This is a genomic window from Leuconostoc sp. S50 (assembly GCF_016624925.1).
Lineage (GTDB): Bacteria > Bacillota > Bacilli > Lactobacillales > Lactobacillaceae > Leuconostoc > Leuconostoc pseudomesenteroides.
Genome location: NZ_JACVUE010000015.1, coordinates 1 through 47,634 on the forward strand (window position 1 = coordinate 1; position 47,634 = coordinate 47,634).

The following is a 47,634-nucleotide window of genomic DNA, read 5'->3' on the forward strand; positions in this document are numbered from 1 at the left end:
TCCAGTGAACAAGGCGTCCACAACCACCACGTCGCGTCCTGCTTCAACCAAACGTTTCACCATGTGTGAGCCAATATATCCTGCACCACCAAGTACTAATACTGCCATTTTGATTTATTCCCCTACTTCGATTTGCTTAATAAACTTTTCCAGACCATCTTGTCCAGATTGATCATTTTTGAAGACGCCTGCATCCTCAAGTACCCGACTGAAAATCTGTCCCACGCTTTGTTGCACGATATGGGTCACATTATTCGCGTTAATCACTTCAGATTGCTTCAAAGCATCTGCCCATGCTTGATGTTTCTCTGCAATGTTATTTTCATTACCCAATAAATATTGCGCAACTTCAGCTAATTCTGTTTTCAAACGTGGCGGTAAAATTGCTAATCCCATCACCTCAATCAAACCAATATTTTCTTGTTTAATATGCTGAACATCTGGATGTGGGTGAAAAATGCCATCTGGGAAAGCGTCAGATGTGTTGTTATCACGTAATACAAGATCCACTTCGTAATGACCACTTCGAAATCTAACAATCGGCGTTACCGTGTGGTGCCGTTCACCATCATCACCATACGCACGAATCGAAAGAGAGGCATCATCATAATTTTGCCAAATCATCATAATTTTATCAGCAGCATGTAGTAATTTTTCACGATCATCGTCAATCAAGCGAATGGTTGTCATCGGCCAATTTAAAATACCCGCTTCACGCAAATCACAACCTGCAATGGTAATTTTTTCTTTCATGACTGCTTTTGCCATAGGTAGTTCATAACGGCCAGCTTGAAAATGGTCATGTGATAAAATTGAGCCACCGACAATTGGTAAATCCGCATTCGATCCAATGAAATAATCTGGAAATTTAGACACAAACTCTAACAATCGTGATAAGTTTTCACGATCAACATGCATCGGGCGAAGATTTTCAGAGAGCACGATAGCATGTTCATTGAAATAAGCATAAGGTGAATATTGAAAATACCATTTTTCATGTCCCAATGTTATCGGAATAACCCGATGATTGGTGCGTGCTGCATAATCCAGTCGTCCCCAATATCCTTCATTCTCTTTTGCCAATTGTGACACGGGATATTGCGATTGCTGTTGGTTTTTATTTTTTAAAGCAGCCGCAATCGCTTTAGGATCCTTTTCCGGTTTGGATAAATTAATGGTAATTTGCAGTGTACCATATTGTGTGTCTACCGGATAAGAAATATTTTGACTGATTTCACGTGTTTTAATGTAATTACTGCGTTGGGACAAATCAAAGAAATAATCAGTTGCTTGTCGCGGAGATTGCTGATAGTGCTCCCAAAACATTTTGCGAACCTGTGATGGCCTTGGTACGATAAAGTTCATGAGTTGCGCACCTAGCATATCAGTGTTCATTTGACGCAACGCTAATGTCCCATTTTTTTCGGCAACAGCTGTCAGCTGATCTAGTAACGCTAGGGTCGTTACACTGTCATCATCTACCAAGTGAGGCGCGGTATTATGATTTGTTTCACCAACTAATCCCATAATTTGATTGACCAAATAAATTTCGTCATCAGTTGTATAATCAGATTCTGCAATGATTTTTTTTGCGAATGCTGTGAATAAATCAATTTCCGCCATTATGCTTCTCCTGCTACTTCACCTACCCAGTGTGCACCATTGCCAATATTAGCGACATAAAATGATGGTGCATAGCCAACAACTAATTCATATTGGCGTCCCACTGTTTCTTTCAGTTGCGCAACAGCATCGCGATGGACTAATGCAATCGCACAGCCACCAAAACCTGCTCCAGTCATGCGAGCGCCAAGTACACCATCAACCTGTTGCGCTGTTTCAGCTAAAGTATCTAGCTCGATACCAGTAACTTCATAGTCATCTTTTAACGATTGGTGCGAAGCATTCATCAATTCACCAAATTCTTTAAGATCATCATTTTTTAATGCCTTTACAGCCACCTTGGTGCGTTCATTTTCATAAACCGCATGTCGTGCACGCTTACGCAAGGTTTCGGAGGATAAATTATCAGCATATTTATCAAATGTATCACTATCGAGTTCACCTAAATATTGAATCGGTACATATTTTTGCAATTGATATACAGCTTCTTGCGTTTCACGAACACGCTCGTTGTACTTTGAGTCCGCTAATTCACGACGTTTATTCGTATTCATGATGACAACTACATAATCACCCAAATGAATAGGCACCATCTCATAAATCATCGTATTAGTGTCAAGGTAAATTGCCCGATCCTTTTCACCAAAACCAATTGCAAACTGATCCATAATGCCTGTGTTAACGCCAACAAAGTCGTTTTCTGCTCGTTGACCACTGGCAACCAATTGCAACCTTGGAATCTTAAGTTGGTACAATTTTTGAGCGACAACGCCAATCAATAATTCCAATGATGATGACGATGACAAACCTGAACCATTTGGAATATTACCTTCGATGACTAGTTCAAAACCATTTTCAAACTGATTACCATACCCTCTAAGGGCCTGTAATACACCTTTAACAAAGTTACCCCAAGATGCGTGAGGTAATTTGTCTTCATTATCAATATCAAAGGTAATCACACCTTGTTCTGGAAAATTAGTTGAATAAATTTTGACATCACGATCTGATCGCAACGCCGCTACGCCATATGTTCCTAGCGTAATTGATGCTGGAAAGACATGACCGCCATTGTAATCTGTATGTTCACCGATTAAGTTGATGCGACCCGGTGAAAAAAATTTATCACTTGGCATATGGTGAAATTGACTTTCAAAAACCTGCGTTAATTTTGTGTAAGTATCAGACATTTCAATCTACCTTTCTTACTTTAATTCGTTTTCTTGGACTTTAAAATATCTAACTGATGAGGTAAAATCTGCTTGCTCAATCGGCGCATTATATAAACCAATTGACATCAACTCGTCCCCAGAAAAACTTTCTTGTGTGGCTTGATCAACATAGAGTGCCTCGGGCAGCAAGTGGCTCATCTTTGTAATGCTAAACGCTGGTTGCGCCGTTGATAACACACGATAATTAAACAAAAGCGCCTCTGTTTTATCTTCATTCACAAATTCCCAAGCAGTTTCGTTACCCTCAAACGGACTTTTAATGCGATAAAAATTGCCATATTGAATCAACTGCCGTTGTTGCTTATAAAATGAAATTTGATCTTTAATCTCACTTTTTTCTGCATCAGACAATTTGGCTAAATTTAATTCATATCCGAACACACCCGCAGTCGCAACATCGCCACGCACTTTCAAGCTCGTTTTGCGACCAGTTTGATGATTAGGAGATGCAGAAACGTGAGCGGTCATGCTTGAAACTGGATAACTCAAGGTTGTACCATATTGAATTTTCAAACGCTCAATAGGGTCTGTATTATCAGATGTCCATGACTGTGGGAAATAATACAGCATACCGGCATCAAAACGACCGCCACCACCTGAGCAACCTTCAAACAAAATTTGAGGATATCGGCTGGTCAAACGATTAGCCAAATCATATACACCTAACATATAGCGATGTGCTACTTCACCTTGACGATCAGCTGGCAAAGCAGTCGAATAAACTTCCGTCAGATGACGATTCATATCCCACTTAATGTAATCAATTGGCACATTGTCCAAAATGGCTACCATTTGATCAAAAATATTGTCAACAACTTCTGGTCGTGAAAAATCCAGTACATATTGATCTCGACTTGGTGTCATGACACGTTCTGGAATACGTAGTACGTATTCTGGATGGGCGCGATATAGGTCCGAATTTTTAGAAATCATTTCTGGCTCAAACCAGAGTCCAAACTTCATTCCTTTGTCATGCACTTTTTGTGACAAACCATTTAATCCACCACCATCTTTTAACTTGGCTGTGTACTCAAACCAATCACCTAGTGAACTATCATCGTCATCACGATGACCAAACCAACCGTCATCTAAGACAAACATTTCCACACCTAGCGGCGCAGCTTCATCTAAAATTTCTTCAATTTTTTCGGCATTGAAATCAAAATATGTTGCTTCCCAGTTGTTGATAACAATTGGTCGTTGTGCGTACTGATATTGTCCGCGAGCTACACGTTCCCGCAAAAGGTGATGATAAGCTTGTGACATACCATTAAGGCCCTCATCTGAGTACACCATCAGCGTCTCTGGTGTTTGAAAACTATCGTCTGGAGTGAGTTCCCAAGAAAAGCCTTCTTCATTAATACCAGCTAAAATGCGCAACTGATCAACATAATCTTTTTCTAAAGTAAATTGATGATTACCAGAGTAAACTAACTGAATACCAACTGCTTCACCCTGATTTTCCGTTGTAGTCGGTGCAACCAGCGCAATAAACGGGTTCATGTGATGCGAACTGGTACCACGATGACTGGCAAAAGTCGTTAACCCTTGGCGCAATGCCTGCCGTTCGATACTTCGCTCACGAACATGAGCACCCGGCAGAGAGATAACTTCCAAATCATTGGCAGGTAAATCCAATTGGAACGACGCGATTTTTTCAATTTTCACATTTTCGCTAGATAAGTTTTTGAGGTTGCTCCAGCGTGTTACAACCGGCCTGTCGGCATAAATTGTGTAGTATAAAGTGAGCTCAACATTTAAAGTAACATCTTCCAACACAATTGCTAAAGTTTGCGCCTCGTCATCAGATAATACGTAAGCATGTGGTAAATCGCTTAAATTGGTTTTACCCTTTTCAATTGCGTACGATTTAAAACGAAAATCAGTAGCTTCGGCACCATCTACGCCCCGTAATTTAATGGCAGCTTGTCTAAAATCGCCTGTATCATAACCGCTATACTCCTGTAACAAGGTATCTTTTGAAAAACGACGGTCTGTTTGATGAGGTTCTCCAGCTAAATTAGGTGAAAAGCCCCGATCTAGTCGCGGATAAAGGCGAGAACCATGATAGCCTGATATTTTTTTGCCAAAGTACAAGTGGCTCAACACCCCACCATCTTCGATTTGAATCAAGTAAGACACCTGCTGATTTGATAGATGAAAAACTTGTTGTTGTCCATCAAAAAAAATGTTTGCATTAGACATTTGCTTCCTCCAAGAAAATATTTACTAAATTACAAACATAGTTTACCACCTGTTTACTAAAATGTAAACGGTTACTTATTTTTTTTGAACGTCTCACGATAATATAACTGACTTGGAATTGTAGACCAAATTGGCCAAGATCTTTCGCCTTTAGCCAGCTCATAGGCCTGATTTAAAGCAGTTTTGCCAATTGCGCTGGGATTTAATTCAACCGTAGTCAATGCTGGCACCAGATATGAAGCTAACTCCAAATTATCAAAGCTCACCACATCAATGTCTTTTCCAGGTTCAATACCCTGTAATTTCAATGCATTAATAGCGCCTAATGCAATTGGATCAGACGCCACCAACAAAGCATCTAATTGCGGCTCCTCTTCCAATAATTTTGTTGCACCCAAGCTGCCAGTTTCTGCATGCCATGTTCCAGTATGAAAGTGAGGCGTGATATCATGACGCTTTGACCAATCTTCATATATCTCACTACGCACGTCTTCTAGATTAGTTGTTGTCGTACCGTCAAGAGCCGTCAAATCATTTATACCACCAATGAAGCCAATTTTTTGCCGACCCGCTTGATATAACTCGTTCAAAATTCTAACTGTCATCAACCGCAATTCAGGGTTAACCGCATCAATATCATGGTAGTGGTCTTTCGCATCAACTAAAACAATACAGTTGTTGATTTGCTGGAGTCTCTTGACAGCGTTAGGTGTCATATCCCCAAGTACAATAATGGCATCATATTGCGCGAAATCAGCCAATTTCAATCCTTGATTGATACGAATAACTTCATCAACCACAATGCCACGTTCATGAGCAGCTTGAACAATGCTTAAATAAATTTGGCGCCAATAAGAATCATTAGATTCACGTGTTTCAGAAAAGACCGTCAAAACTGCAATATGGAGTGTTTGAGCAGTCACTTCTTTTTTCGGTTTCTTAACATAATTCAGACGCTGTGCTGTGTCAATAACCTTACGTCGTGTCTCGTCTGATACAGATAACGTCATATCTTGATTTAAGACACGTGATACTGTACTTGCCGAAACATCTGTTGCTGCCGCGATGTCTTTTATTGTGACCATGTATTCTTCCTCAACTCGTCAATGTTGTGATATCAGTCTTTATCACAGTAAATGTTCTTTTATTATTTTACAACAAATTGCGATAAAATACTTTTTACTAAATATTTAGTAAAAAAGTATTGCTTTTTCTTTTGAAAGCGCTTACTATTAACTGTGTTAGCTGATATCGAAAAGGAGAATACAATTATGAAGTCTAACAAGCAATCGATGACCTCACGCGTTTCTTATGCGTTTGGTGCATTCGGTAACGATATGTTTTTCGCTACATTGTCAACTTATTTCATTATGTTTGTGACAACACACTTGTTTAATAGTGGTAATGCCGCACAAAACGACAAAATGATTAGTTACATCACGCTAATTATCTTCCTATTACGTTTCGTTGAATTGGCAATTGATCCATTTATTGGTAACGCAATTGATAATACGAGTACACGTTGGGGTAAGTTCAAACCTTGGGTAGTTGTTGGCGGTACTGTTGGTTCTATTGCTCTAATCATTTTGTTTACGAATATGGGTGGTTTAAATAAATCCAATCCTCTGCTTTATCTAATCATCTTTGGTTTTATTTACATCATCATGGATATTTTCTATTCATTCAAAGACATTGGATTTTGGTCAATGATTCCTGCGTTAACATTTGATTCTCGTGAACGTGAAAAAACAGCTACCTTTGCTCGAATCGGATCAACTATCGGTGGTAATTTAGTTGGTGTCGTTGTCATGCCACTTGTCCTTTTCTTCTCTCTAAATTCCAATGGTGGCACGGGTGACACTCGTGGTTGGTTCTGGTTTGCTGTGATTGTTGCAACTATCGCTTGGTTAAGTGCCGTAGCTGTTGGTATCGGTACCAAAGAAGTCGATTCAGATCTTCGTAAAAATAAAGAAAAAACAACTTTCAAAAAAGTTCTTCACATTTTAACTCATAACGATCAATTGATGTGGATTGCCCTTTCTTATGGACTCTACACAACTGGGGTTACACTCGTCAACTCGCTAGAACTGTATTACTTTACTTTTATTTTGGGTAATTCATCTGCTTTCTCAATTTTTGCTAGTCTCAATATTGTAACTGGCTTGCTATCTGTCTCACTGTTCCCAAAGTTAGCTGATAAGCTTAATCGTCGTAATCTTTTCTTCTGGTGCATCTTGACAATGATCATCGCCTTGGTTTTGTTTGTATTTGCTGGTCAATCACTGCCAATGGTCTTAATCGCTGCTGTACTGTTCGCTATTCCACAACCCCTAGTCTTCTTGGTTGTCTTGATGACTATTTCCGATTCTGTTGAATATGGTCAGCTTAAGTTAGGCCACCGTGATGAATCACTAACATTGTCAGTTCGACCATTGCTAGACAAGCTAGCTGGTGCCATTTCAAACGGTGTCGTCGGCTTAACAGCTGTTGCGGCTGGTATGACAACTGGTGCCACAGCTGCTTCTGTTAGCGCTTCAGGTCAAGTTACTTTTAAACTCATTATGTTTGGTTTGCCAATTGTTATTATTTTAATTGGTACGTATGTATTCTATCGCAAGGTCACATTAACAGAAAAGAAGCACGCTGAAATTGTTGATCAATTGGAACGCACTTGGGGTAAGCAATTAGCTGATGATTCTGATAGTCCTGTCACGACATCAACTAAAATTGAAGCTGGTGCGCATGACTACAACGCACCAATCGCCGGCGAGCTCGTTGATTTAGCATCAGTAAATGATCCTATATTTGCTAATGGCGCGCTTGGTCAAGGATTTGCTATTAAGCCTTCTGATGGTCGCGTATATGCACCATTTGATGGTACCGTTAGAATTGCCTTTTCTACTCGACATGCTGTTGGACTGGTCTCTGATACTGGTGTCGTAACATTAATCCACATTGGTATTGGGACGGTAGCTATGCAAGGTACTGGCTTCGTAACTTACTTTGAACGTGGTCAACACGTCAAACGTGGTGATTTACTCATTGAGTTCTGGGATAAAGCTATTAAAGATGCTGGCTATGATGATACAGTTATTGTTACCATTACTAATTCTAGTGCCGATGACACATTGACATTAAAGAAACCACTCGGAAGCTTAGTCGATAAAGACGATGTCATTTTGACGCTTGAAAATAATGGCTAAAATACCGATCATATTATAATACGTAACAAAAGGCCTAAAGTCATATACTTTAGGCCTTTTGCATCTTTAAAATTACATTTGATTGAGATGTGCCTCAATCCATTGCCACACTTCATCTTTACCGTATTTCGTTTCCGATGAGAAGAATTGAAAATCACTGTCTTCTTCGTCAAAACCAAGTGTGCGCTTGATATTTGATTCATATTTATTAAAACGACTGCGTGATATTTTGTCTGACTTGGTCGCAACAACCAAGATTGGAATATTATAATAATGCAACCACTCGTACATTGAAATGTCATCATCACTAGGATTATGGCGGGCGTCAACTAAGCTGATTACACCGCGTAATTGCTTGCGTGATGTGATGTACTCTTCAATCATATGACCAAACGCTTCGCGTTGCTTTTTGGATACTTTCGCGTAACCATAACCGGGCACGTCAACGAAATATAATTGGTCTTCGACATTGTAGAAGTTCAACGTTTGCGTTTTCCCCGGTTGTGATGATGTTCTGGCAAAGTTTTTGCGGTTAATCAATGTGTTGGTCAATGATGATTTACCGACATTTGAGCGACCAACAAGGGCAATTTCAGGTTTGCCATCAGTTGGATATTGGGTGGCTGAAACGGCGCTCATCACCATTTCCACGTTATGCACGTCCATGAGTTAAGCCTCCCTTTTAAGTTGTAGCTCTGGCTGCTCACCTTTTTCAACACTTGCTTCGGTGATAATGACTTTCGCCACATCATCACGACTTGGGATATCATACATGACATCCTTCATGACGTTTTCAATGATTGAGCGTAGGCCACGCGCGCCAGTATGGCGTTTGATGGCTAGTTCGGCCATTGCCTCTAATGCATCTGGTTGGAACTCAAGCTCAACATCATCTAAGCCCAAAAGTGCTGTGTATTGCTTAATGAGCGCGTTTTTAGGTTCTGTCAAAATGCGTGCCAAGTCAGCCACTTTTAATTCATCTAACACGGTCACAATTGGCAAACGACCAATAAATTCTGGAATTAAGCCAAATTTAGTCATATCCTCTGGTTGCACATGGCGAAGAATATTTTCGTCATTGAGGGCAACTGCGTTTTCATTAGCGTCTGAACCGAAGCCGATGACTCGTTCACCCAAACGTTCCTTGATAATCGTATCGATACCTGCGAAAGCGCCACCAACGATAAACAAAATGTTGGTGGTGTCAACCTGAATTAACTCTTGTTGCGGATGCTTACGACCACCTTGTGGTGGCACGCTGGCAATGGTTCCTTCTAGCATTTTAAGCAACGCTTGTTGGACTCCTTCACCAGAAACATCACGCGTGATTGAAACGTTTTCAGATTTCTTGGCAATTTTGTCAATTTCATCAACGTAAATGATGCCGTGCTCGGCTGCCTCAACATTGAAATCAGCTGCTTGTAACAACTTCAAAATAATGTTTTCAACGTCTTCACCAACATACCCTGCCTCAGTCAAAGTGGTGGCATCAGCAATGGCAAATGGCACATTCAAAATACGCGCCAAACTCTGCGCCAAATATGTTTTCCCTGAACCAGTTGGTCCGATTAAGGCAATATTGGATTTTTGCAATTCAACATCCGTGGTTGGCGCAACATTTTCATTGATACGCTTGTAATGATTATAAACTGCGACAGCCAACGTCTTCTTAGCGTCTTCTTGACCGATGACATAATCGTTTAGTTCAGCCACGATTTCATGTGGCGTTGGTAAGGATAAGACTTGGGCCGCTTGCGAGGTGGTTAATTCTTCTTGAATAATGTTTTGCGCCAAAGCGACACATTCGTTACAAATATAGACACCATTTGGTCCCGCCACAATATTTTTAACTTCACTGGCAGATTTACCACAAAAACTGCAATGTACTTCTTCTTCAAAATTTGGTGTATTCGCCATTATTTTCCCTTTTTGATTGATCTGCTACATTTTTATGCAGATGATATATATTTTATATACAACTTAGATATGTTTTATATGCAAACCATATCCTATTATTATACTATTTTATAACCATCTTATAAACCGTGTTTTAGATTTATATTTTCGACAATGCGTATTTTCTTTTTTTGTTAAATGTGGGTATGGATTTTGAATTTATTGCTTTGTACTTTCTTGGGAACAGCGTAAGTTGGGGGAAGTAGCTAAAATAACAGCTGGCGGTGATATTGATAAATCGAAAGTAAACGAAAATGGACAATATCCAATTTTTGCCAATGCGCTTACTAATGATGGCATTGTAGGATATTATGATTCTGCTTATAAAGTAGAGGCTCCTGCTGTTACTGTGACAGGTCGCGGAGATGTAGGACATGCAAAGGCTCGAAATACTAGCTTTACACCAGTGGTACGGCTGCTAGCTGTTAAGTCAGATCATGATGTTGATTTTCTAGAGAATGCAATTAATACACACAAAGTTCTAATTGAGTCGACTGGCGTTCCACAGTTAACGGCTCCACAACTAGGAAATTATAAAATATTCTTTCCAAAGAGAGCAGAACAACAAAAAATAGGTTTGCTCTTCAAACAACTCGACAACCTCATCACCCTTAATCAACAAAAACTCAACCTACTCAAAAAACAAAAACAAGCCTACCTCCAAAAAATGTTTATCTAACATTAAAATGGTTTAATGTAAATTGGCCCAACAACAAGTTGTGGCTAATTTTTTATTTGGAGGTGTCTATCATGACACAGAATCAAACGTTTCACGCATATTTTAAGGACTGGATGACGCTATATAAGCAAGGCGCTGTCAGACCTGTTACTTATCAAAAATATGTTATAACACATCAACATCTCGTTAAACTTGCACCAAGGCTCAAAACAAGTAGACTCTCACGTGCAACTTATCAGCAATTGCTTAACGATTTTGCCCAAAATCACGAACGCCAAACATTTTTGGATTTTCATCATCATTTAAAAAGCTCGATTATAGATGCCATGGAAGAGGACATTTTAAAACGAGATCCAACACCAACACGTAAAATTGTGATTAAAGGAACCGTTCAGCGACTGCATAAGCCCAAATTTTTGAACCAATTTGAAGTACAGGCTCTTCTAAAACAATTGAATTTACAGGACGAAGTTAATTGGGATTACTTTATCTTGCTCATTACAAAAACGGGATTGCGTTTTGCTGAAGCTTTAGGACTAACACCAGCAGATTTTGACTTTGAAAAACAAATTATCAAAATTGATAAGACGTGGAATTATAAATCAGTACAAGCTGACTTTGCGCCAACAAAAAATAATTCATCGGTCCGGAAAGTACAAATTGATTGGCAAACTGCGATACGATTTTCAGTCATCGTTCGCAATCTACCAAGAGATGAGCCAATATTTGTCCGTGGACGTGTTTACAATGCGACAGTGAATGACAGATTAGCCACACTTTGCAAGCAAGTTGAGATACCAGTTATCTCAATTCATGGCCTGCGCCACACACATGCCTCATTATTGCTTTACGCAGGCGTATCAGTTGCTTCGGTGGCACGTAGGTTGGGACATTCAAATATGACAACAACACAAAAAACCTACATTCACGTCATTCAAGAATTAGAAAATCAAGATAATGATTTAGTCATGAAACATTTAGCACAATTGATGTAAAAATAACGATATCTACTGATTAAGTATATATCGTTTTATAATTGTTTGTTGAAAGGTTGGTAAGACGGGCGAGTTGTTTCAGTCAATATTTATGCATACTTGTTTATTTATCATCGAAAGATGACATTACTATCACATCACTCCTCTTGTTCTAAAAATATTGTAAGGGAAAATATTAAGTGCCGGCAACATAATATCTATTTCTTTACCGATTGGTGCTTATAATAAGATGAGGGGCAAATAGTTCGACCTAAGTTTAATTGTTGTTCAATAGCAAAGAGAGTCAGACTGATCATTCAAATATGCATTTACACCCAAACGTTTAAACAATGCATACCTACATGCTTTTTATCAAGAAGCCACGTTGTTTAAAACTTTTGTTTAACACTTAAAGTACATATTATTGCTTTCGCTTAAAATAATCGTACATCAAGACACCAAGGGCAAGAAACATAATAAATATACCAATCTTACCGTGACCTGCTGATATAGCGATAATTCCAGGAATTAACAAACAATAATATAGTGATTTTCTTTTCTTTTCCATACTGTCAGGCCTTGTTATTGTCTCGATTACCATTGGTTCCTACCCAGTGACCACTTGATGTATAGTCACACGACCAGCCACCATAAAAATCTTTCTTTATTGCTGCAGCTCCTCCCGGCCAATAAGACGGTGTGCGTTTATCAGATCCATCTGGTACTGATAATGCCGCTCGTGGGCTTTGCCAGCTATCATTATAAAAATAATCGTATAAATTACCACTATTTTTATTTTTAGTCAAAACAGTACCAAATCCACGATCTGTTGTCTTATCAAAAGCATTTCGATCTGGTGCAAGAAAATGATCATTAATATAATTAGATCCACAACTTGATATCAGTCCAATTATGTATCCTGCAACTGGCCCCACAAACAATGAAGGTAAGGCAGCCGCTACATTGACAAGTCCCATTGCGATGCTTAAGTTATCATACATCGCAATTGAATTTCGATAATTATATGCTGTCACCATCAAACTAGTTTGATGTCCACTTTGCCATGACCACCCATTACTCATTTGTTGATAATCGGGTGAAACTGATTGAATGCCCCCTGTAATATGATAACCGCGATTGGTCTTTAGGTTGCCGTTGATATCCCCTAGACTATTGTTTACCTTGTTCCATTTACCGTCAACAAGTGGCACAAGGGCAGTTGAACCATCAATAATTGTATTTCGTTCCTCCGTGCCCGCGCTAACAAGAGAACGGTCTCCCTTAGTCTCAGTAGCATCCACAATGTCTTGGTCCATAATAGTCACCGACTTTCCATTGGACATGGTATACGTGTGTGAACTAGAGTCAGAAGCCATCACAGAAACAACTGGTGTCACTGATACAATACTGAATATAGTGATTACAATAACTAACACAAAAGATATTTTTTTCATAACATTACTCCTAGTTTGACTTTTGGGGCAACTAACCAATATGCATACTATAACATTATAAAAAATTAAAAAAGTTAAATTCATAAAAAGTTCATAAACGTTCACAATTCGTTCAGAATAATTTCGAAAGAAAAACACATTGATTTGTTTCTCAACACTGATTTTCAAGCATCAGTATAGGCCCAGTACATTTGAGAGAAAGTGTTTGTTAGGCAATTTATACAGCAAAAAATGAACGTAATAACAGTCAATTAAATGTTGATCGTACTATTTTAATAGTTCCTATGTGCTTTCAATGCTAACGTTAGCTTTATTTATTTTTTTGCACTATTCTTCAAGTAACCAATCAACAGCGTGAATAATTTGAATGCCATCTATATTACCAACATCCATCCGATTCATTGTTAATACAACCTTTTCAAAGCCATCTGGTAGATGCGCTAAGTTGGCAGTCTCTCGCCTACTATTTTCTGGCAATTGATACGTTACTTGAAAATATTTAATCTCATTATTTTTTCGAGCAACAAAATCAATTTTTAAATCATCATATTGTCCAACGTTGATCTCATAGCCTCGTCTAAGTAATTCAAAATATATCACTGTTTCAAGCTGGCGTCCAATATTATCTCGATAACTAGTTCCCAACACCGTATTTCTTAATCCAGTGTCTACACCGTAGTACTTGGCCATGGTTCTCAAACGCTCTTTACCTCGAATATCAAAGCGTTGGACTTTATAAAAAATAAATGCATTCGTCAAAGCGTCCAGATATTTTGTCACTGTCGGCGCATTAGCCGTTTGCCAACCCTCGTTTTTCAAAACACCTGCTACTTTTGATGGTGAAATAATTTGACCACTTTGATCAAACAAATAATCAGTTAAACGTAGCAATAACCCATCATTTCGAATTTCAGCACGGCTTGCCACATCGCGTAAAACAATTGAATCGTAAATGCCTGAAACAACGATTTTTCTAACTTCATCATCATCGGATAACACGGCAGTCGGAAAACCACCCACAGTTAGATATTCCATAAATTGAATATCCGGATATGCTTCCACACCCTTAAAATTGCGAAATTCTTTAAAGGATAAAGGATAAACAGGAATTTCAACATAACGTCCGGCCAAAAGACTTGCCATTTCACCTGACAGTAATGAGGCATTTGAGCCAGTGATATAGATATCCACATTGAACTCAACTCGAAAACTGTTAATTGCAACTTGCCAATCAGCCACACGCTGAATTTCATCGAAGAAAAGGTAGGTTTTCTGTTGAGATATGTTATTAGCAACATAATCGTGCAATGCAGTTGCATTACCATACTTTAAATTATTAACGTCCTCAAATGACAAATAGATAATTTGATCATCCTTTGTGCCAGACGAAAGCAAATCGTCCCGAAACATTTGCATAACATATGTTTTGCCAGACCGGCGAACACCGGTAATGATTTTGATAAATTCCGTATCTTTAAATTTTGTCAATTTCTCTATAAATGCTTTTCTCGGAATCATAGATTTTTCCCTTCTTACCTGAAAATAAATCGTAATTTAATTATAGCTTAATTTATCGAAAAAATAAATTATAATTTATTTTACTAAATCGACATCGTCAACGAGAATGAGAGGCAAATTATTCAAAACCGCTATTCAGTTTTCTAACTGGATAGCGGTTTTGGATGTCTAAACGACAGTACTTGCGTTAAGAATTAGATAAACATTTTTTGGAGGTAGGCTTGTTTTTGTTTTTTGAGGAGGTCGAGCTTTTGTTGATTGAGGGTGATGAGGTTGTCGAGTTGTTTGAAGAATGATCCTATTTTTTGTTGTTCTACCTTTTCGGGAATGCTAAATTCAGTTGTCGAAACTGTCTTCCAATCTGAGCGAGGCATCTTTGTACCAGATGAAAGATTTGCAACTTGTTGATACTTCGGTGCTTGAATTAAGGCGTAAAGGAAGCTTGATTCAAGTATCTCTTTAGTACGTAGCACCCAGAAGTCCCCAAGTGCTATGCCTTCAAACGTAGCATGCAGCCAATTTTTCAGATACGGACGTAACTTACCGTACAGTATATCCCCATCCACGAAATGAATGCCGGAACGTATGTCATCTGACTTTGTAATGTCCTTATTCAGACGTCCCATGCCGGGAATCAAATCCTCAAATTCAACGCGCGGAAGTTCTACAGCTGATGACTCAGAAACTCGATCAACCATTTCTACAAGCGGACGCTCTCTCCAGTCATCACTAAAGACAGTAAAACGTAATTCTTGACTAAAAATCTGTTGTAAATACGCCTGTTTTAATTGCTTTAAAAAGCGTGCTTTATGCTCGTTTTGAGCGTAAGGTATAATATTCACCATTTTTGATATTATCAAAATACCATATTTCTTTTATTTAATATCAATGAGAGCACAAAAAAAGCACCTCAACCTGAAGTGCTCTGAAAATCAAACTTATTTATACTGCTTTAGCAGAGTCAGTCACTTTCTTAATGACTTCGCGCATAGCAATGTCATGCTTCAACAATGAATCTGACAAAGTTGCACGTACTTGCGCAGCGTCCATGTTGTATTGTGAAGCCAAGTTGTTGATTTCTTCAGTAACTTGTTCTTCTGATGGTTCAATACCTTCTGCTTTAACAATTGCTTCAAGTACAAGGTTAGTCTTAACGCGAGTTGCTGCGCCGTCTTCGAATTGCTTGTGCAAATCATCTTCAGTTTGACCTGAAATTTGGAAGAACATTTCACGAGAAATGCCTTGTTGTTGCAATTGTCCCAAATATTGATCGATTTGACGATGAACATCTTCATCAATCATAGCATCTGGAATCTTGTCACCGTCAATTGAAGCATTGTCAACTGCCTTAGTGATGACTGCGTCTTCAAATGCTTCTTTAGCACTTTCAGCTTTAGTTTCAGCTAACTTCTTAGCAGTCTTTTCTTTCAATTCTGCCAATGTTTCAACTTCTTCATCGACATCCTTGGCAAATTCGTCGTCCAATTCAGGCAATTCCTTGCGCTTCAATTCATGAATCTTAACTTCAAACAAGGCTTCTTTGCCAGCCAAATCAGCAGCTTGATAGTCTTCAGGGAACGTAACATTAACGTTCACATCTTCACCTGCTGTGTGACCTACCAATTGTTCTTCAAAGCCAGGAATGAATTGACCTGAGCCCAATGCCAATGAAAAGTCGTTGGCTTGACCGCCATCAAAATGTTCGCCATCAACAGAACCATCAAAGTCGATAACAACAGTATCGCCGTTTTCTGCCTTAACTGATTCTTCTTGCAAAACAAGTTCTGCTTGTCCTTCTTGCAAACGCTTGATTTCGGCATCAACGTCAGCGTCAGTCACTTCTTCATCTTGAGCAGCAACTTCAAGGTTCAAATAGTCACCCAACTTCACTTCAGGTGCAGTTGTAATTTCAGCTTTCAAAGTCCAAGCTTCACCCTTGTTCATTGAGACTGGTTCGATATTTGGACGACCAACTGGTGTTACACCAGCTTCGTCAACAGCTGCTTCATAAGCGGCTGGCAAAACAATATCCATTGCTTCTTGATACAAAGCTTCTTCACCAAACTTTTGGAAAAAGAGTTGCTTTGTCACTTTTCCTTTACGGAATCCAGGGATTGAAACCTGATTTTTATTACGTTGGAAAGCTTTATCCAAACCTTCTTCAACTGTTGCGCGTGAGATTTCAAATTCTAATGTGCCTTGGTTTTTTTCATCCGCGGCTGGTGTCCACTTAGACATGTTATTTCCTCCGAGTTTTCAATACTATCTAATTTTAGACTAAATTTACGAATATCACAACTATTTTGTCGTGAATATTCATCTAAATTTTACCATTTAAGGTTACATTGCTTTTTTTAACGATAATACAGCATACAATCCAGCTGCAAATAGCATGGTTAGCCAAGTTGAACCAACTGTGTCTGTGACCAGTGTTACTTGTTGTAAACCAAAATACACGGCAATACTAATCACCCAAGTGATGTAGGCCCGAACATTGAAACCAGCTTGATACCAGTATTTCCCATCTATTTTACTAAATTGATTGGTGTCATAATTTTTACTACGGACAAAGAAGAAATCAACCAGTAGAATAGCAATTTCAGGTCCTAAAATCATCCCCACCATATCTAAAAACCAAATAAACGTGTTGATAAACCCACCAAAAATAAATGGAATAAAGCTCATCAACGTGGCAATGATGGTAACAATCCAGAGCGATGGTGTCAGCTTAATTTTTGGCAAAATATTATTAAACGCTGACCCTGCTGCCATTAAATTAACCGCATTTGCTGTGGTTGATGTCAGCATAATCACAATCAATGCTAAGACACCCAGTCCCAACTTTGACGCAACAGTTGAGGGATCAGAACTATCTGGATTAAACGCATTTGTACTGACAGCAGCGGCAATCGTAGTTAGTGAGCCAACAATGGCAAACCAATACAGACCTAACGTTGCACCAATAAACGGCGCCTTGGTTGCAGATGATTTATTTTTTGAAAAACGCGTAAAGTCCGCTGCCGCCGTCACCCATGCCAAATTAAAAGCCGCAAAAACGTCAATAGCAGTTCCAAATGATAGATGTGCTGCAGTTGGTGCATGCCAAGCTAAAATTTGTTGTAATGATACTTCTCGCAAGACCACAATAGTCTCCCAGATGACCAAGGCAATCACCAAAATGATACCAATTCGTTCAATTAATCGAATGGATTTTTGACCGAGAGAAATTGAAATCAAATGTAAAATGCCCATAGTCGCAACACCAACGACCATACCTTTGATACCACCGGGCTTAAAATTGGTCGAACCAAAAATATCAGCCAATAAGTAACTAACAGATATTGCTGCAATATAGGTATTAACCGCTGCCCAGCCCATAAATTGCACCACGTTAATCAACGATGGTCCGATTGAACCGCGAACTCCAAAAGCCGGTCGCATCAAGTTCATTGTTGAGGCGCGCACTTTGTAGCCCATGTAGCCAACTAGTGCCAAAAATACATAAGCGAGGGGTCCACTAATTAAAATGACACCCAAAGCGCCACTCAAACCAAGCGCTGCAATGACACCGCCAATATACCACGTACCATTGTTTGCATTCGCACCAATCCATGTCGCCAATTGGTCCCAGAAACCCATCTTCGCGATATGCCGGTCATTATCGACTTTTATCCCCTGACTCTCCATATTTGCCTCCGTTTTAATGATAATACAATTAGAATTATCATAACAAAAAACGCCCGCTAAGGCAAACGTTCGTTCGGGTGTTTTAGTCTAATATTTGTAACATAATCCATTCAATTATTGCGTTAACAAAAAATCTCAAAAACATATTGTTTAATATGTTTTTGAGATTTCTAGTGATTTAAAAATTCAGAATCAGTTAGCGCTATTTTTTATTTCTAACTTTCACTGGTTGCGTCACACGCAGCACCTTCGTAAACGAGAATCCAATAATTACAATACCAGCTACAATTACTAATGCCATAGTGTTTCTCCTTTGATTTGTTTGATTACTGCTATCATACAGACCAAAGATTAAACCAATATTTAATCCAAATTAGTAATTTCAGCGATTGCTTGTGCATAGATTGAGATTGAACGATACAAGTCATCTAACAAAGCAAATTCATTAACTTGGTGCATAGTGTCTGGTGAATCTGGGAATAGCGCCCCAAAGGCGACACCACGCTTCATCAAACGACCATAAGTACCACCACCAATAACTTGATCATGTGCTGGCAAACCAGTTTGTTCATGATAAACACGCAACAATGTTTCCACAATAGGATCGCTTGGTGCAACGTAATGTGGCACTTGCGCGTGTCCACCGATTGTTGGCTTGACATCCCAACCATTCAATTGTGAGGCCAAACCAGCTTCAATTTCTTCCGGTGTAATGCCTTTTGGATAACGGAAGTTGAAGTTAATAAAGGCTTTGCCGCCGTCAACAAACTTTTGAATACCAACGTTCATTGACAAAGGTCCCATGACTTGGTCAGTGTAGTTAACACCAAACTTCTTACCAATAGTATCATCATGTGCTGGCGTGCCAAGATAAGTCAAGAATGACTTAGCAGTACCACCGAAATCAAAGTCTTGCAAGAAGTTAGCTAGGTACGTACCAGCGTTCTCACCAGTTTCAGGCATTGCGCCGTGAACCTGTTTACCATTCAAAACAAAGTTGACAACTTCACCATCTGTCTCTGTTGAACCAGAAATCTGTGGATTATCCACCAAATATTCTTGGAATTCAGTGACAATTTTTTCTGCTTGTGCTGACTGCACAGTAGCACGGGCAATTCCAGGCACCATGTTAGTCCGTAATCCAGATTCAAACGATACCAATTTAGCAGAACCACCGTTAGTAGCTTCGCCGTCAATCAAAATTTGGACATTACCCTTTTCACCATTGATAATTGGATATTCGGCATCAGGAGAGAAACCAAACGCTGGTTCAGGTTCCACTTCAAAATAACGTGTCATGCCTGTCCAGTCGTTTTCTTCATCGGTACCAAAAATCAATCGTACACGACGCTTCAAAGGTACTTTCAAATCAGACAAAATTTTGAAAGCGTAATAAGCAGCCATCCCCGGTCCCTTATCATCAGACGCCCCGCGGGCAATGATTTTATCTTCAGTCACAACAGGTTCAAATGGTGCTGTTTCCCAACCTTCGCCTGCTGGCATGACATCAACGTGGGCCAAGATAGCGACGTATTCCTCAGCGTCCTTTGGACCAATTTCAATATAACCAGCCAAGTTATCAAGATTTTTAGTGGTAAAACCGTCTCGTTCTGCAATCGACAGTACTTTAACTAATGCATCTTTGGGTCCAGGACCAAGTGGTGCATCTGCTGTGGCTTTTGAGTCATCACGTACAGATTCAACTGCTAGCATTGATTTCAAATCCTCAATAAACGCCTCTTTGCGCGTTTCTGTTTCTTGTTTCCAATCAATTGTCATGTTTTTTAACCTTTCTTGTATCTAATACTTTGATTATACGCTTTTGCTGATTTTTTTCCTAATGACTTATCTTGCTCAATATCGTGATTGCTTTGGTACACTAGCTAACAATTTTTGACGCAAAGCTGGATCAGCCACTGCGATAAATAAACCATGACGTCCCCTTTTTAGTAGGATGTTCAAAGCATTAAGCATGATTGATTGCTTATCTTCTAATGACAAATTTTTGCCACCCACGCTTCTAAATGCTGCCTTATCCTCATAATGACTTGGATCGATGATTAACTGATCTTTTTGATTATCATAACGAATGCCAGGCCCAATAATCACGCCTGCATAATTCAAGTCAAAGCCCTGAATCGTATAAACAGACCCCACTTCATCGATCGTTTCAGGGCGCAGAGCCCAAGGTGTGACACCTGTATCAAGCTGATCCCAAGGCAATTTGAAATCGTCCAACGTAACATACCATTTGCCACGATTCACCGTATAGGGGTAATCGGTAGTTGCCAAGATTCTCGACATGCCAACACGCTGATTTTCTTGACAAATCGCCGTATATAACTGGTTGGCATCATTATAAATGCGCAAATCAAATGATGGCGTTGTTGCCACATCAATTATTTTTTTGTGCTGGGTTAGCTGATCAATCCACTCAACGACTGACTGGCTTTGACCAACCATTCGATATTGCTCGCTTAATTGAACTGTCTCGGGTCTAAACGGTGCTAAAATCGTCTGCAATTGCTCTTGATGCCACATACTTTTTAATTTCAAAACCTGATGAGCATCAAAGACTAGAATAACCACACGCGCATGTTTCAGTATCTCAACCAGTTGATTTTCTTGCTGAAATTTATTGTACCGGTCTGGTGCTGTTAGTAAAAGATGGGCTTCATCAATTAAAACAACATCAGCAGTTTGATTGTGACGAGTCATTTGATTAATGAATGTCGTTGGTTTAAGAAATTGATTCTTTTTGAGGTCAGGCTGATAACTAGCTAATTCACGGTAACTTTTCCACATCTCAGCGTGATTAACAAGTAAAAAATTACGCCAGTGTGGCTTCGTGGCTTGTAGTTGTTTGAAACTTTCAAATAACACAACGCTCTTACCAGCACCAGCGCCACCTTCTATCACAAAAGCACGCGTTTGCGATTGGGTTAAATTGTGATTGGCGAACGCTACTGCTTGATGAATCACATCATTTTGTTCATCTGAAAATTGTTCACCGTCAGCCAATACGAAACTATTTTTAATCATAGCCATATTGTAACATCATGCATCCTCAAAAAAGATAAAAATATAAATGACATAATATAAATGCACCGTCATAAACGCCGATAACACAAGGATTTGGCGTGCATTATTTGTCCTTATCAGTTAGAATAAGTGTGAGGAAATAAACATGAAAAAGTTGACAGAAGATATCCTTTACCAAGTCATTAAAAAAAGACCTGAACAATCTCATAAAGGCACTTATGGTCGCGTTTTAATTATTGGTGGTACACAGCAATTTGGTGGTGCTGTAATCATGAACGCACTAGCTGCTGTCAATGCTGGGGCCGGTTTAGTCTCTGTTGCAACAGACCCTAGTAACTTCACTGCATTGCACGCTCATTTACCCGAAGCAATGGTGATTGATTTTAATGACGATTTAACTGATGATATTCAACATGCTGATGTCGTGTTAATTGGTTCTGGACTGGGAAATCGTCTTGATATCGTTGAAGCCACTTTTGACGCCATCATGGCACGCCAAATTTTGATTGTGGATGGTTCAGCATTAACTTTAGTTGCGGAAAATAAACTTTCTTGGCCACAATCGCAACTTATTATTACACCACATCAAATGGAATGGCAACGATTAAGCGGTGTCACAATCAATGAACAGGCATTTGAGGCTTTCAATATGTTGGCACAGCAACGTATGAATGTTCAGCCAATCCTTGTTTTGAAACAACACCATACCCAAATTTATACGCTTAACCAAGTATTTGAAATACCAAATGGTGGTCCTTATCAAGCTACCGGTGGTATGGGTGACACGCTGGCTGGTATGATAGCTGGCTTTACTGCGCAATTCATGCTAAGCTTTCCCGAGTCTATTATGGCGGCGGTTTATGCCCATTCCGCAATTGCCGACGAATTATCAAAAAATCAATATGTCACACTACCAACTAAAATCAGCGCAGCATTACCAGAATTTATGTCGCGTTACGCCAAATAATTTTAGCCCCCAAAAATAACGGTTAATTCCACAGACGATTTCAAGAAAAATGATTGAATATGTTAGAATGAAATTAACGATTTTTGGAGGAATTCATTTTGAAACTAATTTCATGGAACATTGACTCAATTAACGCCGCTGTTGAACATAAAAGTGCGCGTGGTGAAATGACTTGGTCGGTGCTTAATAATATTGCTGAAGCGACACCTGATGTTTTTGCTATTCAGGAAACCAAATTAAAAGCAACTGGATTAACCAAAAAGCAAGCCAATGCCATTGCTGAACTATTTCCTGACTATCACGTTTTTGTCAATCCGAGTTTAGCACGTTCAGGCTATTCTGGTACCATGGTATTGTCCCGTAAAGAACCTCTATCAGTTGATTTCCCAAAAATAGATGCGCCTGGCGACATGGATATGGAGGGGCGTGTGATCACACTCGAATTCGCCAATTTTTATGTTTCAACTGTTTATACCCCCAATTCCGGCAGCGAACTAGCGCGCTTAGATGATCGTGGTTTATGGGATGATCAATACCGACGCTATATCAGTTCATTAGACCAAAAAAAGCCAGTCATTTTCAGTGGTGACATGAACGTTGCCCATGAAGAAATTGACCTGAAAAATCCTAAAACTAATCACCATTCAGCCGGATTTACCGATCAGGAACGGGAAAAGTTTACTGCATTATTGGGTGCTGGTTTCACAGATACGCTGAGAACGCTCAACCCTGATGTCCCAAGTATTTACACTTGGTGGGCACAAATTAGCAAGACCAGCAAAATTAACAACTCCGGTTGGCGCATTGACTATTATCTCGTCAGCAACAGAATTGCTGATAAAGTCACCCAGTCAACTGTACTAGATACTGGTAAAAGACAAGATCACGCACCAATTCAATTGGAAATTGATTTACTTTAAAAACAACATGGTTTCTTCATGATTTAGTGCCAATATCGCCACATTCTTAACATATAATTAAGTTATTGGTGGAGGTGATTCTATGGATAAGAGACCAAATGTGAGTCGTATTGACGATATCTACATTCATGCTTGCTATAATCATCACGATGCCGTAATCACAAAAAAAAGCAGCAAAGCCGCTTCTGTTTCTAGATTTAGTCTCGCTGTTATTCTGGGATTATCATTGGCAATCGGGTGTCATACACTCATCACAATTTTTTTCTAAGCTATCCAATCTGGGATAGCTTATTTATTTTTCACAAATGATTTTAGTGCTGAATCACCAAATTGCTGGGATTCATATATTAAAATATTTGCCGCAGCCACTGCATCATCTAATGCATTATGGTGATGTTCAAGCGCAATACCCAAGTTTTCCGCCACTGTATTCAACTTATGGTTTTGAAAATTTGGAAATAGTTTGCGACTTGTTTGAACGGTGTCCAGTAACATATAATGTGGTTCAGGCAATCCGTAATAGTCTAACGTTCCTTTCAATACACCATTATCAAAAGGTGCATTGTGCGCAACCACTAATTTATCTGCCGTAAAAAGTGGTGCAATTGTTGGCCAAATATCAGGAAATTGTGGTGCTTGTGCCACATCAACCTGATGAATACCATGAATTTTCGTATTATAATGACTAAATGACGTTTCTGGTTTTATTAATGAATAGAATTGATCCACTATTTGATTATCTCTCACAACTGCTAAGGCAATCGATACTGCTGAGTGCTTTTCATGATTGGCTGTTTCAAAATCCATTGCAACAAAATTCATATTTCTAACTCCAAAACCATTTTTTGCAGCTGCGTCTGACGCCCATTTGGCAATGTCAAATTCACTTGCTTTCCTACCATTATAAAACCAAACTTCTCGTAAATATGTCTAGCTGGCAAGTTGTCTACTTGCACATCTAACCAGACCCGTTGTAAATCATTTGCTTGTGCCCAATCCAGTAATGCTGTCATCAATGATTGTCCTAAACCAGCGCCTTGAAATTGAGATAAAATGGCCATACCCACTTCACCATTTTCAATCGAGCCAATACCCACTGGCAAACGTAACGTCCTTTGTTCAGCCATCAGTAGCAAAGTGACAGCTGGCCCAACGCTTTCCTCCGGCACTACTTCACCATCTCGCATACTAGCTATCAAAAACGTATCCGTTTCCGTCATCAATTGTTGAATGAGTGCTTGCCATTGTGCCGCGCTTTCTAACCCAGCCACTTCGAAACTAAATGCAATCGGTTGGCTCATATCAAAGTTCATAACGCGTCCTCAAAATTAGCCAGTTGCCCAATACCATGGATGGTAATTTGACGTTGATCATCTTCATTAGTTCGCTGAAAGTTAAAATCAATACGATCATTGGGTAAAATATCAACCATATATTGCGGCCATTCAATCAAAGTAATACCATCTGTCCCAATAAAATCTTCAAACCCTTGATTTTCAGCGCCCATTGTTTCTAAAGTATAGGCATCAAAATGATAAATCGGTGTTTCACCGGCCATATACGTATTCATGATGTTAAATGTTGGGCTCTTAACACGACCAGTGACACCTAAAGCACGAGCGAATCCTTGCGTGAAAGTTGTTTTGCCAGCACCAAGATCACCAGTCAAAGTTAATACCATACCGCGACGCACCAATTGGGCTACTTTTTGAGCCAATTCTTGTGTTTGCTGTGAATTGTTTGTGAGAAATTCTTTCATTCTTTCATTATAGCACGAGATAATTGGTATAATGATACTTAACAACTAAAAGGACCGCTATCATGTATCGAGATGATTCATTAACATTACACACAGACGCCTATCAACTTAATATGATTTATACCTATTGGCAGCAAGGTATTGATCAAACACCTGTTGTCTTTGAAGCGTACTTTAGAAAAATGCCGTTTGACAATGGTTACGTTATTTTTGCCGGTTTAGAGCGAATTGTGACTATTCTAAAGCAACTCACTTTCAGTCAGAGTGACATTAACTATCTTCGTAGCCTAGATTTATATGATGATGCTTTCCTAGATTATTTGCAAAATTGGCATTTCACAGCAACTTTGCGTTCAGCCTACGAAGGTGAAGTGATGTTTAATCACGAACCACTTTTCCAAGTTGAAGGACCGCTGGTCGACGCGCAATTATTAGAGACACTTTTGCTCAATGTGGTAAATTTTCAAACACTGATTGCCACCAAAGCCGCTCGTATTGCCACTGTCACTAATGGTCAACCCTTGCTGGAATTCGGCACACGTCGCGCCCAAGAAATTGATGCAGCACTTTGGGGGACGCATGCTGCCTTTATCGGTGGATTTGACGCCACATCTAATGTTCGCGCTGGCAAATTATTCAATATACCAATTTCTGGCACACATGCGCACGCTTTAGTGCAAGCCTATCAAAATGATTATGACGCGTTTAAAGCTTACGCCTCAACTCATAAAGACGTCGTTTTCTTAGTAGACACTTTTGACACGCTTAAGTCCGGTGTCCCTAGTGCCATCAAAGTAGCACAAGAATTTGGCGACAAAATCAATTTTCAAGGTGTCAGAATTGATTCAGGCGACATGGCTTATTTGTCTAAAATCATTCGGAAAATGCTGGATGAAGCTGGTTTCACATCAGCTAAAATATACGCGTCCAATGACTTGGACGAAAATACAATCTTAAACTTGAAAATGCAAGGTGCCAAAATAGATGTTTGGGGTGTCGGCACCAAACTCATCACTGCTTTTGACCAACCAGCTTTAGGCGCTGTTTATAAAATGGTTAGCTTCAACGGCAAAAATACGATCAAAATTTCCAACAACGTTGAAAAAGTATCGACCCCTGGCAAAAAACAAGTTTGGCGCATTACCGATCGGCAAGACGGTAAGTCTGAAGGCGACTATCTCACTTTCTCAAATGAAGATCCACGTCACCAAACAGATTTACATATGTTTGATCCTAATCACCCTGTTATTTCAAAAGACGTCCATGATTTTAACGCTGAACCGATGCTTCATGATATTTTTGTTAACGGCCAATTAATTTATGATTTGCCAGACATTAAGACCGTTAAAACTTATGCGAAACAATCGCTGGATAATTTGTGGGATGAGTATAAGCGTGTGCTCAATCCTGAAACTTATCCAGTTGATTTATCACAAAGCTTATATGACGCCAAAATTGACTTAATTAACAAAACTCGCCAACACATTAAGGAGATGTCAAAATGAGACCCTTGCAAGCAAAAATCATTGCTGAATTGCACGTACAACCTATGATTGACGCCGACGCTGAGATTCGTCGATCAGTTGATTTTTTGAAACAATATTTAACCCATTCAATCTACACAAGTCTTGTATTGGCAATTAGCGGTGGTCAAGATTCAACTCTTGCTGGTAAATTAGCCCAAATGGCAGTGCAAGAACTACGTGATACAACCGGTGATGATTATAAATTTGTCGCCATTCGCCAGCCTTATGGCAAACAACGTGATGAAGATGATGCTCAAGCTGCTCTAACATTTATCCAACCTGACGTCATCGTTACCACTGACATCCAACCCGCCACAGACGCCATGACTACCGCTTTACGTGCTGGTGGGCTAACCGTTGATGATATGAGTCGGGGTTCCATTAAGCCAAAAATGCGCATGATTGCACAGTATGCTGTTGCTCGTGAGCACAACGGTATTGTTGTAGGTACTGACCATGCCGCTGAAGCCTTTGCAGGCTTTTTCACCAAATATGGTGATGGTGGCACAGATATCAACCCTCTCTGGCGCCTCAACAAACGACAAGGTCGCCAATTATTAGTGGCCCTCGACGCGCCAGCGCATCTATATGATAAAGTGCCAACTGCAGATTTGGAAGATGACCGACCACAATTACCAGATGAAATTGCATTAGGCGTCAGCTATCAGGCTATCGATAATTATTTGGAGGGTCGAGACGTCTCTGAACAAGACGCCACTCAAATTGAGTCACTTTACTTGGCGAGTCAACAAAAACGCCATGAACCAATCACAATTTACGACACATGGTTTTATTAATCAACTAACAGATCCCCGTAACGCAATTGCCCAACGTAATTGAGTTGCGGTGTTTTTGATAGATCATGTGGATTGGTACCTGGTTGATTTAGGGGCACTGCAACATCTAATTTTTGGTAATAGTTTAGCCAATAATTTGAGATTGGCTGCTGATCATCACCAAATTGCATCGGTTGTTGCGGTATCGTCAATACATTTGCAAATGCTAATTGCACCAGTTGTGAGCAATATAAGCTATCATCATTGGGATAAAATGAAAAATTGTAGGGTCGATTTTGATAGGATATTGCCTGTGAAATCACTTGTGACTGTTGTGTTTCCGTCAAGTTAGCGCGATAAATATCGGCAACAGCAATCTCTGCAAAGAAATCATGCATTTGTTGAATTGCCACGCCATGTTTTGGGGAGGCATCAATGATTTGGTGCGCATTAATCACAATTGCAACATGAACATAATTGCCTGTTGATGTCGCTATTGCCTCATCAAGTGCTTCATGATTGTTAGGAATGAATAGTAAATCGGCTGTCTGTAATGTCATAAAGATAGTTTACCATGTACGACCAATAAAAAATACCAAGCACAATGCTTGGTATTTTCACTCTTTTTAATCTGTAGCAGCTTCTTCAGCAGCGGCAGCATTTTCAGCTTCTTGCTTTTGTAGCATCTTGTCATACTTCAAAGCAAATGGGAAGTACATTGCCGCTGACATTGCAATTAAGATTGCTTGCCAGATAGCAAATTGCCATCCACCAGCCAAAAATCCAGAAATAATTGGTGGTGTTGTCCAAGGTACACCAACACCATTGAGTGGTGGCACAATACCAAAGTAGATAATTGCATAAGTTCCTACAGCAGCAATCACTGGTGTAAGGAAGAACGGAATGGCCAAGAATGGGTTCAAAACCATTGGAATACCGAACAAAAATGGTTCGTTAATATTGAACAACCCAGGAATTAATTCGATTTTTCCAAGTGTCTTCAATTGGACTGAACGAGCACGTACTAATGTGAAGATCACCAACCCAATCGTCATACCTGATCCAGTCATGTTAATGAAATTATTCAAGAATTCGTTTGTAACAATATGAACTGATGGGTTTGACAATGATAATTCACCAGCTTTATAAGCAGCGGCATTATCAAATGTGTTTGGAATTAAGAAAGCACCTGAAATAGCACCAACGATAATACCACCATGAACACCAAAGAACCAGAAGAATGTAACCAAGAATGCCATCAAAACAACTGCTGGGAACGAATCAGACATACCCTGAAGTGGGGTTTGAATAACTTGGTAAATCCAATCAAGTGCATCTGTATTGAACACATATTTGAAGATGGCAAATATGGCGGCGGAAACAGATATCACAACAAAGGCTGGAATCATCGCCGTGAACTGTCCGGCAACGTTAGCAGGTACTTGTTCAGGCAAAGTGACCTTCCAACCAGCCTTAATCATTGCTGAGTAAGACCAGCCAACTAGCAAACCAATAATAATAGCGGCAATCATACCTTGTCCACCCATGTTAGCCGTGTTCAAAACACCAGCCACTGGACTGCTTAACAATTCTTGTACAGCGTGTGGCAACTTATCAATATTCTTGTAGGCAGCTTCATTGACAGGATTAGGCACCGACATGGTTTGTAGCAATAGGAATGCTACTAATGCGGTAAACCCAGCAGGCAAGGCTTCTTGCCCTTCATCACGAACATAAACATACGCAATACCAACAACTGTGAAAATTGAAATCATACCAAAGCTGGCGTTGTTAGCCTGAGCAAACACAGCCGACCAACCATGATCAGATAACCATGTGGCAACTGGCACGTATGGTATGTTAGCCAAAATCAGAAAGACCGACCCAATAATAATGAATGGCAAACTATATACCATACCGTTTTTCAACGCTGTGACAGCTTTAGTGTTGATAAACTTCATAATAGGCGGCATCAATTTGTCGGTTACCCAACTACTCTTTGCACTATTCTGCATAAGTATTTCTCCTTTTGTAAACGTCCTGTTTACGTAAATTCGCTTTTTGTAAGCGGTTACACTAATATCATAACCCATCTCTTGAAAATGTCAACACTTATTTGTAAACGGTTACAATTCGTGAAAGAAATGACTTAATGTACTTTTTTATTATGCAGGATAAATGTGGGTAAACCTTGAATTAACAAGGAGTTAATTGTGAATTTCTTGGGGTAATTGTGTTTGTTGTTTGAATATTCCAACTTAATATTATTATCATAATTAAAAGTTATACTTGCTTCGTTTTCATTTCATTTACATTGGGATAATAAGATTTGAAAACTTCATAAGCGCCAATTAAATTTGCCGAATTACCAAATTGAGCAGCTTTAATGTTGACAGGCATATCAGTAATATGTCCTTTGACGTCAGCAATTAAAATTGACACGCGTTGATTTAATTCGTTTAAAATATCGGCATTTTGTGAAAGTCCCCCACCAATCACAATGATGTCTGGATCAACAATGAACATCAGATTAAAAATACCACGAGCCAGACTGTCTAATTGGCGGGACACATTTATTTTTGCCACGCCATCACCCTTTTCTGCCAAGTCATACAACTCTTTCCCAGACAGCGAAGTATCGTGTCTCACGTTGTAACGTCTAGCCATTTCAACCGCCGAAGCTTTGACACTCCACTGGGAGTTAACGCCATCAAAAAAGCTATAGCCAAACTCGCCACCATAACCATGTGCGCCACGCACGAGTTGCCCATTCAGATAAACAGCGCCACCCACACCTGTGCCAACGACCACAAATATTGCTGAATTTGCCCCAGCAGCAACACCTTGTTTGACTTCTGCTAAACCCGCGGCGTTAGCATCATTTTCAATTGTGACAGGCGCCTTGAATAGCTTTTTCAAAGTATCGACAATGGGAAAATGATGAATGTAAGGTACTGCTGAGTTGCCACTAATGAACCCATCTTTAAATTTCACAACCCCCGGAGCACTGATTGCCACGCCCTCAATATTAGTGAAATTTTGCGCGACATCACGCAATTGATTCACCATTTCATCCCAAGTTTTAGGTGTCTCAAAGGATGAAATTTTACCCAAATTGCCATCTGTAACGGCGGCATATTTCACACTAGTCCCACCAATATCTATTGTTAAAATCATGTTGTCTTCCTCCGAATGAAAAAGCAGCCGAAGCTGCCCATTATAAATAAGTCTTAATGCAATACTTGCGCCGTACTCTCACCATTTTCTTGCTTCAGCAAAATTTGATCATATTTCTTAGCAAATGGCCAATAACTAGCAATCGTCATCAATAGCATAATAGCTTGCCAAACAGCACCTTGCCAGCCACCAATAATCAATCCTGAAATAATAGGTGGTGTTGTCCAAGGAACATAAATCCCATTAAACGGCGGAATAATGCCAAATTTGATTACCAAATAAGTCAAAATTCCGGAAAGCAAAGGCGTCAAAATGAATGGTACTGCCAGCAATGGATTAAGCACCAATGGGACACCAAATAAAATTGGTTCATTGATATTAAATAGCGCAGGCACAATTTCCAATTTACCAAGTGTCTTCATTTGGGTTGACTTGGCGCGCCAGAGCATGAACACAACGAGACCAATCGTCAATCCAGAACCTGTCACAGTAATATATTGATCCATAAATGATTGCGTCACAATGTGGGCACCATTATCAATCGTTAATTTACCAGCTTTGTATAATGCATTATTATCAGCATTATTAGCTAGCAAAAGTGGTGTCATAATACCACCAATAATTGTTGCGCCATGTACGCCAAAGAACCAAAGGAACACTGGCAAAAAGGCAACGATGAAAACGCCCATTGGACCATCAGTGGCATGTTGAAGTGGCGTTTGAATCACTTTATAAATCCACTCAACAAATGTTGTGCTCAGGCCCAATTTAAAGAAAGCATAAACTGCTGTGGCACCTGACACAATTACAGCACCGGGTACTAAAGCCGTAAATGAAGCTGCAACGTTGGCTGGTACTTGTTCTGGTAACTTGATCGTGAACCCTTTTTTCATAAACCAAGTGTATATCCAACCGACTAACAAACCAACAATAATAGCAACAATCATGCCCTTACCACCGAGCCAATTTTTGTCAATCACATTACTCGCAACCCATGCCGTAGAAGTTTTGCCGGCTGAATTGGTAACATTGGTCACCGTATCTGGTTGCAAAATAACGTCCACTACAATTGCCAATAATCCTGCCGGAACACCTTCGTAACCAGCATCATGCACCCAAGAATATGCAATACCAAATACAGCAAATACCGCCATCAAAGCCATTGATCCATTATAGGCCTGCATAAAGATAGCAGCCAAACCAGACTTTGAAATAGCATCAGCAATTGGTGTATATGGGAAATTACCTAAAATCAGGAATATGGCACCAATCACAATAAATGGAATTGGATAAAGCATGCCGTTCTTGATGGCAACCATTGGTTTTAGATTAACAAACTTCATCACTGGTGGTAACAATTTTTTGTTAATAAAATCATTCATAATGATTCTCCTTATTTACAATTTGTAAGCGCTTACATTTTAAGGTAAGTATAACACCATGATCCTCATTTGACAATGAAAGTGACTGATCATGGTGCCCTATGCTTTAACTGTTAAAACCATTAGACTTAAATACGCCACGCAAGTAATCAAACGACGCTTTCTTTGAACGGCTCATGTCACGCTCCTCTTCATTAGTCCGATTAACGTAAACAGCACCATAACGTTTGTTCATATCACCACTCGAGCTAGGAATATCAATCAATCCCCAGCCAAGATAGCCGATAACGTGGGTTCCATCTTCAATCATAGCTTGCTTCATCGCGTCAATATGATCACGGTGATATTGAATACGATAATCATCTTGAATCATCTGATCATCAGTCATTTCTTCACGCCAACCCAAACCGTTTTCAACAGGAAAGACCGGTAGCTGATAACGAGAATAAATTGATGTTAGGGCATTTCTAAAGCCCAAAGGATCAATCGTCCATGACCATTCATTTGCCGTTAAATAAGGGTTTGTTTCATTGGCAATATCTAAATAGCGATTTGGTGCTATACCATCTGGAATTTTATCCGCATTTAACATGTCTGTTCGATAATAACTAAACGCTATAAAATCACTGGTTTGCTTTGATAATACTGCGTCATCCTCAGGTTGATAGTCCATATCAATATTGTGCGTCGCCACAAAAGCCAATACTTCAGGCAAATAGTGACCAGCCGTAAACATCGTTAGCAAGTTATCATTCAAAAATGTGTCAACGCGACGAGCTGCAAAAACGTCAGTTGGTTTAGATGTGGCTGGATACGTCACTTGATACGCCAACATACCACCAATTTTTAACTGATTAAACTGTTCATGCACAAAATTTGCGACATGCGCATGCGCCAACATTGTATTATGAAAAATTTGATAGAGATTGTCTAACGACTGTTCTGCATTGATGGCACCACCAATATCATAAGCCATATTTGTAAAATATAGATTGTGCTCATTAAATGTCAGCCAATACGTCACCCGATCAGCAAAACGGCTAATGATTTCCTTGGCATAACGCACATAAGCGTCGACGACATGGCGACTCAAAAAACCATTATACTTCTCTGCGAGCGCCAGCGGCATATCAAAATGGTACAGCGCTATCATTGGCTGAATCCCTCGTGCCAGCAAAGCGTCAATCATATCTGAATAAAACTGAATGCCCGCCTCGTTGAACTCACCATCACCATCTGGAACGACGCGCGCCCAAGAAATTTCAAAGCGATACATATTGACGCCCATTTCAGCCATCAGATCAAAGTCTTCAGGATAACGATGGTACTCGTCAATCGTTTTTTCCCAAGTTGTCTCTTTCTTCAAATCGTACGTGGATTTGCCACGTACGCCTTGAAATCCCTCAGTTTGCATACTTGATGTCGAGTTTCCCCAGAAAAAGCCGGTCGGCATTGTTGTCATAAATTTTCCCCTTGTGTTTTAATTACATTTTGATACCAATTGAAACTATCTTTCTTTAAGCGCTTACCGCTGCCATGACCCTCATCATCTAGATCGACGTAAATGTAGCCATAGCGCTTACTCATCTCACCCGTACCAGCTGAGACAATATCAATTGGTCCCCATGACAAGTAGCCAATCAAGTTCACACCATCAATAATGGTAGCCTTTTCCGCTTCAGCGATATGTGCACTCAGATAAGCAATACGATAATCATCATGAATACTGCCGTCTGCTGTCACGGTATCATAGGCACCAAAACCATTTTCCACGATCATAATAGGCAAATTTGGATACAAATTATTCAGTTGGTTTAATGTGTAGCGCAATCCCTCAGGATCAATTGTCCATCCCCAATCAGACGCGGGAATCAGTGTGTTTTTAACACTTTCAATACTACTTGGATCATCTAATGCTGGTGTTTTACCATCAGCTGCTTTAACCGCAAAGGTCGCATAATATGAAATACTCAAATAATCGACAGTGCCCTCTTTTAAAATTTGTCGATCCTCATCTGTAATATCTGAACGATAACCAGTTCGCTCAAATAAAGCTTCCAACTCTGATGGATATGCCCCACGAATATGCACATCACTAAACCACTTGCGCAATTGTTCAGCTTTCTGAGCTGCTAACATATCTGCTGGTAATGGCGTAGCTGGATAAATTGGTGACACATTTAGCATCGCACCGATTTGAAAGTCCGGATTAATTTGGTGCGCAAGTTGTACCACTTTGGCACTAGCTACTAATTCATAATGGCCAGCTTGGTACATATCTGCCATACGTTCTGCGATTGTGGCCGTTTCGTCATATCGCAAACCAGAATTTGTCCAAACAAGAAAATCTTGTACCGTTGACGCTTCACTAATATTAGCTTGGTTAGATATTTCATTATGCGTAATCCAATATTTAACCTTATTGCGATAACGCTTAAGAACCGTCTCTGAGTATTTCACGAAAAAGTCGATCAAACGACGATTGCGCCAACCGCCATATTCCGTTACCAAATGATACGGCATTTCAAAGTGGTTGAGTGTGATGACGGGTTCAATACCAAGACGATTCATCTCATCAAACATATCATCGTAAAACTGAAGTCCAGCTTCATTGGGCTCTGCATCATCACCATTTGGAAATATTCTTGTCCATGCAATAGATGTTCGGAAAGCCTTGAACCCCATTTCGGCCATCAATGCCAAATCTTCTTTGTAAGTGTCATGAAAATAAATGCCGTGATGATTGGGGTAATTTTTCCCTGCAATCACGCCATCAGTTATGGTTCGGGGTGTCGTGGCATTGCCGGCAGTCAGTACATCGGCAATCGAAACGCCTTTACCATCAACGTTCCAAGCACCCTCAGCTTGGTGAGCAGCAATCGCACCGCCCCAGAGAAAATCTTTTGGCATTTTTAATCCTGTCATGTTTAATTCTCCTATCTTTAGTCACTATTCAACTATAATTGTAAGCGTTTACATTACAAAACACAAGAATGTCCTAAAAGTCGTTACTTTTTGAACTAAAAAAGAACTAACCTATGTTAGTTCTTTAATGCTGCTAGAAAAGCTTCTTTTAATCCTTCATTATCATCCGGGGTCCCTAAAGCAATACGAATCCACTCAGAATTTAAGCGATCGTTGACTTGATAGCCCGATTGCAACAACGCTTGACCGACTTTCTTAGTTTTACCCACTTTAATCCAAATAAAATTGGCCTGTGACTCATAAAATGTGAGCTCCTCATCACGTAAAAAGTTTTGGAATTTGGTTCGTTCAGATTGAAACACCGCCACGTTTTTTGCCAAATAATCTTGATCCAAAATGGCAGCCGTACCACCAACAATTTGGTAAGTTGACAAATTATATGGCAAACGCACAGCTTGCATCGCTGTATATAGCGGATCCTGCATGATACCATAGCCAATGCGCAAATTAGCTAATCCGTAGGCTTTAGACAACGTGCGTAGTACAACTAAATTTTTATATTGTGAGACAAGTGGCGCCACTGTGGCATCTGGTTCATCCACAAAATCATAATAAGCTTCATCAACAACTAGTGTCACCGTGCTTGGTAATTTTGTCAAAAATGCTTCAATATCGGCAGTTTTTTCAAAAACACCTGTTGGATTATTGGGATTGGCCAACCAAATCATCGTTGTTTGATCAGTGATAGCAGCTAACATGGCCTCAAAATCAACATGCCCATCGTCTGGTTTAACTGGAACTTTCACTGTTGTCGCTTGTTCAATTTCGGCGTGGATTGCATACTCACCAAATGTTGGGTCTGGCACAATCATTTCAGATTCTGGTGTCAAAATAGTACGTGTCAACAGCTGAATGAGTTCGTCAGCACCTACCCCAAATACTAAGTTTTCAGGATTAACTTGTGTTAAGTCTGCTACTGCTTCACGCAAAGGCGTTGCTTGACCATCAGGGTAATAGCCTAACACATCATCAGACACCGCGCGCACAGCCTCTCCGACTTTTGGTGATGGTCCATAAACTGATTCATTAGCCGACAGACGTGCTAAATGTTGTAATCCATACTTGGCTTTAACCACTTCTTCTGGTAGTTCCGCTTGATAAGCCGCTAGCTTTTTAACTGTTTCCTTCATTTTTGCTCATCTCCTCGCCAATCTTGGCGTTCATGCAACTGAGATTGTTGGCCAATGCGCGACCCCAGTTCGTTCTTAATATCATCCAGTGTAACATTTTTTTCAACTAAGAGAACCATTAGATGAAAAAATAAATCCGCCGTTTCATAAATTAGTTCATCGTTGTTATTTTTAGCGCCTAGAATGACCTCTGTTGATTCTTCACCAACTTTTTTTAAAATTTTATCGAGTCCTTTTTGGTATAAATAATCTGTATAAGAACCTTTTTGTGGGTTATTTTTACGCGCCAAAGCTGCTGCGTAGAGCGCTTCAATTGATTGTTGTGCCATATTCCATTCCTTCCCAACTATACGCTAACATCTGCAACCGGATTGAAAAAACATGAATACGCGCCAGTATGACAGGCTGGGCCGTTCGGTTCAACCTCGACTAATAGTGTATCTCTGTCGCAATCCAATGACATACTGATAACGCGCTGTGTATTGCCACTAGTCGCACCTTTGTGCCACAGGGTTTGGCGCTCACGCGACCAAAACCATGTTTCCATTGTTGTTTTAGTTAATTGGTAACTCGTTTCGTTCATGTAAGCCAACATTAATACAGCCTTAGTTTTGATGTCAACCACTACTGCCGGAATGAGACCGTCTTGCCCTTGTTTCTTAAAATCTGGTGCAATCATTGTCATATACGTATTGCCACTCCTTCTTTTTTTAACGTTTGCTTGAGTTGCGGTAACGCAATTTCACCAAGATGAAAAACCGAAGCCGCTAAGGCTGCATCAACCGTGGTTTGTGTTAAAAGTGCCGTAAAATCTTCAATTTTTCCAGCACCACCTGAAGCAACAATTGGCACTGACACAGCCTCAGTTAATTGTTGATACAAATCAATGTCATAACCATTTTTTGTACCATCAGCATCCATGCTAGTGACTAATAGTTCACCTGCACCAAGTGCGACCATCTCTTTGGCCCATGAAATGGCATTTAACCCAGTAGGTTGTGTCCCACCCGCAACATAAACTTGATAAAATTTTGATTTGGGCTCCCATTTCACGTCAATGGCACCGACAATCGCTTGTGACCCAAAAATGGCTGCTCCTTTCGTAATGAGTTCAGGTTGCTTAACCGCTGCTGAATTGACAAATATTTTATCAGCGCCTGCTTTGATGAGACGCGTCATATCTTGCGTGGAACGAATACCACCACCTACTGTTAGGGGGATAAATACTACTGATGAAATTGCATTGACGATGGTCATCATCGTATCTCGTTCTTCCAAAGTAGCTGTGATATCTAGCAAAACCAGTTCATCAGCACCTGATTGTTCATAAGCTTTAGCAACTGTCACTGGATCACCAACACTGCGTAGATTTTCAAATTGAACACCCTTAACAACTTGTCCATTTTTAATGTCTAAAGCTGGGACAATTCGTTTGGCTAAAGTCATTTCATCACCTCCTTGAGTGCTGGGAGTGTCACGTTGCCGTCATATAGCGCACGACCAACAATAATATCTTTGATACCGGCTGTTTGCAAATCCTCTATGTCCTTTATCGTACTAATGCCACCACTAGCAATGATATTTGTTTCAGGAAATTTTTGTTGTAATCGTGACAATAACGCAATGTTTGGTCCACCAAGCGTGCCATCACGTTCAATGTCGGTCACAATAAAATTCATCACACCAACGGCTTGCATCGCCTGAATGATTTCAGAAAATGTCGTGCTTGATGCTGTCAACCAGCCGTCTGTTGCTACTTGTTCCTGACGGCCATCAACACCAACGGCAATGCTTTCCGCTCCAAATCGCGCCACTGCTTCTGTCACTAATTCAGGATGAGTCAAAGCTGCTGAACCAATAATCACGCGATTAATGCCTAATGATAAGTATTGTTGAATTTGCGCCAAACTTCGAATACCACCACCGAGTTCAATAAATAGTGTCGTATTTTGTCGCAGAGCTGTAATGATATCAAGATTAATCGGTCTGCCTGACTTAGCACCATCCAAATCTACCAAATGTAAATGCGTTAAGCCGGTTGCTTGAATTTGTTGCGCTTGTGTAATCGGATCTGAATTAATTACGGTCTCTTGATTGTAATCTCCTTGATAAAGCCGCACTGATTGTCCATTCCTAAGATCAATTGCTGGAAAAATCATTTATCGTCCACCATTTCTTTAAAACTCTGCCACACTAGCAGGCCGTCTTTACCCGATTTTTCTGGATGAAATTGCGCGCCAATAACGTTACCCGAATCATTAACCACGACACTTGGAATTTCAATCTGACCGTAATCAACCGTTGCCGCAATATATTCTGGTGCGGTTTGGACATAGAAGCTATGAACAAAGTAAGTGTAGGTATCGTTTAAAGTTGACGTGATTGGATTTAACTGACGAACTTGGTTTTGATTCCAACCCATTTGTGGGACTTTATAGCCTTGTTGTTGGGGTAAAGTGACGACATTTCCCGGAATGATGCCAAGTCCTGCTGTTTCACCAAATTCAGTTGATCGTTCAAATAATAACTGCATCCCCAGACAAACACCTAATAATGGTTTGCCTGATTTTGCGTATGCTTGCAGTGGTCCAATTAACTGCCGTTCTTTTAAAGCCGACATAGCAGCACTATACGCACCAACACCCGGTAAGACTACCCCGTCAGCTGATAAAATTTCAGCTGGATCATGTGATAATTTAGCAGATAATCCTGTGCTGGCAATGGCCTTCATTACATTGGCAATGTTGCCCGCGCCATAATCAATAATCATAATTGTCATTTGTCATCTCCTAACGACGTTATTTGTCGTCTTAATTTTCAGATACGACCTTTAGTCGAATTAACGCCCTGAATGTCAGGATTAACTGTCACTGCTTGTCGCATTGCCCGACCAGCTGCTTTAAAAATACTTTCAATTTTATGATGGGTATTGCGACCATACAAAACTGAAATATGCACATTGGCTTGCGCCGCATTGGCAAAGCCCTGCCAGAAGTCCTCAACGACTTCCGTTTCAAAGTCGCCAAGACGTGGCGCTGTTAACTCTGCTTGAAAAACAAGATAAGCACGACCGGATAAATCAATCACAACCCGAGATAAGGTTTCATCCATCGGCACAAACTGCGCGCCATAACGTTCAATGCCAATTTTGTCGCCAAGTGCCTTGACGAAAGCCTCGCCTAATACAATACCGATATCTTCGGTTGTATGATGACTGTCAACATTTAAATCACCTTTAGCATCGACAGACAACCCGAAGCGACCATGTTTAGCAAATAAGGTCAGCATGTGATCAAGATAGCCAATACCTGTGTCAATATTGATGATTGATTGATCATCTAAATTAAGATTAACAGCAATTTGTGTTTCAAATGTTTCGCGTTTTATCATAGCCTGTCTTGTCATGTTATTTTCCTCGACTTTCAATCGCTCTAGCGTGACCTTCCAGTCCCTCGATTCGTGCTAATGCAGTCACATCATTGGCGTCCTCTGCCAATGCAGCGGCATTATATTGTAGATACTGAATTCGCTTTTGAAAATCCCAAACACCTAGCGCAGAACTGAAACGAGCTGTACCGCCAGTTGGTAAAATATGATTTGGTCCCGCAAGGTAATCACCGAGCGGTTCTGATGCGTATTTGCCCAAAAAGACAGAACCAGCGTTTTGTATTTTGGCCATATAATCATAAGCATTCGCCAACTGGATTTCCAAATGTTCTGGTGCGACTGCATTCATCAATTCAATCATGTCATCAATCGTGTCAACAAGGTAAATGTATCCGTTTTTATCAATAGCACTTCTAGCAATCGCTTCACGTGGCAGAGTTTCAAGTTGTTGTTCAACAGCCGCCGACACTGCCGTCGCCAAATTGTATGAGTCTGTAATCAAAATTGCTCTCGCGTCCACATCGTGTTCCGCTTGGGACAACAAGTCACCAGCCACGTCTTCTGCTCTTGCCGTATCATCAGCCAAAATACCAATTTCTGATGGACCAGCAATCATATCTATATCTACTTGTCCATATACTGCTCGCTTAGCTGCAGCAACATAAGCATTGCCGGGTCCAGTAATTTTATCCACTTGTGGTACTGTTTCAGTACCATAAGCTAAAGCAGCAATTGCTTGTGCACCACCAATTTGATAAATATTATCAACACCAGCAATTTTAGCTGCCGCCAAAACAGCAGGATTTAAGCCATCTGGTTGTGGTGGTGTGACCATGACAATATTGGCAACACCGGCAATTTTAGCAGGAATCGCATTCATTAAGACTGAAGATGGATAGGCAGCAGTTCCACCCGGCACATAAATCCCCACAGCTGAGAGTGGCGTGACCTTAGTACCACAAATCACGCCAGAACGTGTCGTATCTTCAAAAGACTGCGCTACTTCTAACTGATGAAATGATGTAATATTGGCAGCTGCTTTTTTAAGCGCTGCGATAACTTTATCTGGGACTTGGGCAATTGCAGAATCAATATCTGATTCAGAGACCTTAAAGTTATCCAATGCCACACCATCAAAACGGATACTGTAATCTCTCAAAGCCTCGTCTCCCCTTTGGCGAACGTCAGATATAATGTTTGCCACACTAACTCCCACTTGCGGATTAGTGGTTTGTGCCGTTTGTTGACGAATTTGTGTTTTGATTGCTGACAAAGATTCATTTTTGATAATTTTCATTTGTTAGTCGCTTCTTTCAATAGTTTGGTCAAATTTTGGATGACTTGTGTGAGTTCTGTTTGATAACGTAACAAGGCGCCGGCTCTAACTAGCATGTGCGTTGAGACTTCACCAACAATATCATGAACTTGCAAATGGTTTTCTCGCAACGTATTACCTGTTTGTGTAATATCAATAATGGCATCAGCTAATCCTGTTAATGGTCCCAGTTCGACTGAGCCTTCTAGTTTAATCAAGGCAACGTCTTCGCCACGATCGGTAAAATATTTAGTGGCAACTTTGGGATACTTCGTCGCGATTCGTTGCCGCCGTTGCAAATTAAGTTGAAAATCTGCTGGGGCTGCCACGACGAATTGTGCGCGTCCTGTTTTCAAATCTAATACATCATAATGATTTTGTCGTTGTTCAGCAATCGTGTCTGAACCAACAATGCCAACATCGCCAATCCCACGATCCAAATACTTAACGACATCATTGGGTTTCACTAAAATAAAACGGTATCGACCATCAGCGGTGTCAAAGATGAGCTTTCGTTCAGGGTTATCTAACGGCGTTGTATCAATACCTGCAGCTTTCAATAATGGTCGTACATCTTTTTCAACCCGTCCTTTGCCAAGTACCATCACAATTGGTTGTGTTGTAACTAAATCGTACGCATTCTGTTCCCAATCAGCTTGAATTGTTTCAATGTTTAGACCAATACCGACTGCCGGTAATAACTTTTTTTGAAAGTTTTCTAGTAAACGATCATAGCGCCCACCGCTAAACAGATAACGACCCAATGTTGGGATAAATCCCCGGATTATTGTCCCCGTATAGTAGGGTTGTGGTGATGCCGCTGCTAAATCAACAGTGACTTTGACATTGGGATAGTATTGATGTGCATGGTTAGCTAGGCGTAACCAGCCTTGCGTAATCGTTGCCACAGCGGTCATGTGCTGTAATTGCCACATCACATTTTCACCGTCTTCGCCATAAGATAACGGCCACTCATTGAGAAATTCTGGAAAATCAACAATCTCAGCCTTTAATTTTTCAAATTCGGAGACATTTTTTTGTTCAATAGCACGTTTTAGCGCTTGATGTAACTTGCCGTCCAATTCCAATGTGTCCAAAATAATATCAATTAAGCGCGCATCACTCAACACCACTTGAACATCAGTGATATTGAACTTTTTTGCAAAATTCAACATAATATCTAGCGCTTGAATTTCTGCTTCAAAGCTATCATCACCAATTAATTCAATTCCTGCCTGCGTTTCTTGATTGTACTCACCCGATAGGTAATCGGTACGTCGAAACACGTCACCAATATAATATAATTGCGACATATCATTTTCTTGCTGATGAGAAGATAAAAATCGTGCGACCGGCAAGGTCAAATCTGGTCTTAGGATTAAATTATCGCCGGCTTGATCGTACAAATGAAAAATGTTTTGATCACGATATTGTTCAAAAGTGCTTTCTTTTTCAATAAACGGCGTATTAATTGGCATAAAGCCTTTCTCATTTAGCACATTACTGATCACTGATGTAATTTTCTGTTTTTGCTTAAGTCGTTCACCAAATTCGTCACGTGAACCGCCAGCTAATACTTTATTCATGTCTTACTCCTACCACTTCGTTAAAAAAGCGTCCTTACAAACTAAAAATTTTTAGTTTGCAAGGACGCTTTCACGTGTTCCCACCTTGATTCTCCTTTTGTTTGCACAAAAGAACTCATTCACCTGCAATCACAGGCGTACTTGGTATCGGAAATCTCCGGAACAATTTTTGATTGTTCAGCTCGTTGGTGTGTTTTCATTAAGGTCACAGGCGCTCATCTCAATGCGTTAGCTTAAGCGCTTCCTGTACTGCGAAAATTTAATTACTTTTCCAACTTCAGCGAATTATTTATTAGATTAGTTTAATTATAACGCCATCTTTTTATTTGTCAACACTTATATTTTCTAGAAATTCTGCCATTTCAGGAAAATGCAAACCCAAAGCATCAACACTGTGGGCATCAGAGCCATAAACCAAGGGCAATCCAAGTTGATATGCTTCCGCTACAATATCAAATGTAGGATAACTTTCGCCATTAAAAGGTTTACTAAAACCAGCGGCATTAAAATCTAATTCATAGCCTTTTTCTAAAATCAATGTCAACAGCTCAGTAATTTGACGGTGAACACTATCATCAAATGGTGGCAAATCAAAATATTTTTGATACTTGCGAATCAATGTGATATGCCCGATTCGCACCGGTACATCTAATCCCGTCTCAAAATTAACACTCTGTTTAACCGCGTCAAAATATTTTGCAAACAATACTTGCGGCGTCAGTAATTCAGTTGCAAAATATTGCGACAGAGTCTCTGGATCGTAGTCAATTGGTATAAGATTGCCATGGCGATCTGGTAAAAAATGAACCGACAGTACAATTTCATCAATCCAATCATTATGTTGCTGCAAAAATTGTTTTGTTTCCGGTTCATATCCAAGCAAATAATCTACTTCAAAACCACGTTTAATGTTTATTTGGTTGCCATATTTTTCTTGTACATGTGCCACCTGAGCTTGATAATCCTCAAGTTCAGATAATGCCATAGCTGAACTATCACGGGATTCTTGGGGCCCCACAAAATTAGCTAAAAACTTCTCAGGTAAAGGCGCATGTTCTGTGACAACATAAGTGTCAAAACCTAAAGCAATTGCGCGTTCAATATACGCATCGAGTACCTCTTGGCTACCATGATGTGAATACATCGTGTGCGTGTGACCATCTTTTTTCTGCATTATCAGGACTCCTTTTTGCCATTCATCTTAACATAAACGACAATAAAAAAACACGCTAAAGCGTGCCTTAAGCAATAACAGATAATATTTTTTTCAACACGCCATCATGATCATTGTCATCTTCTGTGACATCAAAATCATGTTTGAACAATTCTGTGTCACTATTCTTCATTGCCACTGGATGACCAACGTACTCTAACATTTCTAAGTCGTTTAAGCCATCACCAAAGGCCATGATTTCTTCAGGCAACACATCCAAACTGTCCGCTATAAATGTGAGTGCGTTTGCTTTGTTAACCTCAGGATTAACAATATCGACAGCACCATAGCCCGATGTTGTCACATGCACTTGGTTACCCAAAACCTGTTTGACTTCACGCATGAATTGATCTTCCACATCAGAAATAACTGTTGACACTTTTAAAATTGGCGCATCAATTTCCGCTAGCGTGTCAATTAGATGGATATCTTGAAAATACGCTGATGCTAATTTAAACGTATCAGCGATTGCTGCTTGAGATTTTAACATAAATGTTTGAGATTGACCGGTGAAAGCCAAACCAACAAAGATATGATCATGATATCCCTCAGCAATTCTCACGATAGTTTCTAAAGCTGCCGGTGACACAGATTTTTCATTTTGAACACGACCATTAAGCATGACTTCAGCGCCATTGTTAGCAATGGTTTGATATTGACCAGCAAAGTTTTTGAAATAAGCCAGTACTTTTTGCATATGATTCCCTGTTGCCACAACAAATTGCATGTCTTTTTCAGCCATAATATCTAGCACTTGCTGAAAAAGTGGCTCATTGAAGGTTTTATCGGCACGCAAGAATGTTGCGTCAAGGTCGGATGCAATTAATTTTAACGTCATGTTCACTTTTCTCCTTAAAATGTCGACTATCACTTTAACTTCGAATTTATCGTTGTACCCACCACCACAAAAATCTGATGAGCCCAAACACAATCAAACCAGCAAACGCTGCCAAAATGACAGCCATGATGATTGACTGCCAGTGGTTGTCTGGCATATTAAGCAAGTTAGCGCTTAACATGACTACAAACACAAAAATTGGTAAAATACGCTCTAAACTTTTCATTACTTACGACCGCGCTTCTTCTTAGCTTTTTGTAATCGGCGCGCCGCTTGCTTAATTGCAAAATTTTGAACTTTCTGACCAAAGTTACCTTTTGGCATGCCACCGCCCATGCCACCCATCATAGATGACATGTCCATACCAGAACCACCCATCATTTTATCAATACCACCAAAATTACCATTTGTGGCTTGATTCATCATTTTACGCATTTGATCAAATTGCTTAATCATGCGGTTGACTTCCACAATTGGTCGTCCTGCACCAGCGGCCAAACGACGACGGCGCGAAGGATTGATTAAATCAGGATTTTCACGTTCTTGAGGTGTCATTGAACCAACAATAGCCTCTAAATGGGCAAATTGTTTTGCATCAATGTTAACATTCGCCAATGCCGGATTGTTCGCCATTCCCGGAATCATTTTTAACAAATCTTCCATTGGTCCCATACTTTGAACTTGCTTGAGCTGCGCCACAAAATCGTTGAAATCAAACGTATTTTGTCGCATTTTTTCAAGTTGCTTTTCTTGGGCTTCAGCATCAAAGTCACGTTGTGCTTTTTCAATCAGCGTCAGCACATCACCCATGCCCAAAATACGAGATGCCATACGGTCAGGATAGAAAACATCCAAATCAGTTGGCTTTTCACCTTGACCAACAAACTTAATTGGCTTACCAGTTACGTCACGAATTGACAAGGCAGCACCGCCACGTGTGTCACCATCAAGTTTAGTCAGGACAACACCAGTTAAGTCAAGTGACGCTGAAAATCCCTTAGCTGTTTCAGCAGCATTTTGTCCAGTCATTGCATCAACTGTCAACAAAATCTCATCTGGCTGAGCAATCTCTGCAATGTCTTTCAACTCTTGCATCAATTCTTCATCAATTTGTAAACGACCAGCTGTATCAATAAAGACATAGTCATTTTTATTCTCAGCCGCCTTAGCCAAACCAGCGCGGACAATATCGCGAGGATTAACATCCGTCCCCATTGAAAATACGGGAATTTCAAGATCGCGCCCCAAAATTTCCAATTGATCAATGGCAGCTGGTCGATAAATGTCGGCTGCAATCAAAAGTGGACGGGCTTTTTCTTCATTCTTTAATTTATAAGCTAACTTAGCAACTGTGGTTGTTTTACCAGCACCTTGCAGGCCAGCCATCATAATAATTGTTGGAATTTTAGGCGACTTATTAAGTGGTACAGCCTCATCACCCATCGTTGCAGTCAACTCATCATTAACAATTTTAACAACTTGTTGTGCTGAATCCAATCCTGACATAATATCAGCACCGCTAGCTTTTTCACGTACATTAGCGACAAACTTTTTCACTGTATCGTAGTTGACATCGGCTTCCAATAATGCCAAACGAATTTCGCGCATCGTCGCACGAAGATCTTCTTCGCTAACTCGACCGCGACCGGTTAGATTTTTCATCGCCTTTGAGAGGCGTTCAGTTAGATTTTCAAATGCCATAATTTTAGAGTATGTCCTTTCTGTGATATATCACAGGTGACACGTTTCCCTTCTAGTTATCCATTTCTGTATTTAAAAGCTTCTGCACCAATAATTTTAACACATCATCACTTTTATAATGAGTATTAATGTATTCTTCCACTTCATTTTCAATCACTTGTCGTGATTCAAAATTAGCTTGTAGGTGCAAAATACTTTCATATTTTTCTAGTAATTCGATTGCCCGATTGATGTTGTCGGACACCGCTTGTCGACTAACACTTTCTGCATTTGCAATTTCTACAATTGAAAAATCATCTTCAAAATAATATTGTAAATATTGTTGTTGTTTTTCAGTCAGCAACTGATCATAAAAGCCAAATAGCGCATTAATATGATTTTTTTTGGTTAAATCCATCACGATACCAACTCTTTAAACAATCCGTAGACAAACTCTTCTGGTTTAAATTCGCGCAAATCGCTCGCTTTTTCACCAAATCCAATCCATTTGACTGGCAAATGCATTTCATTCCGAATGGCAAAGACGATACCACCCTTTGCTGTGCCATCCATTTTAGTCAAAACGATGCCAGTCACATCAGACGAATCTTTGAATAATTTAGCTTGTTGTAATGCGTTTTGACCAGTTGTCGCGTCAAGCACTAACAAAACTTCATGTGGTGCATCAGGAATTTCGCGTTGAATGATGCGCTTCATTTTTTCTAGCTCTTGCATCAAATTAACATTGTTCTGCAAACGGCCAGCCGTGTCGACAAATAAAATGTCATAATGTTCATCGCGTGCTTTAGCAACCGCTTCAAAGACAACAGAAGCCGGATCAGCTTTTTCTTTACCAGCAACCACAGGCACATTTGCTCGCTCGCCCCACTCTTGTAATTGCTTGGTAGCGCCAGCTCGGAATGTGTCCGCAGCTGCCAGCAAAACAGATTTTCCTGCTTGTTGGTACTTGCTGGCAAGCTTACCAATTGTTGTTGTTTTACCAACACCATTAACACCGACAAACAAAATCACAGTAGTACCGCCATTTGGTGCAAAATGCATTTGTGTATCTTCATTTACACCATCTGCTTCGTATAAATCAACCATTTTTTTGATGATCACATCACGCACATCTTCTTTACGTTTGGCATTGGCTAATTTAACTTCTTCTCGCAATTCGTCACTGATTTTGATCGCCATATCAAAACCAACATCAGCACCGACTAAAGTTTCTTCCAGATCTTCGAAAAAATCTTCATCTACGGTACGAAAATTAGCTAAAAAGCGATTAAATCTTTCAGCAAATCCTGTCCGTGATTTTTTCAAGCCTTCGTCATAAACCTGCTGCTCATTTCGTTCAATTTCATCCTCTGATTCTGATTCTGATTCTGATTCTGATTCTGATTCTGATTCTGATTCT

The 47,634-nt window shown here is 40.0% G+C and carries 46 protein-coding genes; 8 read left to right on the forward strand and 38 right to left on the reverse strand.

Annotated features, from left to right (window positions below; genetic code table 11):
* The 5 genes from IAE53_RS10095 to IAE53_RS10115 all read right to left on the reverse strand — a co-directional run.
* Positions 1 to 108, reverse strand: a 108-nt coding sequence (locus tag IAE53_RS10095) for an NAD-dependent epimerase/dehydratase family protein (protein ID WP_200136429.1), incomplete at its 3' end; no start/stop codon positions are given.
* A 6-nt stretch (positions 109 to 114) separates the two neighbouring features.
* On the reverse strand, positions 115 to 1,623 hold the full coding sequence (galT, locus tag IAE53_RS10100; protein WP_200136428.1) for a UDP-glucose--hexose-1-phosphate uridylyltransferase: 1,509 nt from the start codon (positions 1,621 to 1,623) through the stop codon (positions 115 to 117).
* Positions 1,623 to 2,813 carry a galactokinase gene (locus IAE53_RS10105; protein WP_148424249.1) on the reverse strand — a complete coding sequence of 397 codons (1,191 nt, stop codon included), beginning with the start codon at positions 2,811 to 2,813 and terminating at the stop codon, positions 1,623 to 1,625. The genes galT and IAE53_RS10105 overlap by 1 nt, the downstream gene beginning before the upstream one ends.
* Before the next feature lie 15 nt (positions 2,814 to 2,828).
* Positions 2,829 to 5,060, reverse strand: coding sequence for an alpha-galactosidase (locus IAE53_RS10110; protein WP_148424248.1), 2,232 nt, complete (start codon positions 5,058 to 5,060; stop codon positions 2,829 to 2,831).
* Positions 5,061 to 5,131: 71 nt separating this feature from the next.
* Positions 5,132 to 6,145 carry a LacI family DNA-binding transcriptional regulator gene (locus tag IAE53_RS10115; protein WP_148424247.1) on the reverse strand — a complete coding sequence of 338 codons (1,014 nt, stop codon included), beginning with the start codon at positions 6,143 to 6,145 and terminating at the stop codon, positions 5,132 to 5,134.
* A gap of 186 nt (positions 6,146 to 6,331) precedes the next feature.
* Between IAE53_RS10115 and IAE53_RS10120 the strand changes: the two genes are divergently transcribed.
* Positions 6,332 to 8,263, forward strand: a complete 1,932-nt coding sequence (locus tag IAE53_RS10120) for a glycoside-pentoside-hexuronide (GPH):cation symporter (RefSeq protein WP_148424246.1) — start codon at positions 6,332 to 6,334, stop codon at positions 8,261 to 8,263.
* A 72-nt stretch (positions 8,264 to 8,335) separates the two neighbouring features.
* On the opposite strand, the gene yihA is transcribed toward IAE53_RS10120, so the two are convergent.
* Positions 8,336 to 8,929, reverse strand: a complete 594-nt coding sequence (gene yihA, locus IAE53_RS10125; protein ID WP_148424245.1) for a ribosome biogenesis GTP-binding protein YihA/YsxC — start codon at positions 8,927 to 8,929, stop codon at positions 8,336 to 8,338.
* Between the two features lie 3 nt (positions 8,930 to 8,932).
* Complete coding sequence (gene clpX / locus IAE53_RS10130; RefSeq protein ID WP_010293087.1) at positions 8,933 to 10,180, reverse strand: ATP-dependent Clp protease ATP-binding subunit ClpX; 1,248 nt, start codon at positions 10,178 to 10,180, stop codon at positions 8,933 to 8,935.
* A gap of 196 nt (positions 10,181 to 10,376) precedes the next feature.
* Between clpX and IAE53_RS10135 the strand changes: the two genes are divergently transcribed.
* Both IAE53_RS10135 and IAE53_RS10140 read left to right on the forward strand, forming a co-directional pair.
* On the forward strand, positions 10,377 to 10,898 hold the full coding sequence (locus IAE53_RS10135) for a restriction endonuclease subunit S (protein WP_200136430.1): 522 nt from the start codon (positions 10,377 to 10,379) through the stop codon (positions 10,896 to 10,898).
* 71 nt (positions 10,899 to 10,969) lie between these two features.
* Complete coding sequence (locus IAE53_RS10140) at positions 10,970 to 11,893, forward strand: site-specific integrase (protein ID WP_200136427.1); 924 nt, start codon at positions 10,970 to 10,972, stop codon at positions 11,891 to 11,893.
* Between the two features lie 551 nt (positions 11,894 to 12,444).
* Here the strand turns inward: IAE53_RS10140 and IAE53_RS10145 are convergent.
* The 7 genes from IAE53_RS10145 to IAE53_RS10175 form a co-directional block, all read right to left on the reverse strand.
* Positions 12,445 to 13,326, reverse strand: coding sequence for a hypothetical protein (locus IAE53_RS10145; protein WP_200136426.1), 882 nt, complete (start codon positions 13,324 to 13,326; stop codon positions 12,445 to 12,447).
* A 327-nt stretch (positions 13,327 to 13,653) separates the two neighbouring features.
* Complete coding sequence (locus IAE53_RS10150; RefSeq protein WP_200136425.1) at positions 13,654 to 14,844, reverse strand: ATP-binding protein; 1,191 nt, start codon at positions 14,842 to 14,844, stop codon at positions 13,654 to 13,656.
* Between the two features lie 194 nt (positions 14,845 to 15,038).
* A complete protein-coding gene (locus IAE53_RS10155; RefSeq protein WP_200136424.1) occupies positions 15,039 to 15,689 on the reverse strand; it encodes a restriction endonuclease subunit S in 651 nt (216 codons plus the stop codon).
* 97 nt (positions 15,690 to 15,786) lie between these two features.
* On the reverse strand, positions 15,787 to 17,082 hold the full coding sequence (tig, locus tag IAE53_RS10160; RefSeq protein WP_114667696.1) for a trigger factor: 1,296 nt from the start codon (positions 17,080 to 17,082) through the stop codon (positions 15,787 to 15,789).
* Between the two features lie 102 nt (positions 17,083 to 17,184).
* Positions 17,185 to 18,531, reverse strand: coding sequence for a cytosine permease (locus IAE53_RS10165; RefSeq protein ID WP_188353026.1), 1,347 nt, complete (start codon positions 18,529 to 18,531; stop codon positions 17,185 to 17,187).
* A gap of 363 nt (positions 18,532 to 18,894) precedes the next feature.
* Entirely contained in the window at positions 18,895 to 20,310 is a 1,416-nt protein-coding gene (gene pepV, locus IAE53_RS10170; RefSeq protein ID WP_114667044.1) for a dipeptidase PepV, read from the reverse strand.
* Between the two features lie 75 nt (positions 20,311 to 20,385).
* Positions 20,386 to 21,579 carry a DUF2075 domain-containing protein gene (locus tag IAE53_RS10175; protein WP_200136423.1) on the reverse strand — a complete coding sequence of 398 codons (1,194 nt, stop codon included), beginning with the start codon at positions 21,577 to 21,579 and terminating at the stop codon, positions 20,386 to 20,388.
* A gap of 139 nt (positions 21,580 to 21,718) precedes the next feature.
* Here IAE53_RS10175 and IAE53_RS10180 point away from each other — a divergent pair, with 139 nt between their 5' ends.
* The 3 genes from IAE53_RS10180 (at position 21,719) to IAE53_RS10190 (ending at position 23,728) form a co-directional block, all read left to right on the forward strand.
* Entirely contained in the window at positions 21,719 to 22,540 is an 822-nt protein-coding gene (locus tag IAE53_RS10180; RefSeq protein ID WP_148424237.1) for an NAD(P)H-hydrate dehydratase, read from the forward strand.
* Between the two features lie 98 nt (positions 22,541 to 22,638).
* The gene (locus IAE53_RS10185) at positions 22,639 to 23,460 is read left to right on the forward strand and encodes an exodeoxyribonuclease III (RefSeq protein ID WP_148424236.1); all 822 of its coding nucleotides are present in this window, start codon (positions 22,639 to 22,641) and stop codon (positions 23,458 to 23,460) included.
* Between the two features lie 82 nt (positions 23,461 to 23,542).
* The gene (locus tag IAE53_RS10190) at positions 23,543 to 23,728 is read left to right on the forward strand and encodes a hypothetical protein (protein ID WP_148424235.1); all 186 of its coding nucleotides are present in this window, start codon (positions 23,543 to 23,545) and stop codon (positions 23,726 to 23,728) included.
* A 20-nt stretch (positions 23,729 to 23,748) separates the two neighbouring features.
* Here IAE53_RS10190 and IAE53_RS10195 read toward each other — a convergent pair whose 3' ends face one another.
* From IAE53_RS10195 to tsaE, 3 genes are read right to left on the reverse strand one after another with little or no spacing between them, the layout of a single operon-like run.
* Positions 23,749 to 24,282 carry a 3'-5' exonuclease gene (locus tag IAE53_RS10195; RefSeq protein ID WP_010292379.1) on the reverse strand — a complete coding sequence of 178 codons (534 nt, stop codon included), beginning with the start codon at positions 24,280 to 24,282 and terminating at the stop codon, positions 23,749 to 23,751.
* Positions 24,279 to 24,773: a GNAT family N-acetyltransferase gene (locus IAE53_RS10200; protein ID WP_200136422.1), complete on the reverse strand. Its 495-nt coding sequence runs from the start codon at positions 24,771 to 24,773 to the stop codon at positions 24,279 to 24,281. The genes IAE53_RS10195 and IAE53_RS10200 overlap by 4 nt, the downstream gene beginning before the upstream one ends.
* The gene (gene tsaE, locus IAE53_RS10205) at positions 24,770 to 25,219 is read right to left on the reverse strand and encodes a tRNA (adenosine(37)-N6)-threonylcarbamoyltransferase complex ATPase subunit type 1 TsaE (RefSeq protein ID WP_010292385.1); all 450 of its coding nucleotides are present in this window, start codon (positions 25,217 to 25,219) and stop codon (positions 24,770 to 24,772) included. The genes IAE53_RS10200 and tsaE overlap by 4 nt, the downstream gene beginning before the upstream one ends.
* Before the next feature lie 62 nt (positions 25,220 to 25,281).
* Between tsaE and IAE53_RS10210 the strand changes: the two genes are divergently transcribed.
* Together IAE53_RS10210 and nadE are read left to right on the forward strand one after the other, a co-directional pair.
* On the forward strand, positions 25,282 to 26,724 hold the full coding sequence (locus IAE53_RS10210; RefSeq protein ID WP_200136421.1) for a nicotinate phosphoribosyltransferase: 1,443 nt from the start codon (positions 25,282 to 25,284) through the stop codon (positions 26,722 to 26,724).
* Positions 26,721 to 27,542 (forward strand): ammonia-dependent NAD(+) synthetase, encoded by an 822-nt coding sequence (nadE, locus tag IAE53_RS10215; protein ID WP_148424231.1) that lies wholly within the window; start codon positions 26,721 to 26,723, stop codon positions 27,540 to 27,542. Before IAE53_RS10210 ends, nadE begins: the two co-directional genes overlap by 4 nt.
* Here nadE and IAE53_RS10220 read toward each other — a convergent pair.
* From IAE53_RS10220 to ftsY, 21 genes are all read right to left on the reverse strand, one after another.
* A complete protein-coding gene (locus tag IAE53_RS10220) occupies positions 27,539 to 28,081 on the reverse strand; it encodes a YiiX/YebB-like N1pC/P60 family cysteine hydrolase (protein ID WP_200136420.1) in 543 nt (180 codons plus the stop codon). The genes nadE and IAE53_RS10220 overlap by 4 nt on opposite strands.
* Before the next feature lie 66 nt (positions 28,082 to 28,147).
* A complete protein-coding gene (locus IAE53_RS10225) occupies positions 28,148 to 29,536 on the reverse strand; it encodes a PTS sugar transporter subunit IIC (RefSeq protein WP_148424229.1) in 1,389 nt (462 codons plus the stop codon).
* Positions 29,537 to 29,804: 268 nt separating this feature from the next.
* Complete coding sequence (locus tag IAE53_RS10230) at positions 29,805 to 30,698, reverse strand: ROK family protein (RefSeq protein WP_200136419.1); 894 nt, start codon at positions 30,696 to 30,698, stop codon at positions 29,805 to 29,807.
* 53 nt (positions 30,699 to 30,751) lie between these two features.
* On the reverse strand, positions 30,752 to 32,080 hold the full coding sequence (locus IAE53_RS10235) for a PTS sugar transporter subunit IIC (protein ID WP_148424228.1): 1,329 nt from the start codon (positions 32,078 to 32,080) through the stop codon (positions 30,752 to 30,754).
* A 106-nt stretch (positions 32,081 to 32,186) separates the two neighbouring features.
* A complete protein-coding gene (locus tag IAE53_RS10240; RefSeq protein WP_200136418.1) occupies positions 32,187 to 33,542 on the reverse strand; it encodes a glycoside hydrolase family 1 protein in 1,356 nt (451 codons plus the stop codon).
* Positions 33,539 to 35,005, reverse strand: coding sequence for a 6-phospho-beta-glucosidase (locus tag IAE53_RS10245; protein ID WP_148424226.1), 1,467 nt, complete (start codon positions 35,003 to 35,005; stop codon positions 33,539 to 33,541). The genes IAE53_RS10240 and IAE53_RS10245 overlap by 4 nt, the downstream gene beginning before the upstream one ends.
* Positions 35,006 to 35,121: 116 nt before the next feature.
* A complete protein-coding gene (gene hisC, locus IAE53_RS10250) occupies positions 35,122 to 36,195 on the reverse strand; it encodes a histidinol-phosphate transaminase (protein WP_148424225.1) in 1,074 nt (357 codons plus the stop codon).
* A complete protein-coding gene (gene hisE, locus IAE53_RS10255) occupies positions 36,192 to 36,524 on the reverse strand; it encodes a phosphoribosyl-ATP diphosphatase (protein WP_200136417.1) in 333 nt (110 codons plus the stop codon). Before hisE ends, hisC begins: the two co-directional genes overlap by 4 nt.
* A gap of 17 nt (positions 36,525 to 36,541) precedes the next feature.
* The gene (hisI, locus tag IAE53_RS10260; RefSeq protein ID WP_114667057.1) at positions 36,542 to 36,880 is read right to left on the reverse strand and encodes a phosphoribosyl-AMP cyclohydrolase; all 339 of its coding nucleotides are present in this window, start codon (positions 36,878 to 36,880) and stop codon (positions 36,542 to 36,544) included.
* Positions 36,877 to 37,641 (reverse strand): imidazole glycerol phosphate synthase subunit HisF, encoded by a 765-nt coding sequence (gene hisF, locus IAE53_RS10265; RefSeq protein WP_148424222.1) that lies wholly within the window; start codon positions 37,639 to 37,641, stop codon positions 36,877 to 36,879. Before hisF ends, hisI begins: the two co-directional genes overlap by 4 nt.
* Entirely contained in the window at positions 37,638 to 38,354 is a 717-nt protein-coding gene (gene hisA / locus IAE53_RS10270; protein WP_148424221.1) for a 1-(5-phosphoribosyl)-5-[(5-phosphoribosylamino)methylideneamino]imidazole-4-carboxamide isomerase, read from the reverse strand. Before hisA ends, hisF begins: the two co-directional genes overlap by 4 nt.
* Entirely contained in the window at positions 38,351 to 38,974 is a 624-nt protein-coding gene (gene hisH, locus IAE53_RS10275; protein WP_148424220.1) for an imidazole glycerol phosphate synthase subunit HisH, read from the reverse strand. The genes hisA and hisH overlap by 4 nt, the downstream gene beginning before the upstream one ends.
* 38 nt (positions 38,975 to 39,012) lie before the next feature.
* The gene (gene hisB / locus IAE53_RS10280; RefSeq protein ID WP_148424219.1) at positions 39,013 to 39,600 is read right to left on the reverse strand and encodes an imidazoleglycerol-phosphate dehydratase HisB; all 588 of its coding nucleotides are present in this window, start codon (positions 39,598 to 39,600) and stop codon (positions 39,013 to 39,015) included.
* A gap of 1 nt (position 39,601) precedes the next feature.
* Positions 39,602 to 40,879, reverse strand: a complete 1,278-nt coding sequence (gene hisD / locus IAE53_RS10285; protein ID WP_200136416.1) for a histidinol dehydrogenase — start codon at positions 40,877 to 40,879, stop codon at positions 39,602 to 39,604.
* A complete protein-coding gene (gene hisG / locus IAE53_RS10290; RefSeq protein ID WP_200136415.1) occupies positions 40,876 to 42,483 on the reverse strand; it encodes an ATP phosphoribosyltransferase in 1,608 nt (535 codons plus the stop codon). Before hisG ends, hisD begins: the two co-directional genes overlap by 4 nt.
* Before the next feature lie 322 nt (positions 42,484 to 42,805).
* Entirely contained in the window at positions 42,806 to 43,657 is an 852-nt protein-coding gene (hisJ, locus tag IAE53_RS10295; protein WP_148424216.1) for a histidinol-phosphatase HisJ, read from the reverse strand.
* Between the two features lie 67 nt (positions 43,658 to 43,724).
* The gene (locus IAE53_RS10300; RefSeq protein ID WP_114667064.1) at positions 43,725 to 44,534 is read right to left on the reverse strand and encodes a Cof-type HAD-IIB family hydrolase; all 810 of its coding nucleotides are present in this window, start codon (positions 44,532 to 44,534) and stop codon (positions 43,725 to 43,727) included.
* A gap of 46 nt (positions 44,535 to 44,580) precedes the next feature.
* Positions 44,581 to 44,760: a hypothetical protein gene (locus tag IAE53_RS10305; RefSeq protein WP_010292433.1), complete on the reverse strand. Its 180-nt coding sequence runs from the start codon at positions 44,758 to 44,760 to the stop codon at positions 44,581 to 44,583.
* Complete coding sequence (ffh, locus tag IAE53_RS10310; protein ID WP_142511791.1) at positions 44,760 to 46,235, reverse strand: signal recognition particle protein; 1,476 nt, start codon at positions 46,233 to 46,235, stop codon at positions 44,760 to 44,762. The genes IAE53_RS10305 and ffh overlap by 1 nt, the downstream gene beginning before the upstream one ends.
* Positions 46,236 to 46,287: 52 nt before the next feature.
* Positions 46,288 to 46,632: a YlxM family DNA-binding protein gene (ylxM, locus tag IAE53_RS10315; RefSeq protein WP_200136414.1), complete on the reverse strand. Its 345-nt coding sequence runs from the start codon at positions 46,630 to 46,632 to the stop codon at positions 46,288 to 46,290.
* Positions 46,632 to 47,634 (reverse strand): signal recognition particle-docking protein FtsY (gene ftsY, locus IAE53_RS10320; RefSeq protein ID WP_200136413.1); only part of this gene is annotated, 1,003 nt, incomplete at its 5' end. The genes ftsY and ylxM, both read right to left, overlap by 1 nt.

Bases quoted from the DNA above. Each gene is read 5' to 3' on its own strand.
- IAE53_RS10155 (WP_200136424.1), bottom strand. From the start codon at position 15,689: ATGGTGAATATTATACCTTACGCTCAAAACGAGCATAAAGCACGCTTT.
- hisD (WP_200136416.1), bottom strand. From the start codon at position 40,879: ATGAAAATTATCAAAAATGAATCTTTGTCAGCAATCAAAACACAAATT.
- IAE53_RS10240 (WP_200136418.1), bottom strand. From the start codon at position 33,542: ATGACAACAATGCCGACCGGCTTTTTCTGGGGAAACTCGACATCAAGT.
- clpX (WP_010293087.1), bottom strand. From the start codon at position 10,180: ATGGCGAATACACCAAATTTTGAAGAAGAAGTACATTGCAGTTTTTGT.
- pepV (WP_114667044.1), bottom strand. From the start codon at position 20,310: ATGACAATTGATTGGAAACAAGAAACAGAAACGCGCAAAGAGGCGTTT.
- IAE53_RS10175 (WP_200136423.1), bottom strand. From the start codon at position 21,579: ATGGCTATGATTAAAAATAGTTTCGTATTGGCTGACGGTGAACAATTT.
- IAE53_RS10140 (WP_200136427.1), top strand. From the start codon at position 10,970: ATGACACAGAATCAAACGTTTCACGCATATTTTAAGGACTGGATGACG.
- IAE53_RS10225 (WP_148424229.1), bottom strand. From the start codon at position 29,536: ATGCAGAATAGTGCAAAGAGTAGTTGGGTAACCGACAAATTGATGCCG.
- hisC (WP_148424225.1), bottom strand. From the start codon at position 36,195: ATGAAGGAAACAGTTAAAAAGCTAGCGGCTTATCAAGCGGAACTACCA.
- hisB (WP_148424219.1), bottom strand. From the start codon at position 39,600: ATGACAAGACAGGCTATGATAAAACGCGAAACATTTGAAACACAAATT.
- hisH (WP_148424220.1), bottom strand. From the start codon at position 38,974: ATGACAATTATGATTATTGATTATGGCGCGGGCAACATTGCCAATGTA.
- IAE53_RS10300 (WP_114667064.1), bottom strand. From the start codon at position 44,534: ATGACGTTAAAATTAATTGCATCCGACCTTGACGCAACATTCTTGCGT.
- IAE53_RS10230 (WP_200136419.1), bottom strand. From the start codon at position 30,698: ATGATTTTAACAATAGATATTGGTGGGACTAGTGTGAAATATGCCGCC.
- ffh (WP_142511791.1), bottom strand. From the start codon at position 46,235: ATGGCATTTGAAAATCTAACTGAACGCCTCTCAAAGGCGATGAAAAAT.
- hisI (WP_114667057.1), bottom strand. From the start codon at position 36,880: ATGACAATGATTGCACCAGATTTTAAGAAACAAGGGCAAGACGGTCTC.
- hisE (WP_200136417.1), bottom strand. From the start codon at position 36,524: ATGGCACAACAATCAATTGAAGCGCTCTACGCAGCAGCTTTGGCGCGT.
- galT (WP_200136428.1), bottom strand. From the start codon at position 1,623: ATGGCGGAAATTGATTTATTCACAGCATTCGCAAAAAAAATCATTGCA.
- IAE53_RS10195 (WP_010292379.1), bottom strand. From the start codon at position 24,282: ATGAATTTTGTTGCAATGGATTTTGAAACAGCCAATCATGAAAAGCAC.
- hisA (WP_148424221.1), bottom strand. From the start codon at position 38,354: ATGATTTTTCCAGCAATTGATCTTAGGAATGGACAATCAGTGCGGCTT.
- hisJ (WP_148424216.1), bottom strand. From the start codon at position 43,657: ATGCAGAAAAAAGATGGTCACACGCACACGATGTATTCACATCATGGT.
- IAE53_RS10110 (WP_148424248.1), bottom strand. From the start codon at position 5,060: ATGTCTAATGCAAACATTTTTTTTGATGGACAACAACAAGTTTTTCAT.
- IAE53_RS10235 (WP_148424228.1), bottom strand. From the start codon at position 32,080: ATGAATGATTTTATTAACAAAAAATTGTTACCACCAGTGATGAAGTTT.
- IAE53_RS10245 (WP_148424226.1), bottom strand. From the start codon at position 35,005: ATGACAGGATTAAAAATGCCAAAAGATTTTCTCTGGGGCGGTGCGATT.
- IAE53_RS10190 (WP_148424235.1), top strand. From the start codon at position 23,543: ATGGATAAGAGACCAAATGTGAGTCGTATTGACGATATCTACATTCAT.
- yihA (WP_148424245.1), bottom strand. From the start codon at position 8,929: ATGGACGTGCATAACGTGGAAATGGTGATGAGCGCCGTTTCAGCCACC.
- IAE53_RS10200 (WP_200136422.1), bottom strand. From the start codon at position 24,773: ATGAACTTTGATATGAGCCAACCGATTGCATTTAGTTTCGAAGTGGCT.
- IAE53_RS10105 (WP_148424249.1), bottom strand. From the start codon at position 2,813: ATGTCTGATACTTACACAAAATTAACGCAGGTTTTTGAAAGTCAATTT.
- hisF (WP_148424222.1), bottom strand. From the start codon at position 37,641: ATGACTTTAGCCAAACGAATTGTCCCAGCTTTAGACATTAAAAATGGA.
- IAE53_RS10305 (WP_010292433.1), bottom strand. From the start codon at position 44,760: ATGAAAAGTTTAGAGCGTATTTTACCAATTTTTGTGTTTGTAGTCATG.
- tig (WP_114667696.1), bottom strand. From the start codon at position 17,082: ATGTCTAAGTGGACACCAGCCGCGGATGAAAAAAACCAAGGCACATTA.
- hisG (WP_200136415.1), bottom strand. From the start codon at position 42,483: ATGAATAAAGTATTAGCTGGCGGTTCACGTGACGAATTTGGTGAACGA.
- IAE53_RS10165 (WP_188353026.1), bottom strand. From the start codon at position 18,531: ATGGAGAGTCAGGGGATAAAAGTCGATAATGACCGGCATATCGCGAAG.
- tsaE (WP_010292385.1), bottom strand. From the start codon at position 25,219: ATGAAAGAATTTCTCACAAACAATTCACAGCAAACACAAGAATTGGCT.
- IAE53_RS10220 (WP_200136420.1), bottom strand. From the start codon at position 28,081: ATGACATTACAGACAGCCGATTTACTATTCATTCCTAACAATCATGAA.
- IAE53_RS10120 (WP_148424246.1), top strand. From the start codon at position 6,332: ATGAAGTCTAACAAGCAATCGATGACCTCACGCGTTTCTTATGCGTTT.
- IAE53_RS10145 (WP_200136426.1), bottom strand. From the start codon at position 13,326: ATGAAAAAAATATCTTTTGTGTTAGTTATTGTAATCACTATATTCAGT.
- IAE53_RS10115 (WP_148424247.1), bottom strand. From the start codon at position 6,145: ATGGTCACAATAAAAGACATCGCGGCAGCAACAGATGTTTCGGCAAGT.
- nadE (WP_148424231.1), top strand. From the start codon at position 26,721: ATGAGACCCTTGCAAGCAAAAATCATTGCTGAATTGCACGTACAACCT.
- ylxM (WP_200136414.1), bottom strand. From the start codon at position 46,632: ATGGATTTAACCAAAAAAAATCATATTAATGCGCTATTTGGCTTTTAT.
- IAE53_RS10150 (WP_200136425.1), bottom strand. From the start codon at position 14,844: ATGATTCCGAGAAAAGCATTTATAGAGAAATTGACAAAATTTAAAGAT.
- IAE53_RS10210 (WP_200136421.1), top strand. From the start codon at position 25,282: ATGTATCGAGATGATTCATTAACATTACACACAGACGCCTATCAACTT.
- IAE53_RS10180 (WP_148424237.1), top strand. From the start codon at position 21,719: ATGAAAAAGTTGACAGAAGATATCCTTTACCAAGTCATTAAAAAAAGA.